Source organism: Undibacterium sp. Xuan67W, assembly GCF_049340165.1.
Lineage (GTDB): Bacteria > Pseudomonadota > Gammaproteobacteria > Burkholderiales > Burkholderiaceae_D > Undibacterium.
The window spans coordinates 115,343-173,013 of record NZ_JBMPPN010000005.1 but is presented as its reverse complement, the minus strand read 5'-3'; the positions used below and the strand labels follow the sequence as shown (position 1 = coordinate 173,013).

Sequence of the window (57,671 nt, the reverse complement as noted above, 5' to 3'; positions counted from 1 at the left end):
CCGCTGCCACGTCAATAAATAGCTAGTGAGCGGCGATGATCTCGTTCTTCTTCCGCTTACTGTTTTGCTCTGCTATGTCCTATCTAGCGTGGAAAATCGGCGCCAGACTTGATGAAAAATATAGCCCGATCGGACTGGTGGTCACATCGCCTTTATGGGGGCATTTATTTGCCCGCGATCTGCTGGCAATTCTTCCTGCAATCAAATATTGGGCCGAGTATGCTGCGCTGAATAAATGGCAGGGCAAATACTATGTATTTGACGGCTACCATCTGCGCTTTTATCTGGTTGACGATGTGGTGTGGTTGCCACTGAAAGACGTGTCTGTACTGATTAAGCCAGCGATCGCCGAGCGCGAGTTACGTCTACTCGGTGCTGATTATGCGACGATCCCCGAACATACGATGCCTGGCATCACCGAGTCAGGTTTGTTGAAGTTGTTAATGGCACGCACCGAACACCGGCGCGCAGATCCTCAAATGATACGGATGAAATTATGGTTGTTGAGCAGCGCGTTACCGAATGTCAAACGCCTGCCCGGATCGCGGGCAAATGCCAGATGATTATTCGAAAACGGTATCGCTGGTACATTTTATCCCGCTTCTTTCCTTAGTAAATTATTGGTCAGATATTGGTAAAGGATCTGCATCGCAGCGATTTCCTCGTGACGCATGGCGCAGCAGGAGGAGTGGCGGCATCGGATAGCATGGTCGGTACCAGTTTTCTTAGCCGTTGATGACTTTGCGCGCAAATGATTCCAGATAATCCATCAATGATTCTGCGGCTTTGACCGCTTGTTCTTCATTGCCCTTGGCGATCGCTTTGGCAAGCATCAGGTGACAGCGCGCACCTTCTTCAATATCACCTTCATGCTGGAACGCATACCAGAAACGACGGCATTTGATCACTAAAGGCACGACAGCAGCGACAGCAGAGGGATTGCGGCAAGCTTCGTGTACTACATGGTCGAGCGCCTGATCCGCTGCCATATACGCATTCAGATCCGCGCATTTGGCCGCAATGATCATGTGATTCGCACATTCGACCATATCGATACGATGCTGAGGTGTCGCGCGACGTGCGGCACTGCTTGCGATCAGTCGTTCGATCACGCGGCGGGTCTCAATCAGTGTCATGTGTTCAGCGGCTTCGATATCGCTGACGATTAGTCCACGGCGCGGTAATTGTTCAATCAGACCGTTCGATGACATGCGCATCAATGCTTCGCGCAGCGGCGTACGTCCCATACCTGTGAGGTCGACCAGATCGGCTTCAACGATGGGTGAACCTGGCTTGAGTTGCAGTGTGACGATCATGCTTTCTATCGCATCGTAGGCGATGTCGGCAGCGCGTAATTTAGGGGCCGGAAGACTCAGGGGCATCATTGGGGCAGGGGGCAACTTGGGGGCAGTGGCAAACATCGGGTATCCGAATTCTGTATTTTGTATGGATTTTATCGTTAATTTTTCGAATTTTACTTTGTAATTTTGATGTTTTATCAAATTCTTGATTGGATTACTTATTTGGGCACGGATTGGTTATACAGGTCCGTGCCGTTTTTTAGTGTTGCAAACGATGCCGAGATCGCGGTGGTGATCTGCGAATCCAACTTGGCTTTACGCTTAGCTTAAAGATAGGCCGAGACGTCGGGGCGTGTATTTAGTGCTTTGCGCACGATTGCGCTTACCCGTTCACGTTCTGCGCCGACTAGCGGCTGGCGTGGCAGGCGGACATTTTCATTGCCGACACCAGCGAGTGTTTCGACCAGTTTCAGATTCTGGACGAGCTTGGTCGACACATCCAGATGCAGCAGAGGCATAAACCACTGATAGAGCCTCAGCGCTTCGTCATAGCGTTTTGCCTGCATCAATTGATAGAGCGCGACCGTTTCTCTGGGGAATGCTACGACCAGACCTGCCAGCAAACCGTCTGCACCAACGGCCAATCCTTCAAATGAAAGGTCATCGACTCCCATGAATAATTGATAGCGATTGCCGACGGCATTGCGCAGATCCGTGATGCGTCGGATATTGTCAGTAGATTCTTTGATCGCCACCAGCCATTCGCAATCGGCGAGATCCTGAAAGTCCTCGGGCGTCAGGTCGACTTTGTAGGTCACGGGATTGTTGTACACCATGATCGGCAGTTGGGCTGCTTTGGCAATGGTGCGCAGATTGTCTTTGGCCTCGCGCGCATCGGCGGCATATAGCACTGATGGCATGACCATAAAGCCCTGCACCCCCATCTCTGCTGCGCGCTGGACAAAGCGTACCGCATTGGCGGTGCGGGTTTCAGAGACGTTGACCAGCACCGGCACTCGTTTGTTGGAAACCTGCAAAGCGATCTGAGCAACCTCTAGTTTTTCATCAAACGACAGGGTGCTGGCTTCTCCCAGAGAGCCGCAAGTCACTAAGCCATGTACGCCGCTTTCAATCTGGAAGTCGTAATGCTTTTCCATCTCTGCATGATCAAGATCCTCATTGGCTTTAAATTTTGTGGTGACTGCTGGGAAGACGCCGTGCCATTTGCCGTTGTTCATGCTGTTTCCTTGATAGTTGATGATGCCAGTGATTGAATGGAAATTTTAGAGCAAGGTAAGAGTTCATTTAATATGTTAATATACTTTAAATATATTAACAGTATACGTAAAGTGTTGCATCGTTTTTAAAATATTGTTGAATATTTATCTTGTTGTTGTTGTTCCATGTAAAATGAATAATATTAATTATTCTTTCAATAATGCTCCCGGCCACCATCCATGCTCATTGATTCCATGCCCATCACCTCCAGCGCCGACGTTAATTCCAAGCGACATCAGATTGCGAATGAAATTGCCGACGTTTTTTTTGCTGAAGCTTTATTTGATGCGATGCCGGATGTCGTTTTTTTCGTAAAAGACATAGCAGGGCGTTATGTGGTGGTGAACCAGACTTTGGTAAACCGGGTCGGCGAAAGAGAAAAATCAGCATTAATTGGCAGAACCGCCGCAGAAATTTTTCCAGCTTCTTTGTCAGTGAATTACGATGAACAAGATCAACTGGTTTTGAGTGGCGACACAGCGCTGAGTGATCAGCTAGAACTGCATCTGTACCCGAATATGGATCCTGGCTGGTGTCTGACCAAGAAGTTACCTTTGCGCGATGTGAATAATGTCATCATTGGCTTGACCGGAATCTCGCGCGACCTGGCGATGCCAGATCAGCGGCATCCGATCTATCATCAGATCGCCGCTGCGGTAAGACACTTGCATAGCCATTATTTTCAGAATATCCAGATGGCAGATCTGGCGCAACTGACAGGCTTGTCCGTGGCTCAGATAGAACGGTATTTTTATAAAATATTTGCTCTGACACCGCGCCAGATGATAGTCAAGATCCGGCTCGATGCAGCGTCATCGATGCTGGCTGATCCGACAAAGACCATTACCGATATTTCCGTCGCATGCGGTTATCAGGATCATAGTGCGTTCTCCAGGATGTTCAAATCTACGGTCGGGATGACGCCGAGCGATTACCGCGATGTTGTATTGAGTCGCGCTTAAACTACCTCCGCCGCACGGCTCAACCCTGTATATTGCTCGGATATTTTTTGACGATGTCAGGGAATTTTTCTTTAGCGAATTCCCCAGATGAACGGATCGTTTTCATCCGGAATTAAGCTCGCTTCGGCATTCACATAAGCGCGACCGCGTATGCTAGGCAGAATACTATTTACCTGAGAGTTGTCCGGTACCCGTTTATATGAGGCCTCAAAGACACTGCCGATGATGCTCTCCTGCCTCCAGATCTCACCTTCCGCCAATTTGCCATCAGCTGCCAGACAGGCCAGTTTTGCGCTGGTGCCTGTGCCACAAGGCGAGCGGTCATAGGCTTTGCCGGGACATAGAACAAAATTCTTGCTATGGTTTTGCGATGAGTCCGGTGCTGCAAACAGTTCGATATGATCGATGACAGCATCGTTTTCGCCAGTAATACCTTGTGCCTCAAGCGCTTGCCGGACTCGCCAGCAATAATCGGTGAGGATATCAATATCCGACCGGTCCAACCTCAGTCCATGTGTGGCGATTAAAAAGAACCAGTTGCCACCCCAGGCAATATCACCGGTGACTGTACCTATTCCGTCGACTTCAAGCGTCACTGCATGGCGGTAGCGTCGGGCAGCTACGTTATGTACGGTCACGCTATGGTCTGCATGTAGCTCAACTTGCACGGTCCCGACTGGAGTATCAATACAATGCTGACCAATATTGATTTTATGTTGATAGGCCAGGCTCGCGACAAAGCCGATCATGCCGTGACCACACATGCCGAGATAGCCTACATTATTGAAAAAAATCACACCCGCCGTAGATGAGCTATCGTGGGGTGCGCAGGCCAAGGCTCCGACAATGACATCGGAGCCACGCGGCTCACACACCGTGGCAGAGCGATAGTGATCGAATTCTGTGCGGAAGCGCACCAGTCGCTCGGCCAACGAGCCGGCACCGAGGTCCGGTCCGCCATCAATAATCAAGCGAGTAGGTTCGCCGCCGGTATGGGAGTCAATAATAGATATTTTTTTCATGCGATCAGCATACGATATTGTTTTGCGGGTGTCTTGATGAAATTCCATGCTAAACATGCTGAATTGAGCATAGTGAGTACGACAACAACCTTAGCCTGCCTGTCGCTAAAAGTTTGATCCTCTCAAATAGGGCAATTCTGCGGGCTTACGGCAGATTGACAGATTGGGTAGCGCACATAAAAATTGCCATGCGATAATGCACGCTGAATTACGAAAAAGAACCATCTCCTTGCATGAATTTCGGACCACGACAACGCGAATCATCAATGCCTGATCCAGTAACCAAGCGCCTGCTGATAGGCGTGCTGGTATCGCTATTGATCCACGCCTTCGTGTTGTCTTTGCAGTTTGGTATTCCTGGTCTGGGGCTACCCGGCATAGAAATGCCCTGGGAAAAGCGGCGTGCTCCAACGCCTCCTTTAAGCATACAAATTGCGAATGCCTTGCCGGAAGCGCAGAGTCCAGCATCACCGCCACAGCAATCTTTGCCTGCGACTGATGTGCCCGTTCCGCCGTTACCATCAAGCTCACAGCAAGCGCTGGTCACGCCGCTGCCAGTGTCGTCAATACAACTTGTCGCACCGGCGATTCCCAAGCCTGTTCCTGTGCCGACGAAGTTGATTACGGTGAAAAATAAAACAGCCATCAAAAAAATAGCCAGACTACCGGTGCCACTGACTCCACCCACGCCGAGCACAAGCGCGACACCGTCTACACCTGAAGATTTGCCCGAGAATCCACCACGCATCATTGCTCAGAATGAGATGAGGGACGATAGCTTCGTAGTTCCATTGCCAAGTCCGGAAGAGCCAGATAGAAAAAGCACACCGAAGTCAGAATTGAAACCAAAACCCGAGAAGCAGCCTGAGCCAGTCAAACTTGCAGATCTGCCCGAGGCTCCTGATCCATCCTTACAGCAAGCGGCGGAGGCGGCTAAGCTGGCTAAATTGGCGGATGAGAAAAAACAGGCGGAGATGATTCAGCAAGAAATTGTCCAGCAAAAAAAACTCAAAGAGGAAATGCGCCAGTTAGCTGAGACGCAAGTACAGCAACAGCAACAAAAATTCGCAACAAAAAAACTTGAAGAAGACAACCGCCAGTTGTCCGAAGAAGTAACACGTAAACAAAATGAAAAATTGGCGGAGCAGGCTGCTGCGCTAGCTTTGCAAAAGCAACAGCAACAGCTAGAAGAGCAGAGTAAGCGTATTGAGCTGGCGCAACAGTTACGTCAGGACGAATTAAAGCGTCAGCAGCAAGAGGCCATGCGTCTGGATCTGGTACGTCGTCAGGACGAAGATAGCAAGCAAAAGCAAGCACTTGACTTACAGCTACGCAAACAGGCTGAGGAACTCGCTCAGCAACAAGCCATTGCAATAGCGCGTCAAAAGCAGCTCGAAAAACAAATGGAAAAGCAGGCAGAAGAATTAGCCCTACGTCAAAAACTTGAGAAGCAGGCAGAGGAACTCGCCGTGCGACAAAAGGCAGAAGAGCAGGCGCGTCAGCTAGCCGAAGCATTAGCGCAAAAAGAACGAGAACGTGTTGCTCAAGCCGCACAGGTAGCACAAGCGACCCTGGCAGCTCAGGCAAGCTCCGGACAAGCGAAATTTGAACCGAGAACCTTAGCGCCGCTTGGAAATAATGCTAGTGACCGGAGTGGTGATCGCAGTGGTGATAGTCTTGCTGGCGCCGGTAATGACAAGGGTGCAGATAAGGGAATCGTCTTACCCAAAAATTTACTCAGCAGCGATCTGGCTAGCCGTGCTCTGGATCAGGCACGCGGTCTCGACTTGTTGCGCGGCAATCCACCTGTGCCGCGATCCACAGAGGATATGAGTAAATCACGTCGTCGCAGTTTCCTGGGTAGCGAGGATAAAGAATTTCCGGTACGGATGTATGTAGAGAGCTGGCGTCAAAAAATTGAGCGCAATGGCAATTTGAATTATTCACAAGTGGCAAAAGACAAAGCGCGTGGCGATCCGGTCGTGACGGTGATAATTCGTAGTGACGGCAGCGTTGAGGATGTCGTGATCAACCGTTCCAGTGGCCGGGCTGATCTGGATGAGGCGGTGCGCCGTATCGTCAGGGTCAATGCACGTTATGCCGCATTCCCGCCGAATATCGCCCTGAAATATGATGTCATAGAGATTCGCCGTGTCTGGAATTTTGATGAGACTTTAAAAATTCTTGAAGAGATGCGTTGAGTTTTTTTCAGACGTTAGCACTACTGAAAAAAACGTCAGTCACGTAAAACCTCTGCCAGTAATTCTCCTGCATTGAATCGCCTGTTCTTTTCTTGAAATTGCCTGTCATCTAGTGTTTGCATTGCCCGTAATGCCAGCCAGGTAAGTACATGGGCTTTTCCGCTAGGAACCCACAGCGGTTCTCGCAGGCATGTAGCTAGGTCTGTGAACGGAATACGCACTGTATGACCTTCCCAGTTGTCCTGGATATCATCGAGTGTTTTAGCGCTGATTTCAATGCCGATGGCCGCGCATTGTATGAAGCCATTACTACTTTCTCTGACCAGTGACAGAGCCGGAATATTGTCGAACTCGATCATCAAGCCGGTTTCTTCCTGCACTTCTCTTTGTATGGTTTTGAAGAGACTCAATTGTCCTTGATCAAGGTCGAGTTGCGGATGCATTGCACCGCCAATGACATGCCAGTGATTCGGATGAGTGACCACACTTTCAGAGCGACGATGCAGAATGAGTTCCTGCGTTTCTTCACATACCAGTAGGGCGCTTGCACTCAAGATGGCCGGTTGTTGCGCTTGATCTCGCAGGCTGCAAATTCCTGAGAAATTGATTTCCTCTACCTCTAAGCAGCTTGTATTGCTCAATGTAGAAGTGACAATCAGATGCGGATCATCCGGTCTATTGATTGTGGCTAGTCGTAGTGCATGTTGCTGGCTTGCTGCCAGCTCAGCGACAGATAAACTGATACGTCCCGTGATTTTTATACGGGGTGCTATCGCAAGAAATGCAATGAATTCTAGTGTGTCGCCAAAATAATGTTGGAATTCTGGACGATGTGTTTGCAGTAGGGCGGGGTCGATAGGCATGTCGGGAAAATCTGGTTGTGGCAAGATGAGGAATATCTATTACGATCAATTGCATCGTACTTTGCTTTACCGATTTGGTATCAGTCAGTACGGTCGTTTCAATCATTTCAATCATTCTAACAGGCAAAGAATATGCGGATTCTCATCACAGGTGGTACGGGTTTGATCGGGCGAGTTTTGTGTCGTGCACTGCTGGCAAAGGGGCATGAGATCACCGTCTTTAGCCGGCGGCCTGCAACGGTCGGCGTTATATGCGGGCCGGGTGTACGAGCGATGACATCGCTCAGCGAGTGGACTCCGGAAGTACAATTTGATGCCGTAGTGAATCTCGCCGGTGAACCGATTGTTGATGCGCGCTGGACTGCAAAACGACAACAAATTTTACTCAATAGTCGGGTCGCATTGACACGACATCTGGTCGCCCGCATGGCGGCTGCGACTAGTAAGCCTGGCGTTTTTTTGAGCGGCTCAGCGATTGGCTGGTACGGTGATACTGGCGATCGATTGAATGACGAAAGCGGGGTCGCCGGACTGGATTTTGGGGCGCGTTTATGTGCGCAGTGGGAGCAGCAGGCAGTCAAGGCAAATGACCTCGGTATTCGCACAGTGATATTGCGCACCGGACTGGTTTTCGATGCAACTGGCGGCATGTTGCATAAAATGCTGCTGCCTTTTAAATTTGGCCTGGGGACTCGTCTTGGCGATGGTCAGCAATGGATGAGCTGGATACACATCGATGATTATGTCGCAGCATTATTGTTCGCGTTAGAGCAAACTACTGTGAACGGTGTAGTCAACATGACCGCACCTGGCGCAGTAAGGAATGAGGAGTTCACGCAAACTTTAGCCAGTGTGTTGCACCGGCCGGCATGGTTAGTTGCACCTGCTGGTTTATTGAAGATGGCGATGGGAGAGATGGCCGTCTTGTTATTAGGAGGGCAGCGGGTGATGCCACAGGCCTTGAACAAGGCGGGTTTCGTGTTCTGCTATCCGCTATTAAAACCTGCCCTGAAAAATTTATTGCAAAAAGAATGAGTTGGAATGCATCGGAATCAGTTGTTATGTTTGCCGATAAATAAGGCGAGATGGAAATCCGGACTAGGGCAATACCGCTGGCGCAGACATGTAACGTTCAGATAAAGTCTTGTATTGACCTCCATCCGTATTGATCGTTGTCTGATGACTTTCTCCGGCGCTGAAAACGACACCCAAACCGCCTGCGGCAACCAATTCATTCGCATGCGTCAGAAAATAACGAACACGATTATCACGCCATGCACCCGATGATCCTGCTTGTGTCGCTGCGACACCTAATGGGGTTTGCCACCACAGAATCGGTAGTTGCAGGCCTTGATAAAAACTTTTTGCGATTACAAAATGTTCGGAAAAATTGGGTGAGGTCTGGTTTGTTTCATCCCAGTACCAGTTGCTCCCGTCTCGTACACAATAGCTGGGTTGTGGCTTGCTTTCAAAGCATCCAGTATCCCTGTCTAGCGTCTGCATAACGATAAAATCAGCTTTGCCTGCGCCGAACTGTTGCATGAAGCTCAGATGCGAGGATTGAATATCGCCAAACAAGGCAGGTGGAAAACCGACGTACGCATTTGGTGCGTATTTACGCGCAATTTGTAGCAGGCAGCTTGCTACTCCGCTGACATTGTTGGCGAGAGTGCTGCAATCAGTATCGGTATTCACATAGGCGAAGACAGTTGACGGATCATTGTTAGTCGAAGCGCGCTGCGCGTAACCCCAGAAATCAGGCTCCAGATTCACCAGAGTGGGTTTGCCGTAGGTTTTGATTTGTTGAAACAGCAGGCGTACGTTTGCCCAGTATTGGTTCATAAAGCTGGCATTGCTGAGTCCGCTCAAATTGCCATCACCGTTAGCCGCCATCTGATACAGGGTGAACATGGGTACGGCGCCGATGGTGTCGGCGTTTTTGGCAACGACTTGAATGTAGGCGCCAGACGGGCTATTCCAGGTTGGCCAGGCACCGGCGCCGACACCGGTCAGGTACATGTCGTAGATGTCAGGTTTAAGCGTTTGTTTTTGCATTGACGCCAAATCAACAGAACCCAGGCCTAGCAGCAACCGTGACGATCTGCCCCAGCGAGCGGCCAGCCAGGCGGCACGTTTTTCAAAAGCAGCTGGTGGCGTGTCTGGCACAACTACGGTACCGGTGTTCGTTCCTGTCGCTGTACTTGTGCTGGTGTTGGTGGCTGCACTACTGGTGGCAGCACCACCGGAACCGCCACCACAACTTACAAAGAGCGGTATCAGAATCAGATAAATGAAGGAGCGAATTCGAGTGAGCATCATAAACGGCAAAATAAATAATCAATCAGCGGATAATATCGCGCCCGGCTGGCGTCGGGATCGCAGAAAATGTAAAACATTATGACGGATGAATTTGAATCATGAAGAACCAGACAGCAGCTCCACCCGTGATGACCAGACGACCTGGTTGCGAACGATGCTTGCGCCCGCAATCTGCATGCATTTGCCCATGGGTTACCTGCATCAGCAGCGAGGTAGAGGTCGTTGTATTGCAGCACCCATTGGAGGTGCAGCATGCTAAAGGAAGCGCCCGTTTGCTGCATCTGTGTCTGGAGGAGAGTCAGTTGTATATAGGTGAGGTGTTTGATGAGAACTGGCTTCTTACAATTTTGCAAGCGGGTGACCGGCATAATGTGTTGCTGTACCCAGAGACGCCGCAAGAAGCGTCATCAGGAATGGAGACAGCGCCTTTGTTGGATCCGGCAATACTGGCGCAGCCTCGATTATTGCGCTTAATCGTACTCGATGGGACCTGGCGAAAAAGTCGCAAGATGCTCTATCAAAATCGTTTGCTACAGACTCTGCCGCGTGTGACTTTACGTGATACTGGAGAATCGCAGTATCGGATTCGCAAAGCGCACAAACCTGATCAGTTGTCCACCTTAGAGGCGACGTGTTACGCCTTGATGCAGCTAGAGAAATCGCATGAAAGTGAGCAAAGATATGTGATTCTGTTGACAGCCTTTGAGCAGTTTATTGCGCAGCAAGAGGCGATTCAGACGATGTATCAAAAGGAACGTGTAAAAGAGTTTTAAAAAACATCAGCACCTTGATTGATGTGCCTTTCGGAGCCTTTTCGGGCTGAAGGCCGCATGGAATAAGCGGATTCGTTTTTGAGAGTGCCATTCGTTCTGATGGTATAGACAATGTTACGCAGGTCTGCGTGTCATGTCCGTTGTTATCAGGTCAAACCTTCGGACGCTTCCCCGCGGCGCAGGCAATGCTTGCCGCTTTGTTTACCTGAGTACATGGCAGCATCTGCGCGCTTTAGCAGGCTGATTGCATCATGTCCGTCTTGCGGCGCTAATGCGTAACCGATGGTGAGGCCGACACTGCAAATTTGCTCCCGTAATTTGAATGGCGCACTGAAGGCATCAAGCAGTTTCTTGCCGAGATCATGTGCTTGCTGCACGTTATTGACTCCCATCGACATCACAACAAATTCATCGCCACCCAAGCGCGAGACGAGGTCAACACTACGTAGATTGGCCTGCAAACGCTGTGCCACGGCGACCAGTAATTCATCGCCGATATCATGTCCGTATTGATCGTTGACCTGTTTGAATCCGTCAAGATCGAGCATATATACGGCAAGTATATTTTCGGGTGAGGCATGCGGTAGCAGATTGGTCAGTGTGGTGTTGAGACCTCGGCGGTTAGGCAATCCGGTTAGGGGATCCGTGTGCGCCATCGAATGTAAGGTATCCCGTTCGCGCGTTGCAATTTGTGCTTCGGTGTGCATCGCCTTGGTACGCAGACCAAGGACGCGCATAAATACCAGCATGTCAAATGTGGCACCGAACTGGAATGAATGTAAGGTCCAGAAATTCGCCGGGATACTGCCCTTGATAACTCCAATCAAAATAGCGGTAGTCACAAAATACACGACCCACGCGCTGAGGAAGTAGCCGCCTACCGTATCGCCGCGCCGAGCTCTGGCAATAGCGCCCGGCATGCCCATCAGAGCTGGGGTCATACCAAGCGTACTTATGATGGCGGTTACGATATGGATATCTATCATATCGAACGAATACAGCCCTGCGAAGATCATCGTCAAACAAGCGCCGCCTTTCATCATGACTCCGAAGTAACGATTGCGATCACGTCCTGCCAGTGCTTGTTCTATAAATAGGAAGGAGCCGCATGCCGCAATTAGTGCTGACAGACCGCCAGCGTGTAACTCCATCCAGACGTTGTCAGTCCATACGTACTGAGCGCCGACACCAAACTGCAGCAGAGAAAACATCAGGCTTCCCGTCAGCAGGATGGCATATTTCAGGAATAGATGTTCTCCCAAACTGAACCATTGTGCAATGCTGTAAATGAGTAGACATAAAGCAAGACCTGTCATCAATCCTTGCAGCATTTGCTCATTCAGCGCACGTGAATGAAAACTCGAAGGCTTGCTTAGACTGATCGGTACAATCATTGCACCGACAGTTTTTACCCGAAGGTAGAGTGTGTAATCAGTATTGGGCTTGAGTTTTAACCCCAGTGCGTGAGAGCGGCTAGTGATCGGTCGTTTGGAATATGCCTGCATGTTCCCGAGCAAGCTATGTTGTACTTGCTGATTGTTCTGAGTCAGGTATACATCGATATTATTTAAAACAGCGTAGTCAATATCCAGCACCCAAAGACCGTCGCTGGCTGATGAGACGGCAAGCGGTATACGGATCCACACAACATCTTTGCGCAGTCCTAGCGTATTTGCGGATGTTTTAGGCTGGGCAAATTGTGACTGACTGGCAATGACCTGCTCCAGACTAAGCGTGCCTTTGGGATCGGACATCATATTGACTGCGGACCAGGCGTCAATCGTGGGATTGATATCACGTAGTACAAGTGTTTTTTGTGTCGCCCCCGCCGGAACCAGCGTCGTTGGTTCTGCGGCAAAGATATTTGTGGTTGGTGAGCATGCCATTAAAAAGGCAATGAAATACGCAGGCATGAAAAAACTGCCAATAAAGGATGTGGCGATTTTTATCAAAAAATGAGTGTCATTATTTTGTCGGCTTCTCATGAGTTGCAAGTTGGGATGCTATACCTGTAAGAATGGAAGCGAGCGTGCTATGTATGTGCGTTTTAGCACAAAACGAAGGATGTAGTATCGTAGCGCCGAGGTTTTTCTGTCAAGCGTCATTTTGGACGAAGTTATGAGTATTTCGTGAAAATTGTCCAGAAGATAATGCAAATTTATTATTTCAATCGTTTGTTGCCGCATTAGTTTTTTATCCTCGATAAATTTTCATCGGGAATAGATTTTTTTTCGATCACTTCGGCTATTTTGGTTTCCAGAGAATTCATCCAGCCGGGAGCTTTTGGATCGGAGGACCAGCCAGACATCATCGTATTCACATTGGATAAAAGATGTTCCGGCAATTTGAGCGGACGCGTCTGGTCCATCAGGATGTCGCTCATAAATTGCGTACCGAGTACCCGGGTAATGAAGCGGGAGATAGAAAATTCCGGCAGCACCAGACGTACCACGCCGTCAATGGCTGCCGTGACGAGCATAAACAGGCTGAAGGCAGTTTTTGGCAATAAGCCCACGCGCTGATCAATTCCCAGATCTTGCGCAGTGGCGGAGCCGCACAGGTAGCGGGTCATCAAAACCGGAAAAGCTTTGATCAGACGGAAGGGAATGACAGATTCCATCGTTGCCATCAGTGCGACACCCAGACCTGGACGTGGGTCCGGCGAAATTGGATCTGCGCGTCCGCGGGTTTGCATTTGCGCGAACATGGCTTCTGCTTGCTCCATATCGTCAGCCATTAATTCACGTTGTATTCCGAGGATATGGCCGACCACGTTCCAGCTATGCAAGTAAGCAATTTCGTCGTCTTGCGATAAACCTAGACCAAGACGACGCAGGCTGCGTAAGAACACATAACCGAAGGTCAGCAAGGTATAGGCGAGCTCTTCTTGATTGCATGGCAAGCCGTCCTCGCCTAATTTCCAGCCGTGTGCAAACAGCGCCTGGTACATATTGTTCGAGGTTTCTGGTAATGCATTCGCAGCCAGCGGTGGGATGATGCCAGCATCTTTATCGTTTTGTCTGTTACCCAAAGCTGATACGACATCTTCGGGTTTGCCATGCAAAATCAGATTACGGATCGTCGCGTGAATCAGACGGACTTTGAGAATTTGCGCGATGCCACTACCATCGGGGCTGGTGAGTCCGCCTTTCATCATGACGGGAAAAATCATCGCGGCCGTTGAACGTATTCTGTATTCGGTATGTTTTTCCAGTTGTCCGGCGACGTGTAAGACGGCGGACAAATCGGGGATCACATAGCATTCCGGCAGGCTTGAACAAAACAGCAGAGTGCATGACAGCATGCCGTAATCGATAAACAACGTTTCGGCACGACGGATTTTGGCAAGATCTACCCAGGCTGGCAAAGCTTGACCGTTAGCCAGGTAGGTTTGCAATGCCTGAGTAATTTCTGCCGGGGTGCTGCTATCTGCCGGTGCCCAGTGCTGAATACTGGCATTGGTTTGCCACTGATCAAACTGCTGATTCACGATACCAATTTTTCGCCATTGCATTGCGTGGCTAGCGAGGTGTGCCATGCTGCTGGCAGACGGTGATGCCCATGGTCCGACGATGTCGGCAATGGTGGTATCTGCCAAAGGATCGGCCTGGTACTGCGATTGATCAAGTTGCGCTTCACTGATTTTGCTGACTGGAACCACATATGTTTCATTATTATTCCACTGCCGCCAGCCTGCCCAGGCGCAGAGCAGAGGAATGCCCATCACAAACACTGTCATGCTACGGATTTCGACTGGATAGCCGACCAGTAATTGGAATACCATCGCGCTGGCATACAAGCCCATAGGCAGCAATGCATCGCGCTTCCCATAGGTACTCCCGGCCCGTAATCGAAGATCCTGCGTGGATAAACGGAAGGTCAATAAAATCATGAGTGAAACAAAGACCCAGCCAAAAAACCCCTGAATCGTTTCGCCAAACCACCAGCCATCGGTTTTTGTCATGATCCAGGCTTTAAGCTTGTACACCATGTAAGGGTCTGCGCCGAGATCAAATGCGGTAACCAGCATTGCCGCAAGAAACGACATAAACAGGATATTGCTGTAGCTTGATTTTGTGTCGACTGCTGTCCGCCATACAATCAGATTGCTGATCACATAACAGGAATAGGTCAGTGCAAACCACATCAGCGGGATCACTGCCGGCACATCGCCCAGTCGCCATCCGAGCACATCGGTGTAAACATAACTGCCAAAAAACCAGCCGCGTGACGATCCCATTTGTTCGGCAAACCAGCCAAAACTGACTGCGATCAGCATGAATTTCAGCGCAGTTTTCGCCCCCAATAAATGCGTTGCGTTAGCCCAGCACATCGCAAACATCAACACCGAACTTGCGACGATAGCAATCGTCGTTTCACTTTGCGTACGCCAGGCCATTACGATTAAAAAAGCAGAGAAGAGGAGGTAGCCGATAACGGACCAGCGCATCAGAGTAGATTTCATAGTTGCTTTTGGATGTGAGCGTTGAAATAGAGCTTAATGTGTAGATTTAGCTGACTCCGCCAATACGCGAGCGCAGATCAATAGATTCTCAGGAAACAGAAATATTTGCGTTGAGAATCTTACTCTATGAATACGACGATGTGTGAACAATCCAATAGACTTGTCGCGAACGGCTGGGCTGTCAAATATTGAAGGATTGATGTCACTGCTTTTGCAGCATCAGATAATTAAATTGAGGTGTAGTTGATTCTAAAATCGGAACTTAAATCAAAACTTAAATCAAAACTTAAAAACGAAAAAGCCTCACAACAGAATTGTGAGGCTTTTCTTGGCAACTGATTTAGCTATAAGTCAGCACTAAATCAGTGTCAATCTTCGTGCGTGTTCAGCGTGTAAGTCCTTGCGGAATTACATCATGCCGCCCATTCCACCCATACCGCCCATGTCATGACCGCCCATGCCACCGGCTGGTTTGTCTTCTGGCAGTTCTGCAACCAAAGCATCAGTTGTCAAGATCAGGCCAGCAACAGACGCTGCGTTCTGCAAAGCAGAGCGTGTTACTTTGGCTGGATCCAGAATACCCATTTCGATCATGTCGCCATATGTATCGTTGGCAGCATTGAAACCGAAATTACCTTTGCCGTTGATGATCGCATTGACCACTACGCTTGGTTCGCCACCGGCATTAGCAACGATCTCACGCAATGGTGCTTCGATAGCTTTCAATACTAACTTGATACCAGCTTCTTGATCCGCATTGTCGCCTTTGATCACGCCAGCTGCTTCACGTGCGCGCAACAGAGCAACGCCACCGCCAGGAACAACGCCTTCTTCAACCGCAGCACGAGTAGCATGCAGAGCATCTTCAACGCGTGCTTTTTTCTCTTTCATTTCAACTTCAGTTGCAGCACCAACCTTGATCACAGCAACACCACCTGCCAGTTTGGCAACGCGTTCTTGCAGTTTTTCACGGTCGTAGTCAGAAGTTGCTTCTTCGATTTGCGCGCGGATTTGTTTAACGCGTGCTTCGATACCTACAGCCTGGCCAGCGCCATCGATAACGGTCGTGTTTTCTTTACCGATTTCGATACGTTTAGCTTGGCCCAGATCAGCCAGAGTAGCTTTTTCCAGTGTCAGACCAACTTCTTCAGCAATCACTTGACCACCGGTCAGGATAGCGATGTCTTCCAGCATGGCTTTGCGACGGTCACCGAAGCCTGGAGCCTTAACAGCTGCAGTTTTCAGGATGCCACGGATGTTGTTCACAACCAGAGTTGCCAGTGCTTCGCCGTCTACATCTTCAGCGATGATCAGCAGTGGGCGACCGGATTTTGCAACTTGTTCCAATACTGGCAGCAGGTCACGGATGTTCGAGATTTTTTTGTCGAACAACAGGATGAACGGGTTTTCCAGGATAACGGATTGTTTTTCTGGATTGTTGATGAAGTAAGGTGACAGGTAGCCACGGTCAAACTGCATACCTTCAACGATGTCGAGTTCGTTGTCCAGGGATTTGCCGTCTTCAACAGTGATCACGCCTTCTTTGCCGACTTTATCCATTGCTTTTGCAATGATGTCGCCAATGTTTGCATCGGAGTTAGCAGAGATGGAACCAACTTGAGCGATTTCTTTGTTGGTTGTTGTTGGCTTGGACAGAGTTTTGATTTCAGCAACAATGGCTGTAACTGCTTTGTCGATACCGCGTTTCAGGTCAGTTGGGTTGAAACCAGCTGCTACATATTTGAAACCTTCGCGAACAATGGCTTGCGCCAGAACGGTTGCTGTCGTTGTGCCGTCACCAGCATTGTCAGAAGTGCGGGAAGCGACTTCTTTTACGAGCTGCGCGCCCATGTTTTCCAGCTTGTCTTTCAGTTCGATTTCTTTAGCAACTGAGACACCGTCTTTAGTGACTGTAGGTGCGCCGAAAGAGCGTTCCAACACTACGTTACGACCTTTAGGGCCTAACGTTACTTTAACTGCGTTAGCGAGAATATTCACGCCATTTACGATCTTGGCGCGTGCGTCATCGCCGAAAATTACTTGTTTAGCTGCCATGTTAAATCTCCAGAATCTTGAGTGGGATTGTGATGCGGGTAGGGATTACTTCTGTACGATCGCGAAGATGTCTTCTTCACGCATCACCAGAACTTCGTTACCGTCAACTTTGACTGCTTGACCAGAGTATTTGCCAAACAGGACGCGGTCGCCTACTTTGACTTCTAATGCGCGTACAGAGCCGTTTTCCAGCACTTTGCCGTTACCAACAGCGAGTACTTCACCTTGATCTGGTTTTTCAGCAGCTGCGTCAGGCAATACGATACCGGATGCAGTTTTTGTTTCTTGATCCAGACGCTTGACGATAATGCGATCGTGCAGGGGACGAAGGTTCATACAAACTCCTTTTGATTAGCTACGAATAGCAATGGTTTTACAAAATAATGTGTAGCTCTATTTGCAATTTGGCTGCGACATAAGTCGCAAACCAAGTATGGCTACACGCAAATTATTAAGTGAGGGAAGTGTTGTTAGCACTCTCTCTCAACGAGTGCTAATTATATGGGCGAGGGACGCCTATTTCAAGACCGATTCGTCGATTTTATTGAAAATACTTTAATAATCAGTTGCTTAGCCTATTATTTGGCGTCCGGAGTTCATTTGAGTTTTAATTACGGCGAGGTCATGCAAAGCTTGGTATCTGCTTGGCGGTAAGGGTTTTGTTTCAATTTGATGGACGACTGGCAGAACTCCGGTTCTTGAATGTAGATCTTGGCATCCGAATTCCAGGACGGTCGTCTTTGTTATCCAAATCTGCGCCAGCTCTCACCTGTCGACACTTTTATTGGTGAAGTATTATGCAATCAAACGTGAGGCAGCGACAATGAGGGGATGAATATAAGCTTCTTGTTACTGCTCGGATCTGGTTTGATTCAGTGTTATTTTGTTCAAATCCATCTCCATAAAATGCCAGTTGTTCTGCAAGGACCTCGCTACTTCGGTTCCTACGTAGGGGGCACAGTCATTAAATCCTATGGCTTTGTAGAGATGCTGAGCGGATAGCATGAAAGGGGCGGTATCAAGAACGACACGTTGATATCCGAATGCTTTAGCATCGTTGAGTATTCTGCATAAAAAAGCTTTTCCGAGGTGTTTGCCGCGAAAATCTGGGCGGATGTATAAACGTTTAATTTCAGCGATACCAGCGCTAAGGTAGCGCAAGCCGACCATGCCAGCCAATTCATCATCCAGTTCCACCAGATAGAAAGCACCGCGCGGTGGCGTATCGCCGCATACTTTATCGATCACACTTTCGCCATATTCAGGAACGGACATGCCGAGCAGGTCTGCGACCGGTATGCCGAATGAGGCTTCAATTCCAGCTACGACCCAAGTCATGTATTCATTATTAATGCTCAGAGTTTCTTTTCTGTGCGCATGAGAATCTGCGAGTTTGAAATTCAGCGATGCCATTGTTTTGTCCATGGATTGAGTGGCTGATAGTAATTCAGACAGAGTAAAAAAGCCTGATTGTCAAATCTTGACAATCGTACACAATATTAAAATAGTTCATTGTCTTTTTGTAAAAACTTAGTTTATAAAAATAAGCATAATGGCATTTTTTTATATTTCCAGACTGATAACTAATTGTGGTAATTGTGGCAAATAGTAATGGGATCAGAATTTTCTATTGTGGTGACGTAAATGTAATATTTTTCACATCGCAAAATTACAACGACTGCATTTCCAAGCCTTTTAATGTCTGATTAACTGCGTGTCAGCTATTGGGCAATAGCGAGTTGAATCGGCTGGAGAATTGGACTTGGTTCAGCGTGAATTTTCAGTGTATTTGCTGGGATACAGATCAAATGCCCTTACTCTGATCCACTTGGTTTTTTTAGATTGACTTATATCAACGCTAACCGCGTTCACTAATACTCACAGGGACACAATCCCTGTGGCAATTTGAAAATGGAGAGTATATGGAACAAGCTTTGAAGTTGACACAAATATTACGCCCAACATTGTTGGCGGTATTGGTTGCAGGTGCCTGCAATACGATGGCTGCTGAACGTATTGAGTTGGATAAATACGTAGCGTCTGCCGCAACGCTCTCAGCTGCCAAGTCTTTAAGCGGCACAGTAGCGACAAGAGATTTACTTGGGCTATCTGCCAGTGAATTGCAAGCAGTTCGCAGCCAGACTTATGCTAACGGTAAAGTGGTAACACGCTACCAGCAGTTTCACCAGGGCGTACCTGTCTGGGGTGAGGCAATCGTTGAGCATGTGATGCCTGGTGCTACGCAGCCAACGCTATCTGGTGCGATGCTAAGGAATGTGACGAACGATCTGCCTAGCGCCAATCCTTTGTATTCAGCGTCGCAAGCACTGGCTCTGGCAAAGACGCAGTCTCGTGTTAATTCCACGGACAATGAGCAGGCAAAATTGCATGTGCAACTCGGTGCAAATAACGTTGCTAAATTGATTTACGTAGTGTCTTTCCTGGATACCTCCAATCCTGCCAAGCCTAGCCGGCCGCACTACGTGATTGACGCTAATACCGGTGCAGTTTTACAAAAATGGGAAGGCCTGACTCACACTCTGAGCGGCACAGGTCCTGGTGGTAACGCAAAAACAGGACAATACGAATACGGCACCACAGCTGGTTATGGTTATTTAGACGTGTTGGTCAGCGGCTCTACCTGCAAGTTGAGCAGCACGAATGTTGATACCTACAACATGAACAACGCGACGTCCGGGTCTGGCACGTTGCACAGCTTTACCTGCCCGCGCAATACTGTCAAAACTGTAAACGGCGGCTATTCTCCTATGAATGACGCGCATTACTTCGGTAATCAAGTCTTCAACATGTACCAGACTTATCTGGGCGTACGCCCGATCAGTCAAAAACTGGTCATGAAAGTGCATTACGGTTCCGCTTATGAAAATGCCTTTTGGGATGGTAGCTCGATGAACTTCGGTGACGGTGCCTCAACCTTCTACCCGTTGACATCGCTTGACGTGACAGGTCACGAAGTCAGCCACGGCTTCACAGAACAGAACTCGAATCTGACTTACTCTGGCATGTCCGGTGGTATGAACGAAGCGTTCTCGGATATGGCCGGTGAAGCAGTCAAGTACTATGTCAAAGGCACTAACGATTTTAAAGTTGGTGTTGATATTTTCAAAGCCAGTGGCGCCTTGCGTTATATGTACAATCCACCGCTGGATGGCGGTTCTATCGATAATGCAGCGAACTACACCAGCAGCCTCGATGTGCATTACACCAGCGGTGTGTTCAACAAAGCCTTCTACTTGCTGGCAACAACTTCGGGCTGGAATACCCGTAAAGCATTTGAAGTTATGGCGGATGCAAACCGCCTGTACTGGACTGCAAATAGCACCTTCGATCAAGGCGCTTGCGGTGTAGAGAAGGCAGCGGCAAATCGCGGCTATACCGTGGCTGATGTCACTACGGCATTTAACACAGTCGGTGTTCACGGAGGTTGTGGTGTCGTGGTGCCGCCAACGACCACAGTCTTGTCTAACGGCGTACCAGTAACGGGACTTTCCTTCACATCAGGTCAGCAGAAGTCTTACTCATTCGTCGTACCTTCTGGGTCTACCAACGCTACCTTTAAGACGTCTGGCGGCACAGGTGACGTTGATTTGTATGTGCAGTTAAATTCGGCACCGACAACAACGACTTATTTGCAAAAATCAGATGGTTCTTCTACGACTGAAAGCGTTTCCTTAACCAGTCCAACAGCAGGTACTTACTATGTATTGCTGAATGGTTATGCGGCATCAAGTGGTGTTCAGATTGTCGCAAACTACACGACAGGAACGCCATCGAATGTATTGACGAATGGAGTGCCGGTAACAGGTATTTCACTCGCCGCCGGTGCTAGCAAAGTCTATACAATCGTTGTTCCGGCAGGTAAAACCAGCGTCACATTCAAAACTACCGGCGGTACCGGTGATGCTGATATTTACGAAAAGCTGGGTTCCGCACCGACGACATCGTCTTACACCCAAAAATCGGATGGTGCGACGACCGTAGAGACCATCACAGTCAGCACGCCGGCAGCAGGTACGTACTACTTGCTGCTAAATGCTTATACGACGATTAGTGGTGTATCCCTGGTTGTGACATACTAAAGACGTGCTTTGTTAATGTAAGCGCATTTTTGCAGAATTCCGCTCTGTACTTTGTATCGGGCGGGATTTTTTTGTGGATATGCAATAAATTTAAAGCAGTGCTGTAAACGTGAAATGGGGCGGCAACTGCCGCCCCATTTTTATTCGAGCCAGTTTCAAGTTGGCTTGTTATAGCTAACTGCAGTTAACTATCTCCACTAAAAGTAAGCCCAGATTAAACCAGTTTAAACGGCAATTCCCGTAAGCGTTTGCCAGTGATCTTAGCGATGGCATTCGCAAAAGCCGGTGCCAGTGCCGGTACGCCTGGTTCGCCCATACCAGTTGGCGCATCCGCGCTTGGTACGATATGAACGCTGACTTTGGGCATCTCGGTAATGCGTGGCACGACAAAGTCACCGAAATTACTCTGCTCCACTACGCCGTCTTTCAATGTGATCGCCGCACCTGGCATGCACATCGATAAACCCATGAGTGCGCCGCCCTGAACTTGTGCTTCGATGCTCTTAGGATTGACTGCCAGATTGCAATGGATGCCGGCTGTTACAGTATGCAGCGTCGGCGTACCATCTTTGACCGATGCCTCGACAACATACGCGACTACCGATTCAAAAGACTCATGAACCGCGACACCCCATGCATGACCTTTCGCCAGTGTTTTTTTGCCATAGCCAGATTGCGCGACAGCCAGTTCCAAAGCCGCTTTATGACGCGGATGCTTGTTACCTATCAGGTTCAGACGATAGGCGACCGGATCTTGCTTGGTGGCAGTGGCGATCTCATCGAGTAGAGTCTCCATCACGAATGCTGTATGGGTGGAGCCAACGCTGCGCCACCATAATACTGGGACGTTGATTTTGGGATGATGAACTGACAGACGCATAGGAATTTCATACGGCTCTCTCATTCCTTCCAATGCGGTGGCGTCGATTCCATCTTTGACCATCATTGCTTCGAACGGTGTACCAGCCAGAATCGATTGCCCGACGACCACATGATCCCAGCCTGCAATCTGGCCTTTCGCGTCGAAACCAATCTGGGCACGGTGTACGTGCATAGGGCGATAGTAGCCACCTTTTACGTCGTCCTCACGGCTCCACAATGTGCGTACCGCTGCGTTGAGACCTGCTGTTTTTGCCGCTTTGGCGACGGTACATGCCTCAACAACAAAGTCGCTGGTCGGTACGGCCCGGCGACCAAAACCACCACCAGCCATCTGGGTATTAACCTTGACGTTTTGCGGGGGAATACCCAGTGTTTTTGAGGCAGCAAAACCGTCTAGGCCTGGCATTTGCGTACCGACCCATAGTTCTGCCTTGTCGCCCGTGAATGCTACGGTACAGTTCAAGGGTTCCATTGGCGTGTGGGCTAAAAACGGAAAGACAAATTCGGCATCAATTTTGAGTGGTGCTGCCGCCAGTTTTGAGATGTCGTCGTTGTATTTCAATTTGCCAGTTTGTCTGGACAGCTCTTTGTAGCTGGCTAATAACTGGGCACTGTCGGCTTTGTCGATGGCGGCATTATCCCACTGGATTTTCAACGCATCACGGCCTTGTTTTGCCGGCCAGTAACCGTCGGCAATCACGGCAATCCCTTCGCCACCGCGATCAACCGGGATACGGATAACCGCTTTCACTCCGCGAATTGCTTTTGCCGCTGTGTCGTCGACACTGGCGATTTTGCCGCCGAACACGGGAGGGCGTGCAACAACGGCCGTCAGCATACCAGGCAGGTGGGTATCAATGCCGTATTGTTGCATTCCTGTGGATTTTGCTTTGGCATCAAGCCGGCCTACAGGCTTGCCTATCAGGCGGAAATTTTTTGGATCTTTGAGGCTGATTTTTTCTGGCACTGGCAGGCTCATGGCAGCTTCTGCCAGTTCACCATAAGTCAATTTCTTGCCGCCAGGACCAATCACTATGCCGTTTTGTGTTTTTAAGCTGACAGGGTCCACATTCCATTGTTTCGCCGCTGCAGCGACCAGCATTGAGCGCATGCGGGCACCGAGTTCGCGGTACTGGGTGTACGAGTGTTTGATAGAACTGGAGCCACCGGTCAGATGGATGCCAAACACAGGATCAACATAGGCTGGATTGCTGTCGCCGTGCACACTCTTGACTTTACTCCAGTCGGCATCGAGTTCTTCTGCAAGGATCAGAGGCAAACCAGTTTGTACACCTTGTCCAAAATCGAGCCGGTTGATCGTGATTGTTGTTGTACCGTCTTTATCAATCCGGACAAATGCTGCCGGTTGCTCGGTTACTTTGAGTTCGCTTGCTTTAGCGCCAGATCCGTCCGCACTGGTTTGTGCTGCACCGATCAGAGGATAGACGCCAAGTGCAAAGCCGCTGAGTGAGGCTACTTTCAAAAAACGGCGACGTGGCAGATCCGCCTGTGAACTGATCGAATTGCTGGCACCGGATTCTTTGCTCAGCATGGCTTGCAATTGTTTTGGTAATTCATTGCGGGTATCAAAATGCATGATCGTCTCCTGGTTCAGGCAAGGTGGCTGGCTGCATCATGGATCGCAGCGCGGATACGGATATAGGTCCCGCAACGACAGATATTGCCTGCCATTGCTGAATCAATATCAGCATCACTCGGTTTTTTATTCGACTTCAACAAGGCTGTGGCACTCATGATCTGTCCGCTTTGACAGTAGCCGCATTGCGCTACATCGTGCTTGATCCACGCGTCTTGTACGACTTTGCCAACTTTGTCGCCCGACATTGCTTCAATGGTCGTAATTTTTTGTCCGGCTACAGCTGAAATTGGTGTGACGCACGAGCGGGTTGCTTGCCCGTTCACATGAACAGTACAGGCACCACATAAGGCCTGGCCGCAGCCAAACTTGGTGCCGGTCAAACCTAATGAATCACGTAATGCCCATAGAACAGGTGTGTTCGGATCGGTGTCTAGCGTGTGTACTTTGTTGTTGATAGTGAGAGAGGTCATGACTTGCTTCTCCATTTGATGGGCGTTTGGGAATCGTGCTGAGGTGACTGCTATAAGTAATCGCTATAAATGTGCGCAACAAGTTAGCACTACAGTGCCGCTATAGCAGACCTTGGCATCGTTGATGAATCGACAGCTATTCTGAGCTAGTTTGCCATTCTTTGCTGGCGTTGCTTAGTAATTCGATATTACAGACAAATACAACGCTCGCCTCGGACCAAAATTACTCACAATTGGCTCTCACTAATTTGTAACAAATAGAGACTTCGGTAAGCAGGCTTGACGATCGTTCGGGTAAGAATTTGAAAATTTCCGGACAGAACGCAGAACAAATTCTGATGGAACACCTAGTGGCGATCACATTGATCCTAAATCAGGCTGCGTGACATCTACTTACAAACTGCGGATAGGAATCCTGCGTCGACTTATCTATTGTTTCAACATGTGAGAATGAGATGTAAAACACAGAAAAAACGGACATTTTTTAAATGATCGCCCATCGCAACGGAGACAGCCATGTCAGAGACTACGAGCTTAGCAGATAGACCAGATTCGATCAGTTTAGCCAAATCAGACGACTTCATTGATCTCACTAACACCACTAATGTCACCAATACTGAGGGGCAGGTGATATCACGTTTATCGGGCGCAGGTGTTGCCAGCGGTGTGCTGTCTGCACTGGTGTTGAGCGGATGCGGCGGCTCTGGTGGTGTCACTTCTAATGCCGCTAATCCTGTTAGCGCGGACCAGGCAATGTCTTCACCTCCTGTGGCTAGTTCTCAAAGGTTGCCATCACCTGCCAGCATCTCGTCGGCACAGGCGGCCAGATTTTTGGCGCAGGCATCGATGGGTGCTACCAGAGCGCAAATTAGCCGGGTGCAGCAGTTAGGTTTTGAGGGATGGCTAAATGAGCAATTCGCTTTACCCGCGTCCACCAGCCGGTTTGACTGGCTCGTAGCAAATGGCTATAACGCAGACACTTTCCGCAACTCGCAAGCAGGATTTGATTCAGTCGCCTGGTTCAAATTAATTGCCTCACCCGACACCTTGCGGCAGCGCATCACCTTTGCCTTATCTGAAATCACTGTTGCTGCGATTGATGGCTTGATTGGCGGCGGATGGAAAGCATTTTCGGCGGCGACTTATCTTGATTTATTGGAGACTAATGCTTTTGGCAATTACCGGACCTTGCTCCAGCAAATATCTACTAGCGCTCCGATGGGGCAATACCTGACCTTTCGCGGCAACGTTAAATACAATCCGGTTACGGGTGCTTTGCCTGACGAAAATTACGCACGCGAGGTAATGCAGTTATTTAGCATTGGCTTATTGCAATTGAATCTGGATGGCAGTAACAAGCTAAATAACGGCGCTACCATTGAATCGTACACTCTCGCAGACATAACCGGGCTCGCAAGAGTATTTACCGGATGGGATTTCAGCATCGACAGTTTGAAATTGACGACACCGGATTTTTTGCGTCGGCCTATGGTTCAGGTGCCAAGCCGGCACGAACTCGGTGCTAAGACTTTTCTTGGCATGACTATTCCCGCCGGAACGAATGGTATTGATAGTTTGAAGCTCGCCTTGGATGGTATTTTTGCACATTCCAATGTCGCACCGTTTATTAGCCGGCAATTGATACAGCGCTTAGTGTGCAGCAATCCAAGTCCGGCCTATCTACAAAGAGTCGCCAGTGTTTTTAATAATGATGGCAATGGAGTTAAGGGTAATTTGACGGCAGTTATCAAGGCAATCTTGCTTGATAGTGAAGCACGTGATGATGCAAAGATCAGTGATCCTGCTTTTGGTAAATTGCGCGAACCTATTCTGAGACTGACCGCCTGGGCCAGAGCGTTCAATGCGAATTCACCGAGTGGTGTGTGGCGTATCGGCGATACCTCTGATCCCGCTACCCGCCTTGGACAAAGTCCTCTGCGCTCACCTTCGGTATTTAATTTTTTTCGCCCCGGTTATGTTCCACCAAATACGGTGATCGCCAATGCTTCATTGGTTGCGCCAGAGTTTCAGATTACCAATGAATCGACGGTGATCGGTTATGTTAATTTTATGCAGCGTGTTGTGAGCGTTGGTATCGGCGATGTCACTGCCGACTATACCACCTTACTACCGCTGGCAGATAATGCTCAGTCCTTAGTCGATGAATTGAACCTGATTTTGCTTGCTGGTCAGCTTAATAGCACGACATATAACCTGATACGTAATGCGATCAATAGTATGCCGGGCGGTACGCTAGCCGCACGTAATAACCGTATTTACTCTGCCCTGACGATGGTCATGGCAGCTCCAGAATTTATCGTTCAAAAATAAGGAAGCATCATGGATAATATGAATAAGATGGATGCTTCACGTCGGGCATTTCTGAGAAAAGCATCGGCACTTTCTTTGGCTGGCGTCGCTACACCATGGGCGCTGAATCTGGCGGCCATGGCTGAGGCATCGGCCGCTACTGCGAACGACTATAAGGCGATTGTGTGCGTATTTCTGTATGGCGGGAATGACTACGGTAATACTTTGGTGCCGTACGATTCCAGTAACTACGCGGCTTACCAGCAACTGCGTCCGACATTGGCTTATAGCCGGGATAGCCTGTCATCGACCATACTGACACCTTCGCTTGCTCCTGTAGATAATGCCGGATTTAGCAGGCAATATGCGCTAGCGCCAGAGCTGGCTCCGTTGCTACCGATTTTTGATGCTGGCAAAATGGGCGTGTTGCTGAATGTCGGTACGCTGATACAGCCGACCAGCAAATTACAATACACAAATAAAACTGTGCCATTACCGCCAAAACTTTTTTCGCATAACGACCAGCAATCGGTCTGGCAATCGTCCGCTCCTGAAGGTGCGGTGTCAGGCTGGGGCGGCAGGATGGGCGACTTGTTTCAGTCCGGTAATGGCAATTCCACTTTTACCTGCGTGAACGTCTCCGGCAATGCAGTGTATTTGTCGGGGAATACCGCAGTCCAGTATCAGGTATCGACGACAGGATCTGTGCCATTAGCGGCCTCCACTAAGCCGCTGTTTGGTTCTGCCGCATGCTCAAGTGCGTTGCAGACATTGATGAGTCAGACTAGCGCGAATTTATTTGAAAACGAATATAACCGTGTTACTCGGCGATCCATGGATGCAAATAATACCTTGACCTCTGCGTTAGCTGGCGCGCCAGCAATCAATACGGTTTTTCCTGCGAATAACAATTTAGGGGATCAGTTAAAAATGGTCGTCAGAATGATCTCCAGCGCTAGCGCATTAGGCGCCAAGCGGCAGGTATTTTTTGTATCTATGGGAGGCTTTGATAACCATGATGGATTACTGGATACGCATCCAGGATTATTAAAAAGCGTCGCCGATGCTTTGTCCGCGTTTTATAGTGCAACGGTTGAGCTGGGTGTTTCTAATAACGTCACCAGTTTTACCGCATCTGATTTTGGCCGTACCTTGAGTGGAAATAATGACGGCTCAGATCACGGATGGGGCAGCATGCACTTTATGCTCGGTGGCGCGGTCAATGGCAAGCGCTTTTACGGTATACCACCCGCTGTCGCTAGTGATGGGCCAGATGATGTGGGGCAGGGGCGCTTACTTCCTACGACATCGGTTGATCAATATGCTGCGACGCTGGGGAAATGGCTGGGAGCCTCCGATACAGATTTATTGTCCTTGCTGCCCAATCTCAAAAATTTTAATGCAAGTTCACGTAATCTGGGTTTTGTTTGATCGCTTGAACCGATGCTTACCAACCGACTCCCATGGTAAAGTACAAGCTGAGTATCTGACTATTGGTTTAATGGTCAGACGTATTGATCGTCAGGGAGAAATGGCATGGCAAAGAAAAATGAAGAACTTGATCCTGACACTATAGCGCTGATTGCATGGTGCACTGAAGTTGAGGGATTCTTAGTCGCCGGTGGTGCGACTTTGCATCAGGCGCAAGAACACATTGAAGAAGAAATCGATTGGTTCACCGATTTATTTTTTGACGGACTGACGCCAGAACAGGCGGCTAAAGAGGCTTTGAGTTAAGGCTGGTTTTGTTTGTCCTGAGTCTGTGTTTGATGATGCATTTTCTCATGCACATGGGCTTTCCACACCAGATTTGCTCCACATAAATCCTCAATCGCAGTGCCTACCGATTTAAAGACAGTGATCTGTTGCTCGTCTGACCGGCCGCGATGCTTGCCGTTTACCAGCTCTGCAAGTTCTCCGACGATGGCACTGCGTTGCAGACAAGCATTTGCCAGCGCTTGTGTTATGTCACCCGCTTCAGTTAGTGCACCAGCATAGGTGTCCACAAAAACCTGCGCTTTCGCCATTAGTGTATCGTCGACTTCACGCATATTGGGTGTAAATCCACCTACCAGATCAAGGTGAGTTCCTGCTTTCACCATGTGTCCCATCACGATGGCTTGTCTGCTGGTTGTTGCACAACTGATGACGTCCGCTTGCGCTGCCGCTTTGCTGAGATCTGTTGCCACGCTTAACTGAATATTTTTCGGTAGCTCGCGTTGTTCTAGTATTGCTTGCATACTTTGCTCCGCTTTTTCCTGCGATCGTCCCCATACCGTAATTTCTTTGATGGTGCGTACCTGGCAATGTGCTGTTGCGAGGTAGGGAATCAGTTTGCCAGTTCCAATCATTAGCAGGTGTTCGCTATCAGTGCGAGATATGTAAGCCGAAGCCAAGGCTGATGCGGCAGCGGTTCGTCTGAGCGTTAGTTCCTCCCCATCCATCATGGCGAGGGGTGCACCGGTCGTCTTATCGAACAGGATGAAGATGGCATGCACCGATGGGGCTTCATTATTTTCAGGCGCCACTGTTACCAGCTTTACACCGGTTGTGCCGTGCGTTTGCCAGACTGGCATGAGTAATAAAGTAGAGGCGGGGTTTTCCGACAATGTGTGCACATGCCTGCGTGGTGCAACCATGTCGCTGGCAAATGCCTTACGCAAAGCCGGTATCAGTTTTGCATATGTCAATTCCTTAGCCAGGAACTCTTTACTGAGGTGGGGAATACTGCTTGCTTGATGTGATGAGGTAGTCATCCAGTCATTTTAGCGAAAAAGCGCCCGGAAAAAATAATTTCTCGGGCGCTTTAATCTTATTGAATTGGTGCTGATTTGCTGATGCTGGTTACACTACGGTGACTTTCACATCAATATTGCCGCGTGTCGCGTTAGAGTAGGGGCAAACTTCGTGCGCTTTCGCAACCAGTGCTTCTGCTGCAGTACGTTCCATACCTGGGATGGAGACATTCAGTTCGACCTCCAGTCCAAATCCGCCTTTGCCATTTGGACCAATGCCAACTAAACCGTTCACAGATGTCTCGGCAGGCAATGCAATTTTCGTTGCGGCTGCAACAAATTTCATCGCACCGATAAAGCATGCTGAGTAGCCTGCGGCAAACATTTGCTCAGGATTCGTCCCTTCACCGCCTGCGCCACCGAGCTCTTTTGGCGTAGTCAGTTTAACTGCTAATTGATTATCATCTGAAGCGGCACGACCATCGCGGCCACCGGTTGCTGTCGCGTTTGCTGTGTAAAGAACTTGCATGTGATTCTCCTGAGTTGTCTTGTGTGAGAGTTACGTCAAAATTATAGTAAAGCCAGTCTAAAATTGATTCTAATGTGGCTTTATCTGCCAGTGAAAATATAATAGTACACAATTAAATTGTGTGCAATCTAATTTGTGAAAAATTTTGAAAAAAACTATGCCTTAGGATAAATTGCTTTCCGTTAAATCATTTCTAACCTGAGAGAGTTGGGTCTTTAAATCGATCAGAGTCTCTTTAGTTTGTCCGCTTGCACACATGATTTGTAGGGGAATTTCTTTTGCTGCTTTTTTCAGTAATTTACCCTGTTTTGTAAGATGTATCCTGACTTGTCGCTCGTCAATCTCGTCTCGATTACGGGTAAGCAACTCTGCTGCCTCCATTCGCTTCAGGAGTGGAGTTAAGGTACCAGAATCAAGGAATAAGGCTTCGCCTATGTCCTTGACCAAAATGCCATCGTGCTCCCATAGCACCATCATGACCAGATATTGCGGATAGGTTAGTCCGATTTTATCTAGCAAAGGCTTGTAGGTTTTTGTCATCGCCAGAGATGCGGAGTACAAGGCGAAGCAAAACTGATTATCCAGCGCGAGTAAATCGATTTGACCAGGAACGGTATTTTTCATTGTGACAGAGGTAAATGGGAATAATGAACGAGAGATAATGGTTTCATCCAATTATCGACCTTATGAGATGGATAATCAAATAAGAAACATAGATGCCTGTGATACCTCGTCGGTATTTGGGCGTTTCAGGGATTAACGACTATTCCATCAAGTTATAATGCATGGCTATGGCAAGCTATCTGAGCTATGAATCTGGTGCGGATGATAATGCTGCAAAAATATGCGTAAAGAATATATAGAGGAATAATCGTGACTTTTATCGAAAAATTGACAGAGGCTTGGGCGAAAAACAATTCTCTCCTGTGTGTTGGGCTAGATCCTGATATATCGCGTTTCCCGCCGGAACTGACGAACCAGCCGGACGCAATTTTTGCTTTTTGCAAGACGATGATTGATGCAACTGCCGATCTCGTCTGTTCGTTTAAACCGCAAATTGCCTATTTTGCGGCTTTACGTGCAGAAGATCAGCTGGAGTCCATTTGCCGTTATATTAAGACGACTTATCCAGCTATTCCTGTCATTCTGGATGCTAAACGAGGCGATATTGGGGCAACGGCTGAGCAATATGCACGTGAAGCATTCGAACGCTACGATGCCGATGCCGTGACAGTCAATCCGTATATGGGTTTTGATTCTGTTGCGCCGTACCTAGAGTGGAAAGATCGCGGTGCGATTGTGCTGTGCCGCACTTCAAATGCTGGCGGATCTGATTTGCAATTTTTAGATGCAGGTGGCAAACCTCTGTACCAGCATGTGGCACAGCTGGTTGCCAATAAATGGAATACGAATGGACAATGTGCGCTGGTTGTCGGTGCGACATTTCCGAATGAATTAGCGCAAGTCCGTCAGATCATAGGTGAGATGCCACTGTTGGTGCCAGGTATTGGCGCGCAGGGTGGAGATATTGCAGCAACCGTTTCGTCTGGCAAGACGCTGTCAGGTACAGGCATGATGATTAATTCGTCACGGGCAATTTTATACGCCAAACCTGTTGTCTCTGAAGACTACGCGCAAGCGGCAAGGCGGGTAGCTCTGGAAACCCGAGATGCGATTAACCAATATCGCTGATTTTTATCAATAGGAATAAGAGAGGGAGCATATAGTGTTATAGCTCCTTTTTTTTATTGGGTGAAACTTCAAGCACTCACAGAAACGCCGCTGCCGGAGCTGCTACCGTTTACCTGAAACGGATCGGCGTAAGCGCGTAATAGTTGCAGGGCTTTTTTGAAAATTGCTGCATCGTTATTGGTGCCGCTATTGCTATTGCTGCCAGTATTACTTTCAGAATTACTACTGGCGGTAGAATTTGAAGAGCTTGATGTATTGCTGCCATCGGTAGTGCTTGTGCTCGAATTACCTGATGTACTGCCCGAGGCGTTTGTTGAGGTATTGGAGGCTGTTTTTTCTAGGTAAGCGAGAGTTTCTTGCAGTGATACTTTACCATCCTGATTCGTATCCGCCGCATCGAAATTCTGCGCAACGCTAGTCAATTTTGCCCCGGCGGTGCTGTCTGTCTTGCTGACGTCGCTGGCCAAACTGCTTAATTGATCCTTACTTAAACCACCGTCCTGATCACCACCAGGAGGTGGCGGTGGGCGGTTGGCATCTTGTGTTCCAGAGGTACGCCTTGCGTTGAATTGACTTTCTAATTCATCGCTGAGCTTTTTCAGCCCCGAGCTGAATTCTTGTTTGGTTACTTTGCCATCACCGTCACTGTCTAGCTTTTTGAAAAGATCTGAGATTTCGGTCGATGTTGTTGATGTGCTGCCTGTCGTAGCACTTGTAGCGCTTGTCGTACTAACGCTGCTGGTGGTTGACGACGAGTTAATACTGCTAAATGCGGATTCCAGATCTGAAACCTCCAGGTATCCCTGGCCTTTTGTGTCCAGTTTACTGAAGACATTGTCTGCGATCTGAGACGGGTCTGATCTTTGTTTTTGGACGCTACCGGAATAATTATAGCCAGAACTGCTGCCTACACTTCCTATTGAACTCATGATGTCACTCCGATCTGGTTGGCATGATGCTGCGGAAAAACGGATGCTTCCAGTGTTGCGGATGATTGTTGCCTGACTATGTCGGTTTTGTATCAGTGCTGACACATTGCCAGTTTTTTGTAACAGGTGGCTTTTTAGTATAGAAGAATCAGGCAAATTATCCAGCAGGACGTGTGATAGGCAGGCGTAATTGGGCGATTAGTCCTGTATTGCCGGGTTTATTCTTCAATACGATATCGCCTGAATGCTGGCGGGCAATTTCATTTGCGATGCTGAGGCCGAGACCTACACCGCCATCATGCTTAGTACGGGATGTCGACAGGCGAAAGAACGGTTCAAATACCTTGCTGAGCTGAGCTTCTGGTATGCCAGACCCATCATCACTAATTTGTATCGATACATAATCGTATGTTTCCTGTAAATGAATATCCACGACGTCACCGGCATGAAGGGCATTCTCAAGTAAATTGGAAATACATCGCCGTAAATCCGAGGGTATCCCCATAATCGGGTTCGCACTACCAGAAAGGCCTACGCTTCTGCCTTGCTCATGGGCATTGTCAATCAGGGCTTCTACCAATGCCTGCACATCCAGGCGTTGTGCTGTGTGTGTGTTTTGACCGTTGCTACGTAGATAGTCCAGTGTCGCGTCGAGCATCAACCGCATTTCTTCAATATCGGCTTCTAATTTTTCTTTTGCAATCTCATTTTCCAGATTCTCAACCCGCAGTTTCATTCTGGTGAGCGGCGTGCGTAAGTCATGAGATACCGCGGCCAGAAAGCGTGCGCGTTCTTCCATTTGTTTACGAATGCGTTCTTGCATGCGATTAAACACACGGGCTGCCTGCCGAGCCTCTGCCGGACCTGATTCTACTAAGAGGGAGGCGTTCAGATTGTCGCCGACCTGACTTGCCGCTTGTGCCAAACCTTGAATCGGTTTCGCTAGATTACGAGAACCAAACCAGGCTGCCATTGCCAGAATGATGAATTGCAGCATCATGCTTAATAAGAAGCCCAGCATAGGCCCAGGAAACCTCTCCTCATGCCCATGTGGCTGTGGCGGACGACGTGATTCTGGTGTCTGAAGTAGAGGATATTCTTGGTGTTGCATAGTACCTGGCAATGATATATCAGGTGGGCGCGGTTGACGATGCGGAGGCAAGTGTTCGCCTAAAAATTGAAATAATAAGACGAAGGTCATGATATGGCTGATGACGACCGCAGCCATTGCCAGACCAAACAGGCGGGTAAAGATAGTGTCAGAAAAAAAACGTCGCATGGGACTCGTCAGAGCTTATCTTGAATTAGCGTAGATGAGATGTTGCTTGGCATATTTTGCGTTGAGTGTTACATCCGCCAAACCGCAAGCAATGGTATTCGTCACGCCGATGGGGGTTGAAACATATATCCCTCACCACGTATCGTTTTGAGTATGGCTGGCTGGCGTGGATTGTCGTCCAGTTTTTGGCGCAAGCGCGATACTAATAAATCGATACTGCGATCATAGGCTTCAGCAGATTTGCCACGGGCGATATCCATTAACTGATCGCGACTGAGTATGCGCCCCGGGCGCTCGATAAATGCCAGTAACAAGCGGTATTCGGCGTTTGATAGTGGAATGACTATGTTTTGGGGTGTGTATAGTTGTCGCAGATGGCAATTGAGTCGCCAGTGGTGGAAGAGAATGTCGTCCCCGTTCTTATTCGCGATCTGGCGTTGACTGGCTGGTGAACGTCGCATGATCGTCTGGATACGTGCGACAAGTTCACGCGTATCAAATGGCTTGACCACATAGTCATCGGCACCAAGCTCCAGACCGATGATGCGATCCGTGAATTCTCCGCGGGCGGTCAACATTAGTACGGGAATCTGACTTTCCTCTCCGCTACGTAAGGTGCGCAATAAGCTCAGGCCGTCCTCGCCTGGTAACATCAGATCGAGCAAAATAATATCCACACGCGCCATTGCTAACTGTTCACGCATCGCCTGCCCATCGGCGACAGTGTTGCAGTGTATTCCGAACTTCTCCAGGTAGCGGGCTAGCAGCTCGCGTATTTCCCGATCATCATCGACCAGTAGGGCGTAAATATGCGGCTCCGGTAGCGGCGTTGGCGTCTCGCAAATTTCTTTTGCTACAGCAGACAACTCAGATTTCCTTTACGTAGCGAAGCAAGCGGTCAAGCGCATGCACGATGGTCTGCTCCCGAACCGCATGGCGATCACCGCTGAACACTTTTCTCTCGGTATGCGTGACACCGCCTACTTGCCACGCAAAGCACACTGTACCGACAGGCTTGCCAGGTACGGCGCCACCAGGTCCTGCAATACCGGTAGTGGATAGCGATATATGTGTCTCTGAATTGGCAATGGCACCTTCTGCCATCGCGGCGGCGATTTCCTCGCTGACTGCACCATGTTGCGCAATTAATGCGGCGGATATGTCGAGTAATTCGCTTTTTGATGAATTGGAATAAGTGATGAAGCCGCAATCAAACCATTCTGATGATCCGGCAATCTCAGTGATTGCCTGGCATATGCCACCACCGGTGCAGGATTCCGCAATCGATAGCAAGAGTTTTTTTGATTTGAGTGTCGCACCGACTTCTGTTGCGAGTTCGATAGCATTGAGCATGATATGGTCTCCTGTGGTTTTTTCGGAATACCAATGCGTAGAAAGTCAGATCCATGGATGTGACTCAGCAATTGGCCGGAATCAGCTACAGAATTACTTTACCACTTTGTGATCGTGATTTGATCGGCTTAACAAGAATTTACTGACTCTTCAGTATCTGACCGGATTACTTGCTACCAGCAAAGAAAGTGCTCATCCGTGATCAGATCGCTCGCCACAATGCGAATAACAAGAGTGTATAAAACGCCGCCAGTATATCGTCCCACATGACACCAAAACCCCCTTTTAGCTGACGGTCAAAGTAGCCGATTGGCGGCGGCTTGATCATGTCAAACACGCGGAACCAGAAGAATGCCCAGCATTGGGTAGAAAAACTGGCGGGAAGGATGAGGAGTAATACCAGCCAGAACGCTATGATTTCATCCCAGACCATGCTCCCGTGATCGGCGACGCCCATGTTTTTGCCGGTCACTGAGCATGCCCAGATGCCGATAGCAAATCCGAGCAGTATGATCCAGGTCCAGACTGCAGGCGCAAACAACTCTGGCCACCGCATAGTGAGGACGTTAAAACTGAGCCAGGCAAATAAAGTACCGGATGTGCCTGGCATGACAGGTGACAGGCCGCTGCCAAATCCCTGTGCAATGACATGAGCAGGATGTGCCAGCATAAAGCGGGCAGTTGGTCGTTTGATTTTGGCTATCTGGCCAGATTCTAATGTGCTCATGGCGTGCTGAAGTGATCAAAAGATGTCAGAGCTAGTGCTAATGGCTGTCCCGCTGCGTCGAACAAGCGCATGCCCGATTCGCTATCTATCGTACCAACGCGTGTAACGGGTGTGTTGCTGGATATCGATGCTGCCAGTACTTGCGTTCGTAATTCTGACGGCGCTGTGAAGCAGAGTTCATAATCGTCTCCGCCTGCTAATGTAAATTCGCGCTGTTTGTTATTGGAGTGATCTTGCGACTGAGTGGGTAGCTGATGATGTGCAAAATTACGCAGCGCCGCGCCGGCGGGCAGTAAATCTGCATGCAGACTTGCTCCGACTCCGCTGCGTTTCAGAATATGTCCGAGATCTCCAATCAGGCCATCTGAAATATCCAGTGCTGCATGGGCAATTCCCCGCAAAGCTAGGCCCAGTGCAATTCTTGGCGTAGGTTGATGCATGCGTTTCGCTGCAATTGCAAAGTCCTCGTCACTTAACTTTAACTCATTCCAGTAATGCGCCAATGCCAGCCGCGCATCACCGAGATCGCCTGAGATCCAGATATCGTCGCCTGCTTTAGCTGAATCCCGTCGCAAGGCTTGTCCTGGTGGTACTTCACCGAAAATGGTGATACTGACTGTCAACGGGCCTTTTGTCGTATCGCCACCGATCAGGGTACATTTGTGCTCTTTTGCCAAAGCCAGCATACCGGCAGAAAAAGGTGCCAGCCAGCCTCGATTTGCCTCAGGTAAGGCGAGTGCCAGAGTAAAAGCCAGAGGCTTGGCTCCCATGGCGGCAAGATCAGACAAATTCACCGCCAGACATTTGTGTCCCAGTAAGTAGGGATCGGCATCAGGAAAAAAGTGCCGGCCAGAGACCAGCATATCGCTGGAAATCGCCAGTTGCATACTGGCATCAGGTTTTAGCAGCGCACAATCGTCGCCAATACCAAGTTGAATGCGAGGATCGCTGCTTGGGGGGGTGACGAAATAATCTTGGATAAGGTCGAATTCTGAGAGCATGCGGCATTGTACTCAGCTCAGTGTTATTAGAACAGATAGGAATGCGTGATTACCGGTAGTGCATCCGGCAGCTTGGCAAGCAGCAGTTCGCGTATCTTTGTAGTCCCTCTCTATCGCGAAACCAGCAGTTACCCTTTAGTCTTGGGGTTTTGTGCTAATGACAACTCCGTAGCAGATACATATCTTTAATAATTCCATAGGGAAATGTTGACGGGCAATACGTAAAGATTTACGTGAACAAAGGTAAAAACCGAAGCCTTACTCAAAACCAGGATTGAAACATTAGGTTACAATTGTGCACATTATGTGACAATTGGTGCCCGAAGTGACAATATTGAATTCGAAAGATTTGTACTTTGCAGAGGAGAACCACTCGCTGCTGGTAGAAGAAAACGTACCGCGTCGCCGTTCTTTTTTCGACGTCATGTCATGGGCTATCCAATTACGGCTGACTGATACAGCAACCGGGTTGAAAGGGAAAGTCGTTTTTTTACTCAGAACCTTGCTTGATCCGGTCAATAGTCATGAATGGTATCGCTATGTCAGCAGCAACCATCTCTTAAAAACTGCAAGCTCAGATCCGGGTTTGCTGGATTCTATTCATCGTCCATTTTTTGACCGGCGTATGCGATCCCGTGACCGGCTTTCTCTGCTGACGAATCACTTTAATCTGGCTGAAACGATATTGGGCAGAGGCAATTGCCGAAGCGTACTGTCCGGGCAGAAGCTTGAACTGGCGCGAATTACGGGAAAGAATAATGACGTATTCCAGCTGCGCTTATTCAGAGGCACGTCGTATAAGCGCGAGGGTGGTTTGAGTCTTGGTTTGTTTATCGACGATACCTTGTTGCAATGCGTGACTTTTTCTTTCGATCAGCAGCATCAATATTTGGCAATCAAAGTGGGCGGCGTGCAGGCAAGCAACTGTGGTGCCCGTGAACTGATCCGTGAATCGACCAAAGAACTGCATGGAATACAACCGAGATTATTATTGGTTGAAGCATTGCGTTACCTTGCGCAAGAGCTGCAAAGCACGACGATAGAATGTATCGCCCAAAAGAATCACATCTATCAAGCCTGGCGCTATAGATTTACCAAAAATATCAAAGCTGAATATGATCAGTTGTGGACTGCGGCGGGCGGCATGAAGCGCGCATGCGGTAACTATTCACTGCCGATTACGACACTCGAAAAACCAATCTCATCCCGTCCCTCAAACAAGCGTAGCGAGTACCGCGCCCGCTCGGTGATATTTGAAACAATGCGGGAACAAATTGCCCAAAGGCTTGCCATTCACTAGAACTCATTTCACTCTTATTGATGAAATGAGCTCTACTTGCCGTCGCTCGCTCTGCCGATATTACACTTTTGTGAATTCAGCTAGCTCTGCTAAGAGCCGGGCACGCAATCTGGCATCTTGAGGCGCAACGGCAAAACCCGATAATCGGTTGTTGGCATCAAAAAAACGGCTGATCGTCGCTCCTTCATTCAATTCAGTTTCCCATCGCCCGGCTGCCAGATCTTTGATGCCAGGCGGTACCACGGCAACAGGGAAGCTCGGCGTCTTTACGATCACCGGAGATGGTCTTAAATCGATTGCCGTGCGCTCAACTGTCAGACTGCGTGCGATTGCGCGTGCCGCCACCATCAGCGGTGCGATGTAAGGCAATACTTGTTGTACGCCAACGGTAATATGATATTGCGCACAATCCCCCAATGCATAGATATTTGCCGCGCTAGTTTCGCCATGGGCATTAATCAGAATGCCCCGATCGGTGTGTAGCCCTGAGGCTGTAGCCATGCGTAGTTTAGGACGTAATCCTACTGCAGACAGTATCAGATCTGCATGCACCAGTGATCCGTTTGCCAGAGTAACTTGAAGCGCATCGCTATCCGGTGCTTGGTGAATACTGCTGGCGGTGGTACTTAGTTGCAAGGCGATACCACGCTTCAGCAGCGCGTCTTGCAAACCAAGTGAAATTGCCTGTGGTGCCAGCGCTGCTAGTGGAAGAGGGTTGGGATCAACCAGCGTTACCTCGTGTCCTGCACCAGCCAGATCGTCTGCAAATTCACAACCGATCAGACCTGCGCCAAGAATCGTGATACGCGCTGAAGCCCCTACCGCAGCAATTTTTTTGCGAAAGATGGCATAGTCATCAAGATGGTTGACTGATATAACCTGCGTCGCCGCATTGCCTTCAATCGGCAGACGAATAGCTTGTGCACCAAGTGCAATGACGACTTTACTGTATTCAAAGTTGCCGGCATTCGTAACGACTTTATTGGTCACCGTATCAATATGATCGACCTTGGTTCTTGTCAACAAGCTTGCATTAACTTGCGCCGCCATTTGTTCAGCAGTCTGGCTAGTTAAATCTTTTGCCTGCTTGTTTTGCGCATAGGCGTTCGATAGCATCGGTTTAGAATAAAAACCGCCATCGTCTGCGGTAATGATGAGTAACGGAGAGGTTTTATCCAGTTTGCGAAATTCACGCGCAACGGTATAGCCAGCGAGACCACTGCCGATGATGACGATTGGAGACATAGTAAAACCCTGATTCTGTAAAAAATGAGTTTGGTAATGCACGGATGAGTTATATGACAGAATGCTTGGATGTTCAGTGTTTGTTTCGCCGCGTTGGGTCTATATAAACGGCCCTGACTCAGGATTGATTCCATGACTTAGCTAACTATGCTAACTGAACTAAGTCAGCTAAATCAGTTAAGTCAGTTAAGTCAATTAACGCGCGTTCATGACCATCGACGATTGCAGCATCGATGGTCGTGCACATTAAATTTCAACCATGTCGAAATCTGCTTTGGCAACGCCGCAATCCGGACATTCCCAATCCGCTGGAATGTCGTCCCAGCGTGTGCCTGCAGCGATGCCCTCTTCCGGCAAGCCTAAAGATTCGTCATAGATAAAACCGCAAACGACGCATTGATATGTTTTCATAAAATTCTCGATTCTGTGTAATGAAGATAAGTAGCGATCAGGGCGGGACTCAGGCTTTAGAGGCTTCGAGCACGGCGCGATAATGGTTAGCATGACGCTCTTCCACTTTTGCTAAAGCGGCGAAGCGTTTTGCGGCAGTTTCCAGCGTGCGTTTGAACTGTTCCGCGTGTTCTTTAGACTCGGCAATTTGCTCGTCATATTCAGCAACGGCGGCGTGATTTCCTTCTTCGACTGCCAGATGGCGGAACTTTGGATACATTTCGGTGTACTCATAAGTCTCCCCTTCAATTGCAATTTCCAGTGCTTTTTGCGGCGTCATTTGTGTTTTTGGGTACAGTAAATCGAGATGGCCGAATGCGTGCATGACCTCTTGTTCCGCTGTGGCTTCAAACGCCAGTGCGACGTCTTCCGCGCCTGCTGCACGCGCCAGCTTGGCGAAGTAACGATATTTAATATGGGCCATTGATTCACCGGCAAAAGCGGCTTCAAGGTTTTGAATCGTAACGGACTGGTTGGCTGTATTACTCATGGTGGCTCTCCTGATGGTGATCTAAGATACTGCAATCGGCGTTTAGTTCTATTTACTATCAAACTGAGTGCAATGATAGATATTATTAATAAATTGGGGAAATTGATTGTTTGTACCAACGCAATAGGAAATAGCTATATCAATCGCTGTTGCGATCAAGAATTGAATTTAGTTATGTTTAAAAGTCATAGAAGTCGTACAAATACGTATAAAGTTAGAGGGAACCCTCTGCTAAAATCACAGACCATTCGTAAGTAATAAGTAAGCAAGCAAATAAAAAGAGAGGCCGCAGAGTATGGATTCGTCAGCAGATCAAAAAGAACTTTTACGTCAACAATTGCGTCATGCAGCCCTGGAGTATCACGAGTTTCCTACTCCCGGCAAAATCAGCGTCACACCGACCAAACAATTGACGAATCAACGTGATCTGGCTTTGGCGTACTCTCCCGGGGTGGCTTCTCCTTGCGAGGAAATCGTTGCAGATCCGGCAAATGCATTCAAATATACGGCGCGTGGCAATCTGGTCGGCGTGATCACCAACGGTACTGCAGTGCTTGGACTGGGCAATATTGGTCCGCTGGCGTCCAAGCCGGTGATGGAAGGTAAGGGCGTTCTGTTCAAAAAATTTGCAGGTATCGATGTATTCGATATTGAAATCAATGAACTCGATCCAGACAAGCTGGTGGATATTATCGCTTCGCTGGAGCCAACCTTTGGCGGCATTAATCTGGAAGATATCAAGGCACCCGAGTGTTTTTATATCGAGCGCCAGTTGCGTGAGCGCATGAAAATTCCGGTCTTCCATGATGATCAGCACGGTACAGCTATCATTGTCGGTGCCGCGATTATAAATGGCCTCAAAGTCATCGGTAAAGACATCAAAAATTGCAAACTTGTGGTCTCTGGCGCTGGCGCTGCGGCGCTGGCCTGTCTCGATTTGCTGGTTGATCTCGGTTTTCCAATTCCCAATATCTATGTTACGGATCTGGCTGGTGTGGTCTACAAAGGTCGTGCTGAATTGATGGATCCGGACAAAGAACGTTTTGCTCAGGACACTTCAGCCCGTAGTTTGAAAGAAGTGATTGAAGGCGCGGATATTTTTCTCGGCTTGTCCGCTGGTGGCGTACTGAAAAAAGAGATGGTCAAGGTCATGGCGGATAAGCCATTGATTCTGGCGCTCGCGAATCCGACACCGGAAATTTTGCCCGAAGAAGTTAAGTCGGTTCGCGACGATGCCATCATGGCGACGGGGCGTTCTGATTTTCCGAATCAGGTGAACAACGTCCTGTGCTTCCCTTATATTTTCCGCGGTGCGCTGGACTGCGGTGCGACGACGATTACCCGTGAGATGGAGATCGCCGTGGTCTATGCGATTGCCGAACTCGCTCAAGCCGAGCAATCCGATGTGGTCGCATCGGCTTATGGTATCGCCAATCTGAGCTTTGGTCCTGAATATCTGATTCCCAAACCATTCGATCCGCGTCTGATGATCAAGATCGCGCCAGCCGTGGCGAAAGCGGCGGAAGAGTCCGGTGTAGCGGCGCGTCCGATTAAGGACATGCAGGCGTATGTCGATCGTTTGCAGCAGTTCGTCTATCACAGTGGTACCTTCATGAAGCCGCTATTCCAGGTCGCGAAAAAAGCGCCTGATGAACGCAAGCGTATCGTCTATGCCGAAGGTGAAGAAGAGCGTGTTCTGCGAGCGGTTCAAGTGGTCGTCGATGAAAAACTGGCGAAACCGATTTTGGTCGGTCGTCCGAATGTGCTCGACCAGCGTATTGAGAAGTTTGGTTTACGCTTGAAAGCAGGGGTTGATTTTGAAGTCATCAATCCCGAGTTCGATCCTCGTTTCCGCGACTACTGGCAGACCTATTATGAAATGACCTGCCGCAAAGGTAATAGCCAGCAGTATGCCAAGCTGGAGATGCGTCGTCGCCACTCCCTGATTGGTGCGATGATGATCCATAAAGGTGATGCCGATGGCATGATCTGCGGGACCTTTGGTACCACGGGTTTACATTTGAATTATGTCAATCAGGTATTGGGCAAGCGAGAAGGCGTGAATGTCTATGCTGCGATGAACGCCTTGGTGTTACCCGATCGTCAGTTAGTTCTGGTCGATACGCATGTGAACGAAAACCCTAGCGCAGAGCAAATCGCTGAGATCACCATACTTGCTGCCGAAGAGATGCGTCGTTTTGGTGTCAAGCCGCGTGCAGCCTTGTTGTCGCATTCAAATTTCGGTTCCAGTAACAGCGAATCCGCGCAAAAAATGCGTGCCGCTTTAGCGATCATTCAACGTGACGCACCAGATCTGGAAGTTGACGGCGAGATGCATGGTGATACCGCACTGGACAGTGCTTACCGTACTAAAATGATGCCAGGCACAACCCTGAAGGGTGATGCGAATCTGCTGGTGATGCCGAATATTGATGCGGCCAATATTGCCTATAATTTGCTGAAAACTACTGCCGGTAATAACGTCGCAATCGGTCCTATTCTGCTTGGTTGTGCAAAGCCTGTACATATCTTGACGCCGTCTGCGACAGTGCGTCGTATCGTCAATATGACAGCGCTCTGTGTGGTAGATGCGGTTGCGCAGCGCTAAGACTGATTAGAATGTTGCTTGCCTACGTCTGAGTGAGCCTGTCGAAGTAAATCGCAGCTCTCTGCATTGAGGCATGAAAAAGCCGGAAATCTTTTAATGGATTTCCGGCTTTTTTATTGCGTCCGGGCGGTAATGCTTCTCCGGACTTTTGTTGATTCTTTGCGATCTTTTATGATTCTGGATGATTGGGTATCAGATCAACGCGCTGCCTGTGGCGCGCGCCTCACTTGTAGCGAGCTACTCAGCTTGAACTGCCTTACCACCTCGGCCAGGCTTGCTGCCTGATCTTGCATCGACTGCGCTGCCGCCGCGGCTTGCTCGACCAAAGCAGCGTTCTGCTGCGTCGCTTCATCCATCTGCACGATGGCATCATTGACTTGTTGGATGCCTGAACTTTGTTCTTGCCCTGCCAAAGTAATTTCGCCAACAATCGTGACCACACGTTTAACACTGGCGACAATTTCTACCATGGTGACACCGGCTTTCTCAACGAGCTTGCTGCCGTTATCCACCTGGTCGACGGAGTCATCGATCAGGGTTTTAATTTCCTTGGCAGCGCTTGCACTTCTTTGTGCCAGATTACGGACCTCCGATGCGACTACGGCAAAACCACGGCCTTGCTCACCGGCGCGTGCCGCCTCTACTGCCGCATTGAGTGCCAAAATGTTGGTCTGGAAGGCGATGCCGTCGATGACGCTGATGATGTCGGCAATTTTTTTAGATGATTCATTAATGGATCCCATCCGCTCTACGACCTGATTGACAACGATTCCCCCTTGGGTAGCAATGTCAGATGCGGATACGGCTAGTTGATTTGCTTGACGTGCGCTCTCCGCATTGTGTCTGACCGTAGCGGTTAGCTCTTCCATGGTAGATGCTGTTTCTTCGAGTGAACCCGCTTGGCGCTCTGTACGGTTGGATAGATCTAAATTACCGCTAGCAATTTCTTCGGAAGCGTTGGCTATCGTGTCAGTACCAGTCCTCACTTGATTCACGATTTTAAGTAAATTGTCATTCATCGCTTGCAGCGATTTTAATAAAAGTCCGGTCTCATCGTTAGATGTGGATTCTATGTGTGCAGTCAGATCACCTGATGCGATGGTTTCTGCAAAAGCAACTGCCTGATTCAAGGGGCGCGTAATACCGGCTGCAAGACGCCATGCAATGAACCAGCCTAACAGAAATAGTGCGCCACCAAAAACGAACAATATAAGACGACTTTGAGTTTCAATTTCTTGGATTCTTTCAGCCATTTTATTGATGCTAGCTCGCTGCAAATCCAGCAATTTTTGCAAAAGATCTAGGTAGCTAGCTGCCGATACCGAGTAGGTTGTTTCAAAAATTTTGTTAGCTTCGTCAGTATTATTATCTGCCTTCGCCTTGGCGATTGCATCTCTCGCGGCAATATAGTTTTTTCTAGTTGAAGTTAGTTGATCAAAGACCTTGCGTTCCTCATCGCTGGTCAGCAAGCCTTCAATTGTTTTTTGTAACTCTGATGACTGCTTACTAGACGCCACTGAATCGTTTGCAAAATAGGCACTCAGACTCGAGTCAGAGCTTTTGGCAATTGCGGTCGTGCGCCTGACGCCGGATTGAATTACTCGATACCAATCGGACACAAGTCGTTCTTTTGTGAGGGGTGTTTTTAAAATGGTTGCGGTAGTGTCTGCAACTTTGGAAAGCTGCAATAAGCTAAGACCCAAGAGTACGATCATCGACATCAAAATGAAGGCAAAACCTAAGCTAAGTCGCTTACCAATTTTCATGTTGGCGAAAAGATTCATTTTTTTCTTTCATTAATGATGGCTAATTAAATGACGAGTATGACGATAACGCACTAGAAGGTAATGACGATAATAAGATGTTTGCGCTGCAGGAAATTGGTAAAAGGAAAGGGCTAAATTCCTATCGCTTCGGTTATTGTTGATGATACTTTGCGTCGCATAAATACGGTAGATTTTATTTAGTTTGTTCGCTGGCCGATGTATCCCTTTGCCACTCATGCTTATTTGGTATTGAAGACGTTGTTGATTTTGGCATTTCAGTTACTCTGGGCAGTATATTTTCAATACCATTGATGGAAAAGCGGTACGGTCCTGTTTTCGACGGGCAAGTGGGGGAGTATAAGTTATTGTCTCAATATAAATTGTCCCCGTTACTGCTTGATCGGCACACGTCCCGTAGCGACGACGCTTGATGCGCGTTCGCAATGTCCATGCTGATCATCAAAGAACATGTGTGGTTTAAATGCGCCTAATACAGCGGATTTGTGGACGCCGCCCATGAAGAAGGTTTCGTCAATCGCGATGTTCCAGGCGCGTAATGTGCGGATCACGCGTTCGTGGGCTGGCGATGATCGTGCCGTGACAAGTGCTGTTCGTAAGGGGAATGCTCTGCCATCGGCACTTTTAAAATTATTTTGCAGGAAAGATAGCGCCACTAGCAGGCGGGCGAAGGGGCCTTCCGGTAAAGGTTTGTTCGCATTGTCGCGCTCGTGTCGCTCGAAGGCTTCGATACCTTGTTCTTGATAAATCCGCTCGGATTCATCGGAAAAAATAACGGCGTCACCATCAAACGCAATCCGGATTTGCTCCAGTTCTTGCTGCGGGTTATCAGGAATTCCGTAGAGCAAAGCGGCTGCTACACCGGAGTTGATGGCAGCCTGCACATCGTCCTCATGCAGCGATAAAAACAGACTTAGATTGAATGCTTGTAAGTAGGGTGATAAAGATGCGCCACCAACCAGTGCGGCGCGTGAGATATCTAGCCCGTAATGCTTAATCGAGTTAAAAATGCGTAAAGAGGTTTCAGACGAATTGCGCGACATGATCACAACTTCAACCAGACGGTGCTCCGGTGTGAGTGTATTCAGATGCAACAAGGCCTTGACCAAGGCAAAACCGGCACCGGGTTTGAGAATAGTGTTTTCATTGACCAGCTGATGCTGCCGGTAGGCGGCCAACCCCTGATGCTGAAAAATAGCTTCTTCGACTTCCAGGTCAAACAGGGCGCGGGAAGAGATGCCAACGACTAATAAATTATCAAGCGAAAAAGCCATAAAGGTCCGTGATATTGGTCAGGTGATCGGTCAGTTTGTTGTGTGCGGTGCAGACCCGCAACCGGTGATGCGCGGGCAGATGCGGATGTAGATGCAGATATCGTGATCAGGTATTGGGCGAAAGTTCGTCTTGCCCCGTTCGGCTATCAAACTGCTCCAGAATTCCCAGATCAACCAATTGCAGCACTTTCATATTGGTGCTCTCCAGCACGACCAGCGGTGCGACACCGTCATCCATTGCCTCTAACCAGCGATTCGCGCACAGGCACCATTGATCGCCGGGTTGCAGGCCGGGAAAGTTCCATTCCAGGCGCGGCGTCATTAAATCATTACCGCGACTTTTGCTATACATTAAAAAACCAGCACTCATAATCGCACAGACGATATGTGTGCCGACATCTTGTTCGTTCGTTTTACAGCAACCATCACGAAAAAATCCCGTCAGCGGATCAAATGAGCAGGGGACGAGTGGCTGTCCAAAGACGTTCAGCGCGGGTATAGTAGCGGGCGAGGTCATATCAGATCGATTCCTGTTGAGGTTGGTGTTTTAGGGTACGCTTTTTCGCCCATGCGAGCGCGCGTGGACCAATTCTCGCAGAAATTGGATGCCTGTATTTGGCGAATAGCTGGTAACTAAAATTCAGTACTGGGCGCAGCCACCGCCGGGAGTAAATCCACGCCAGTCTTTTAAATCCTGCTCTCGCATAGGCTTCTGCAAAGACGTCGATGCCTTTAAAAAGTTCACCGTCATCCAGTCGCCCGTGGATTTCTGCCATGGCTTTTTCGCAAGTCAACCCATGACACTCAGGAGCATAATTCGTGGATGAAATATCGATGAAACGGAGCAACTTTTTCTGGTTGTGATCTTGTAGTAAGAGAATTTCTGCCATACAAAGAGGACAGGCACCATCGTAAAACATTGTTAGTATTTGCACAGGATTCTCTATGTGGTTACATCGTTGAGACAGGATACCGTAAGAAGCCATTTTGGATTTGTACGGAATTTAATTGATATGTAAGTCGACCTAATAACGACTAAATCACCTATTTGACAACAAAATCATCTAAGGGCATCCTAGACAAATATCTATTTAGGAGAGACTTCATGCCGCAATATCGTTCACGTACTACCACTCATGGTCGCAACATGGCTGGTGCCCGCGCATTGTGGCGCGCTACCGGCATGAAGGACGGTGACTTTGACAAGCCCATTATCGCCGTTGTGAATTCTTTTACCCAGTTTGTGCCGGGTCACGTGCATTTAAAAGACCTTGGACAACTGGTCGCGCGTGAGATCGAGGCTGCGGGTGGCGTAGCAAAAGAGTTCAATACGATTGCAGTGGACGACGGTATCGCAATGGGCCACGGCGGGATGCTGTATTCGCTGCCATCGCGTGATCTGATCGCGGATTCTGTCGAGTACATGGTGAACGCACATTGCGCCGACGCGATGGTCTGTATTTCCAATTGCGACAAAATCACACCAGGTATGTTGATGGCTGCGATGCGGGTCAATATTCCAGTCGTGTTTGTCTCTGGTGGTCCGATGGAAGCAGGCAAAGTTTTAAAAGTCGTCAACGGTTCGCAAAAAATAATTAAGCTTGATCTGGTCGACGCCATGATCAAAGCGGGTGACAGTAGCGTGAGTGATGCCGATGTAGCTGAGATTGAGCGTTCTGCTTGTCCGACCTGCGGTTCTTGCTCCGGCATGTTTACTGCCAATTCGATGAACTGCCTGACGGAAGCCTTGGGCTTGGCACTGCCGGGCAACGGCACAATCCTGGCCACCCACTCTGATCGCAAAGAATTATTCTTGCGTGCAGGTCGCCTGATTGTCGATATCGCCAAACGCTATTACGAGCAAGATGATGCTTCGGTCCTGCCGCGCAATATTGCGACCAAAGCCGCGTTTGAAAACGCGATGGCACTCGATGTATCGATGGGTGGTTCGACTAATACAGTATTGCATTTGCTGGCAGCCGCACATGAGGCCGGTGTTGAATTTAGCATGGCAGACATCGACCGTATCTCGCGCAAAGTTCCGTGTCTGTGCAAAGTTGCGCCGATGACGGATAAGTACCATATCGAAGATGTGCATCGTGCCGGTGGCATTATCAGCATCCTCGGTGAACTGGCGCGCGGCGGTTTGCTCGACACCAGCTTACCGACCATCCATAGCAAAACCATGGGCGATGCGATTGCCAATAACGACATCATCTGTACACAAAATCCTGCGGTGCACCAGTTGTTCCGTGCGGCTCCCGGTGGTGTGCCGACACAAACAGCTTTCTCGCAATCTGAACGCTTCGCGTCATTGGATACCGACCGTAGCACAGGCTGTATTCGCGATAAAGCCCACGCGTATTCTAAAGACGGCGGCCTCGCTGTTTTATACGGCAATCTGGCAGAAAAAGGTTGTATCGTAAAGACCGCCGGTGTGGATGAAAGTATCCTCAAATTCAGCGGAAAAGCGCGGGTGTTTGAGAGCCAGGACGCGGCGGTGGACGCCATCATGGGCGATACGGTACATGAAGGCGATGTGGTCATCATCCGTTACGAAGGTCCAAAAGGCGGCCCCGGTATGCAAGAGATGCTGTATCCGACGTCGTACATCAAATCAAAAGGTCTGGGCAAGGTCTGCGCCTTATTCACCGATGGCCGGTTTTCCGGCGGCTCCTCAGGTTTGGTAATCGGCCACGCCTCGCCAGAAGCAGCAGAAGGTGGTGCAATTGGTCTGGTAGAAGAAGGAGATATGATTGATATCGATATCCCTGAGCGTCGCATCAATCTGCGTATCAGCGATACCGCACTGGCCTCGCGTCGCGCTGCGATGGAAGCCAAAGGCGATGCAGCTTGGTTGCCAGTCAATCGTGATCGCTATGTGTCGCAAGCATTGCAGGCTTATGCAGCACTCACGACCTCAGCAGATCGCGGCGCTGTGCGTGATTTATCACAATTGAAGAAATAGACTTTTGAGGAGCGGTTTTGAGGAATGGGACGGTCGTTGTCTGTAAATAATCAGTGTTGGTTTTGGGTTGAACTGAGAGCGACTGTCTTATTGAATCGTTTTTTTTCTCGGCGAACGCAGCGAGAAGTCTAAGGCAGAAGATTGTGTTTGTATTCGCTACTCATTGCCTGCGTGCCACGTCTGACTTCTACGAATGATGAATCAAAGTATGAACGAAAATGTTGTTTTTTGGCCGCCATTACTGCATTAGCCACGTTCGTTATCTCATATGTGATGAAAATCGCAAAATCTTTCAAGCTTGCGCAAGGATGGCATTACTTATTCAGTTTCACTGGACTACAGCGCGGCTTTTCATTTTGGGGAGTGGCTTGCAATTCTTTGCTTGTCACCGTCGGGTGAACTCTTGAAATGCAAGACTTAATCACCTTTGATTTTGACGGAAGTTTTAGCTGATTGGTTTGGGCGCTTGGCAGCCAGTAGCGATCTTCGAACGTACGTTTGGTTCAGACTGAAACCGGACAGTGAAGTGGTATTTTATGTCAAGCCGAAGGGGGGAGATTGGTCTGCTTCGACGTCGACTGTGCCATCAAAGCTATTAATTTTGTATACCGCATCAATAGCATTTGCCGCCAGATGATCGCCGGAATTGTGATAGCTAAAAGAAAACCACGCCATATTTCCAATTGAAGTCCGAATACTGGAATTGCTATAGCTAAAATAGATACTGACAAGCCCGCGCAGGTCGTCATACTGACGAAATGCTTCGCTATTAACTCCGCTCGAACTAACGGTTTATTGTCGCTACCACGTATAAGAGACAATCGCCCTCGAACACTTACTTGGTAGGATACCCAGAGTTGAGCGACGCCGAGGGCGACAATAACTAAATAAATCAAAATTGTGAAAAAAGTCATATGAGCTTTAACGTTGAGGTGCCGATATCGCGGCCACCAATAAATTAATAAAGAGAGTAGTCATTGTTGGAGATTCCCCGCCCATCGTAAAGTTATGTGGCTGCAGATTGAACTAGGCATTTTTTTGCAATAGCCCGAGGATAAGCCTGCCTTCTTCATCGAGTCTCTCTTTTGCAAGATCAAGTGCTGTAAGTCCCATCCAACCGGAGCATTTTGGATCTGCTCCAAGTTGCAACAATAATGTAGTCATGTCGATGGAACATGTCCCGACTGAATATGCCAAAGGCGCATGATCCTGCCATCCATCTCCATCCGCTTGTCCATTGACGTCAGCACCTATACTTACTAAGTATTCAACCATAGCGAGCTGATTATTCGCCGCAGCAAAGTGCAATGGTGTTCTCCCACAAAAATCTAATGCATTGATAGCGCAACCTTGCGATAGGAGTGACTTGGCTTCTGCGAGGTCACCAAATTGTGCCGCTTGATGTAACCGAGTATCCACATCGGCTTCTGAAGAAATATTACCTAGGCGCATAACACAGAGGTGCCGGGATCGCCGTCACGATAAAATTTATAAATAGCGGGATCGCTTTTGGCGATTCCCTGCCAACCGTCCTGTTAAAGCTCACGTACATTTTCTATCCATATTACTTCGTTTGGATGATGATCTTCAATTGTTTCAAGTGCTCCATCCAGTATATTTTGCGTCTCACCGCAAAGGGGATAATTGAAACGCGACACATTGCGGCATTTTAGATTGCCATAGTCAACTTCAGAAATTGCGTCGGAGCCGCACCAAATTGCCGATATGCTCGCATCAGCAACTTGTAATGCATTCATTAGTCCAGTTGGTGTAATCGCGAGGAAAATCATATGAGCTTTAACGTTGAGCTGCCCGGCACTGCGCATACTGCGCTGAAACCGAAGAGTAGTTAATTGAAAAATCGGCTCTTGTCGAGACACCGAGTTGCGCAGTGTCCGTGCCGAGCGTGACGTTAAACATCTTCATATTGGCTCCAAATCATTTGGAAATTTGCTCGCATTCGTCCACTCTTCTTCAACAAAATCCCTATTTAGATCGCGTCGATGCCAAGCTCTATTTAAATGCGAAAAGACATGCCCCAACTGAATTCTCAAAACAGTTTCGTCGAATTCCGGATCTTTTTCCATATCAACGATTAGTGCAGCTAAATGTTCACGAGCGTCTTCAAGTTCGTACATTAACCCTGCCCATTCAACAGGATTCGCTTCCTTGTTTATCATGAACGTTGATTCCTCATTGATGTTTAACGCAACGGTTAGCGGATGGCCGCGCGCAAATTAATAAAACACTGAGCCGCGCCTCGGCGTGTCCGATCGACCATTTTGTTAGCACTCGTAACGTACATCAAGACCTTGCCATTTAAGTTCATCTAAGACCGCTTTTGAACGCAAAACAACTTCTTGCCAAATTGGCGATATGAGCATTTCGTTGAGCGTATCTGGTAAAGCACTCACTCGACAATCGAAGAAGCAATTAAATTCGAAAAGGACTTTTTGTTCGGACTCAGAAAACTCATTTAAAAATTGTGAATCAGTTGGGTGATAGAAATCACAAAACCATTGATTTACTAACTCGTTCGCGACATTTACATTCGCAGTATTTTGATACTCCAGTTGATCTGTAACGGAAGCGATCAACTGCATAGTATTTATAATGTTGACTCGGAGTGGCCCCATGGGTGCTAACGATTGAAATGAGAGGCGCGCAATTTTTGCGTGTCCGGCCCGCGCTTTTTGCGGGCAAACTCGATTGATATGTTAGCGGTCATAAATTTTCCGTATTGTTAATTGGAATTAATGCTGATACAGCACCAAGACTTCCAAATACAAAACCAGATGTGAGTATATTGAAAACGCCCCAATTCATTGCGATTCCCCAGAATACAGAAAAACTTGCAGCCCAAAATGTACTGTAAAGAACAACAAAAAAAGTTTGTCGGGAACGAAATCTATAACCGCCACGAGCGCGTTGAACCCACGATTCAAATGGTCCGCAAAGAACAGATGAACTCAAAATCAAAATCAAAACTGACTCCATACTAAAGACAAATCTCCATTCAATCAAAGATTGTACGACGCTTACCAATGCAATAATTAGAGCGCCGAGCGTTGTGAAGTGGATGAATCTGCGGAATGTACCGGATAAAAGAGTCCAAAATTGTAAGCTCGCCGAGAACATAGTGATTGAACGCTAACTTCAAGTAGAGTGAAAAAAATTCCGCCTATCCTGGCGAGATAGTTCCTTCGAAACTGTTGCTCTGTAATGCTTTCAGCAATATGCTGTAATTTTTATCAGTACTAAATAACCAGGAAAAGCAGACAGCTTTCATGGACGCCGCGCATTTCACTTTTGAAGCAATTTCCCAACAAGCGAAGTTGTTCGATTGCCTTGAAAATTGCCTGCGTGACAAGTGCGATAGATTACGCACGACTTGAGTCTATATCTAGTGGATTCGAAGGGTGGTCCGCTTTCGTCTCTATGCGGACGCTCAAGAAAACCATTTGATCAGCGCCTTTGAGCACGAAGCAGCCGATCACCAGACAAAGCCCGTCAGACCCAATGTGGACCACTACAAATAATTGACGAACAAATACCAAATAAAAAAGAGCCTCAAGCTTAGTCTGAGACTCTCTTTTTGACTACATTTGTGGCAGTACGATTACATGAATTCAATCAATGACAGCCACCGTGATGTGTACCCAGATTAGCCGGTGCACCACCATCGGCGCTTGCCAGACTCTGCAATATCCCGCAATCACTGCTCGCTTGTACGTGCTGACATAGGCTGCGCAGTTCACTTAACTGTGTTTGCAAATTGCTGAGTTCAGCGATTCTGTGTGCTACATGATGGATATGTTCGTCCAGCAGCGTATTCACTTCGGCACAATTTTCTTGTGGTGCGTCGCGAAACTTTAACAAGTGACGGATTTCTTCCAACGTCATATCGAGTGAGCGGCAGTTGCGAATAAATTGCAGTCGCTCTACATGTCCATCGTCATACAGTCTGAAATTGCCGTCTGAGCGCGCTGGCGGCGGGAGCAATTTTTCTTTTTCGTAATAGCGCACGGTCTCTACCAGACAGCCTGTCCTTTTCGCCAGTTCACCGATTTTTAAACCGGCGCTGGTTGCTGTGTTCTGTTCCCGATTTATTAGATTTTTAGTCATCAAAATGCCTTTATTTCTAAATTGCACTTGACTCTGTAGCTGCTACAGGGTCTCTAATGTGCAATATACGCTTATTTAGGAAACAGCATGCCGCACGACGACCATTCGCATCACCATTCATCCGATCAGAAAATTGATGATGAACCTGCTCATCAGCCCCATCCTGACGATCATCATCAACATGGACATAGCTGCAGCCACGATCATTCGCATGCGTCTGACGCTGCATCGGGCAATCACAAGCTTGATGTCGACCTAGTCGCTGACAAGACAGACTTGATCGCGGCAGCTGGCAGTGTGAAATCCTTATTCTCCATTGAAAATATGGATTGCCCGACTGAGGAGGCGTTGATACGCAATAAGTTTGCGAACATGGACGGTATCAGCAAACTGCACTTCAATTTGATGCAACGTAAATTGACAGTGATTCATCTGCCAGATCAGCTGACCCAAGTTCAATCCGCATTGAACGCGATTGGAATGGATGCGGTGTTGTTGGAGGATGCCGCTTCCATCGGTTCGAACCTGCCAGCGCAATCTCAAACCTCATCTGCTGCAACGCGAAAAAAATGGATATTGCTAGCGATTGCGGGTGCGGCTGCCTTGATCGCCGAAGTGATCGCATTGGTCAGTGGCTCTGATCGCTCATGGCCTATTGTTCTGTTGTGCCTGTGTGCTATTGGGTTGAGTGGCTTGGGCACATACAAGAAGGGTTGGATTGCATTAAAAAATGCAAACCTCAACATCAATGCCTTGATGTCTATCGCAGTGACGGGCGCGGTCGTTCTGCAGCAGTGGCCAGAGGCGGCAATGGTCATGGTCTTATTCACATTAGCGGAAATGATCGAGGCCCTGTCACTGGACCGTGCGCGTAATGCGATCCGCGGCTTGATGGCGATGACGCCTGAACAGGCGACGGTATTACAAGCCGATGGCAAATGGGAAGTCATCGCGGCGGCGAGTGCGCAGCTCGGCGCTAGCATCCGGGTTGCGCCTGGCGAGCGGATACCGTTGGATGGTCTGATTAGTAAAGGACAATCAAGCGTGAATCAGGCTCCGATCACAGGCGAGAGCATGCCAGTAGAAAAAGTGCCTGGCGATAAAGTATTTGCCGGTACGATCAATCAGACGGGTTCTTTTGACTACACGGTGACGGCATTACAAAATGATTCCACCATGTCGCGCATCATTCACGCGGTGGAAGAGGCGCAAGCTAGTAAAGCGCCGACCCAAGGTTTTGTGGATCGTTTTGCGAAGATCTATACACCTTGTGTATTTTTGATCGCACTGGCCATCGCCATTGTTCCGCCATTGGCAATGGGTTTGCCATGGATGATCTGGTTTTATAAAGCGCTAGTCTTACTGGTGATTGCCTGTCCTTGCGCGTTGGTAGTTTCTACCCCTGTTACCGTGGTCAGCGGATTGTCGGCTGCTGCCAAGGCCGGTATCTTGATCAAAGGCGGGCGTTATCTGGAGGAGGGGCGTTATCTCAAGTCAATTGCGCTGGATAAAACGGGCACGATCACACAAGGTAAGCCAAAAGTAACTGACGTGGTAGTGATGACGGGCACCGAGGAAGACAGCTTGCGTCTTGCAGCCCAGTTAGCGGCGCGCTCTGATCATCCGATGTCGCTTGCGATTCATGCCTATTGGCGAGAAAAAAGTGGCGATGTGTTGACGGGTGAGGTCACTGAGTTTGAAGCGCTGACCGGTCGCGGTATCAAAGGTCGCATTGCTGCGCAATATCACTATCTTGGGAATCATCGTCTGATCGAAGAATTGGGTATCTGCAATCCAGAAATCGAGACCGCGCTGAATCGCCTGGAAGCAGAAGGTAAGAGCGTCGTCATGTTAAGCAATGACATGCACGTCATCGCACTGGTTGCTGTTGCCGATGCAGTGCGTGATACCAGTCGCGCTGCGATTGCGGAATTACATCAACTCGGCATCCGAACCGTGATGCTGACAGGCGATAACACATTGACCGCGAAATCAATCGCACGCCAGACCGGCATTGACGATGCGCGTGGGAATTTGCTACCAGAAGACAAACTGGCAGCGATCAAACAAGAGACCGCCGAATACCGTACTGTCGGTATGGTAGGTGATGGTATCAACGATGCTCCGGCATTAGCGCAAGCCAATATTGGCTTCGCCATGGGTGCTGCCGGAAGTGACACTGCTCTGGAAACTGCCGATGTCGCTTTGATGGATGATGACCTCAGAAAGATCCCACAATTTATCCGTCTGAGTCGCAGTACCTCCGCTATTCTCAAGCAAAATATCGCGATTGCCCTGGGTATTAAAATCGTATTTTTTGTGATGGCAATGATGGGAGTGGCAACGTTATGGATGGCAGTATTTGCCGACATGGGAGCGAGTTTGATTGTGGTGTTCAACGGCTTGCGTTTATTGCGCTGGAAACAAACTGAATACAAAAAGATAGCGAGATAACCGGAGAATAAAGTCACAGGATCATGGGGGCAATGTGGCTAGTTAGAATGAGGACTTGGCGCCGGTACACCTTGCAGATCGGTCCAGATGTCCTCAGGTTGTGAGCGATCTCGGTGGCATACGCGAGCATGATCCGGATAAGTGATCGTATCAAAAGGTGCTCTGGGTCCCACCACGAGACATTTTGTCGGAGATTGACTTCGGTTTTCAAGAAAATGACCGACCGCTACATTCGCCAGGAATGTAGCAACATCACCTGGATGCAACACCGATTCGTGTGCCCCTTCGATAACTGTTATCTCACCTTCCAGAACGTAGATCATTTCATCTTCTTTGCTATGCCAGTGTTTTTTACTGGAGCGTGACCCCGGCTGCAGAATTTCGATGAATGCGCCAAACTGAGTAAGCTGACCCACTTCACTGATCCATAAGGTCTGATCCGGCTCTGATGTACCAATTGTGGATGTTTCTTCCTTAAGAAACTGGTGTGGACTAAAGACAGGCATGTGACGCACTCCTTTGCCGGTGGCATCGTAGATAGTTTATTAAATAGTGTGATTTCTTAGGAACTGGCTTGGTACTACTTGAGCTCGTTACGTAAAAATAGGCGCAAGCGATCAAGGTTTTGTTCATTCGCAGGCACGACGATAGGACGCACCGCGTCTACCACCTTCACGTCGTCAAACTCCTGAGCCCACAACATTTGAGTACCTTCTTTGTATAGATTTCATCGGGCGTGCACGGAAGAATTTGCTGGGTCCGCATTATCTGATGTTCATTCGTCGGTTTATCCATTGACAATAGCTCCGATGTTAGAAATGTAGATGGAGACGCCTGGTTAAAAAATAGCTGATGGATTTTATTCGTTCTGTTGGAGATGTCGGAGTCTTATGTTTGGGATGGAGCCATAAAGTGCGTTGATATGTGCATGTTGAAGCAAAACTAGCTTAACAAGGCGTTATTTTGGTGCATCTTGTATCAATTTGTAATTTGTTGTCATGATGGATACAAATACTATGAAATTGCTATGAAAGCAATTATTCTCGACAACAATTTAGTTTTCAATATGCAACTAATAAGCAATTTATTGAGAGCCTGAATTGAGGAATTGTCGTGATCATTTTTGTATGTACGGCGAGATCCTGCGTCATCACATCGGCATAAATGAACCTATTTGCCGCCCCATCAATAGATTAAACAATGATCGGAAAAAAAATGAATAACAAGAAGTTGAGATTAATGGCCCTCGCCGCAATCACAGCATGTGGTGCCGCGGGTTCTGCTTATGCGGCGGATTGGCCGTCAGGTTTTTCTAAATGCGCCGATGAGGGAGGCGTTTGTAAAGTAGGAGATCAGGCGCACCAGGTATCGTTCGGCTTAAAGGATAAGTGGGTAATAAAAAACTTGTCTGGCAATGTCAGTTGTTCGGCTGCCAGCTTTGGTGTGACAGCCAGCGCTGACATAAAGGAAAAATGTGCCATCGGTCCCGAGGGCGGACAAGATAGCGGCAGCGGCGGGTCAAATGGCGGTGGATCAGGCACTGGCACCACGCCAGCTGGCTATAGTGGAGGGTTTGCAGGACAAGTTACTGGCGGCGGCACTGTGGCCGCCGTTGTGGTCACTAGCGCCGCACAGATGCAAAAGGTTATCGATGGTTATACGGGTACTGGCGGTCTAGTGATTCGTTATAGCGGTACTTTCGATTTCCGCACGATCCCTGATCCTTGTACTCAATGGAAGAAACCTCAGGGGGCAATTGTTGAAGTCAAAAACAAGGGCAACATTACTATTGAAGGTACCAACGGCTCTGCTGCCAATTTTGGTATCGCGATCAAAGGTGGTTCGACGAACATTATTATCCGCAACATGACGATCGGCCTGTTGCCAGGCTCTATTGACGCGATTGGCATTGAAGGTCAGAGCGGTAAATTCCCCGGCTATGTCTGGGTGGATCACAATACCTTGTTTAGCTCACTGGCGGAGTGCGCCGGCGCTGGCGACCTGGAATTTGATGGGCTGGTAGATAACAAAGCCGGCGCGCATCATCTTACTTATTCCTACAATTACATCCACGATCATCATAAAGTGGGCTTGATTGGTTCTAGTGATAGCGATGCAAGCGACCGC

General features: G+C 48.6%; 52 protein-coding genes (2 of these 52 running past the window's edge). 16 read left to right on the top strand and 36 right to left on the bottom strand.

The features are described from left to right. On the top strand, positions 1 to 18 hold the final stretch of the coding sequence (gene ylqF / locus ACO0LE_RS06670) for a ribosome biogenesis GTPase YlqF (RefSeq protein WP_422959635.1). 927 nt of this gene lie to the left of the window's left edge; the window shows 18 of its 945 coding nt (coding positions 928-945); its start codon lies off the left edge, out of view; it ends in the stop codon at positions 16 to 18. Positions 19 to 74: 56 nt separating this feature from the next. Then, positions 75 to 563: a hypothetical protein gene (locus tag ACO0LE_RS06665; protein ID WP_422959634.1), complete on the top strand. Its 489-nt coding sequence runs from the start codon at positions 75 to 77 to the stop codon at positions 561 to 563. 162 nt (positions 564 to 725) lie between these two features. On the opposite strand, the gene ACO0LE_RS06660 is transcribed toward ACO0LE_RS06665, so the two are convergent. Together ACO0LE_RS06660 and ACO0LE_RS06655 are read right to left on the bottom strand one after the other, a co-directional pair. Continuing rightward, positions 726 to 1,421, bottom strand: coding sequence for a GntR family transcriptional regulator (locus ACO0LE_RS06660; protein WP_422959633.1), 696 nt, complete (start codon positions 1,419 to 1,421; stop codon positions 726 to 728). A gap of 206 nt (positions 1,422 to 1,627) precedes the next feature. Further along, on the bottom strand, positions 1,628 to 2,539 hold the full coding sequence (locus ACO0LE_RS06655) for a dihydrodipicolinate synthase family protein (protein WP_422959632.1): 912 nt from the start codon (positions 2,537 to 2,539) through the stop codon (positions 1,628 to 1,630). Positions 2,540 to 2,758: 219 nt separating this feature from the next. Here ACO0LE_RS06655 and ACO0LE_RS06650 point away from each other — a divergent pair, with 219 nt between their 5' ends. Further along, the gene (locus tag ACO0LE_RS06650) at positions 2,759 to 3,541 is read left to right on the top strand and encodes a helix-turn-helix domain-containing protein (protein ID WP_422959631.1); all 783 of its coding nucleotides are present in this window, start codon (positions 2,759 to 2,761) and stop codon (positions 3,539 to 3,541) included. 71 nt (positions 3,542 to 3,612) lie between these two features. Here ACO0LE_RS06650 and ACO0LE_RS06645 read toward each other — a convergent pair whose 3' ends face one another. Further along, the gene (locus tag ACO0LE_RS06645; protein WP_422959630.1) at positions 3,613 to 4,563 is read right to left on the bottom strand and encodes a proline racemase family protein; all 951 of its coding nucleotides are present in this window, start codon (positions 4,561 to 4,563) and stop codon (positions 3,613 to 3,615) included. A gap of 266 nt (positions 4,564 to 4,829) precedes the next feature. On the opposite strand from ACO0LE_RS06645, the gene ACO0LE_RS06640 reads away from it, so the two are divergent. Then, positions 4,830 to 6,764 (top strand): TonB family protein, encoded by a 1,935-nt coding sequence (locus ACO0LE_RS06640; protein WP_422959629.1) that lies wholly within the window; start codon positions 4,830 to 4,832, stop codon positions 6,762 to 6,764. 35 nt (positions 6,765 to 6,799) lie between these two features. On the opposite strand, the gene ACO0LE_RS06635 is transcribed toward ACO0LE_RS06640, so the two are convergent. Then, positions 6,800 to 7,627 (bottom strand): NUDIX domain-containing protein, encoded by an 828-nt coding sequence (locus ACO0LE_RS06635; RefSeq protein ID WP_422959628.1) that lies wholly within the window; start codon positions 7,625 to 7,627, stop codon positions 6,800 to 6,802. Between the two features lie 132 nt (positions 7,628 to 7,759). Between ACO0LE_RS06635 and ACO0LE_RS06630 the strand changes: the two genes are divergently transcribed. Continuing rightward, positions 7,760 to 8,662: a TIGR01777 family oxidoreductase gene (locus ACO0LE_RS06630; protein WP_422959627.1), complete on the top strand. Its 903-nt coding sequence runs from the start codon at positions 7,760 to 7,762 to the stop codon at positions 8,660 to 8,662. A 63-nt stretch (positions 8,663 to 8,725) separates the two neighbouring features. Here ACO0LE_RS06630 and ACO0LE_RS06625 read toward each other — a convergent pair whose 3' ends face one another. After that, positions 8,726 to 9,946 (bottom strand): hypothetical protein, encoded by a 1,221-nt coding sequence (locus tag ACO0LE_RS06625; protein ID WP_422959626.1) that lies wholly within the window; start codon positions 9,944 to 9,946, stop codon positions 8,726 to 8,728. 98 nt (positions 9,947 to 10,044) lie between these two features. Here ACO0LE_RS06625 and ACO0LE_RS06620 point away from each other — a divergent pair, with 98 nt between their 5' ends. After that, complete coding sequence (locus ACO0LE_RS06620) at positions 10,045 to 10,719, top strand: tRNA-uridine aminocarboxypropyltransferase (RefSeq protein WP_422959625.1); 675 nt, start codon at positions 10,045 to 10,047, stop codon at positions 10,717 to 10,719. A 146-nt stretch (positions 10,720 to 10,865) separates the two neighbouring features. Here ACO0LE_RS06620 and ACO0LE_RS06615 read toward each other — a convergent pair whose 3' ends face one another. The 5 genes from ACO0LE_RS06615 to ACO0LE_RS06595 form a co-directional block, all read right to left on the bottom strand. Continuing rightward, positions 10,866 to 12,632, bottom strand: coding sequence for a diguanylate cyclase domain-containing protein (locus tag ACO0LE_RS06615; protein ID WP_422959624.1), 1,767 nt, complete (start codon positions 12,630 to 12,632; stop codon positions 10,866 to 10,868). Between the two features lie 272 nt (positions 12,633 to 12,904). Continuing rightward, complete coding sequence (locus tag ACO0LE_RS06610; protein WP_422959623.1) at positions 12,905 to 15,184, bottom strand: carotenoid biosynthesis protein; 2,280 nt, start codon at positions 15,182 to 15,184, stop codon at positions 12,905 to 12,907. A gap of 408 nt (positions 15,185 to 15,592) precedes the next feature. Beyond that, positions 15,593 to 17,239, bottom strand: coding sequence for a chaperonin GroEL (groL, locus tag ACO0LE_RS06605; protein WP_422957998.1), 1,647 nt, complete (start codon positions 17,237 to 17,239; stop codon positions 15,593 to 15,595). A gap of 45 nt (positions 17,240 to 17,284) precedes the next feature. After that, complete coding sequence (gene groES, locus ACO0LE_RS06600; protein ID WP_186916759.1) at positions 17,285 to 17,575, bottom strand: co-chaperone GroES; 291 nt, start codon at positions 17,573 to 17,575, stop codon at positions 17,285 to 17,287. 513 nt (positions 17,576 to 18,088) lie between these two features. Beyond that, on the bottom strand, positions 18,089 to 18,664 hold the full coding sequence (locus ACO0LE_RS06595) for a GNAT family N-acetyltransferase (protein ID WP_422959622.1): 576 nt from the start codon (positions 18,662 to 18,664) through the stop codon (positions 18,089 to 18,091). Positions 18,665 to 19,161: 497 nt separating this feature from the next. Between ACO0LE_RS06595 and ACO0LE_RS06590 the strand changes: the two genes are divergently transcribed. After that, entirely contained in the window at positions 19,162 to 21,339 is a 2,178-nt protein-coding gene (locus ACO0LE_RS06590) for a M4 family metallopeptidase (protein ID WP_422959621.1), read from the top strand. A 214-nt stretch (positions 21,340 to 21,553) separates the two neighbouring features. Here ACO0LE_RS06590 and ACO0LE_RS06585 read toward each other — a convergent pair whose 3' ends face one another. Both ACO0LE_RS06585 and ACO0LE_RS06580 read right to left on the bottom strand, forming a co-directional pair. Continuing rightward, positions 21,554 to 23,818 (bottom strand): molybdopterin cofactor-binding domain-containing protein, encoded by a 2,265-nt coding sequence (locus ACO0LE_RS06585; protein WP_422959620.1) that lies wholly within the window; start codon positions 23,816 to 23,818, stop codon positions 21,554 to 21,556. Between the two features lie 14 nt (positions 23,819 to 23,832). Beyond that, a complete protein-coding gene (locus ACO0LE_RS06580; RefSeq protein ID WP_422959619.1) occupies positions 23,833 to 24,291 on the bottom strand; it encodes a (2Fe-2S)-binding protein in 459 nt (152 codons plus the stop codon). A 516-nt stretch (positions 24,292 to 24,807) separates the two neighbouring features. Between ACO0LE_RS06580 and ACO0LE_RS06575 the strand changes: the two genes are divergently transcribed. From ACO0LE_RS06575 to ACO0LE_RS06565, 3 genes are all read left to right on the top strand, one after another. Next, complete coding sequence (locus ACO0LE_RS06575) at positions 24,808 to 26,622, top strand: DUF1800 domain-containing protein (protein ID WP_422959618.1); 1,815 nt, start codon at positions 24,808 to 24,810, stop codon at positions 26,620 to 26,622. Between the two features lie 9 nt (positions 26,623 to 26,631). Then, positions 26,632 to 28,032 carry a DUF1501 domain-containing protein gene (locus tag ACO0LE_RS06570; RefSeq protein ID WP_422959617.1) on the top strand — a complete coding sequence of 467 codons (1,401 nt, stop codon included), beginning with the start codon at positions 26,632 to 26,634 and terminating at the stop codon, positions 28,030 to 28,032. Between the two features lie 105 nt (positions 28,033 to 28,137). Beyond that, on the top strand, positions 28,138 to 28,338 hold the full coding sequence (locus ACO0LE_RS06565; protein ID WP_422959616.1) for a hypothetical protein: 201 nt from the start codon (positions 28,138 to 28,140) through the stop codon (positions 28,336 to 28,338). Here the strand turns inward: ACO0LE_RS06565 and ACO0LE_RS06560 are convergent. From ACO0LE_RS06560 to ACO0LE_RS06550, 3 genes are all read right to left on the bottom strand, one after another. Further along, positions 28,335 to 29,357: an ornithine cyclodeaminase family protein gene (locus ACO0LE_RS06560; RefSeq protein WP_422959615.1), complete on the bottom strand. Its 1,023-nt coding sequence runs from the start codon at positions 29,355 to 29,357 to the stop codon at positions 28,335 to 28,337. The genes ACO0LE_RS06565 and ACO0LE_RS06560 overlap by 4 nt on opposite strands. 88 nt (positions 29,358 to 29,445) lie before the next feature. Continuing rightward, positions 29,446 to 29,865 (bottom strand): organic hydroperoxide resistance protein, encoded by a 420-nt coding sequence (locus tag ACO0LE_RS06555; RefSeq protein WP_422959614.1) that lies wholly within the window; start codon positions 29,863 to 29,865, stop codon positions 29,446 to 29,448. A 162-nt stretch (positions 29,866 to 30,027) separates the two neighbouring features. After that, on the bottom strand, positions 30,028 to 30,489 hold the full coding sequence (locus tag ACO0LE_RS06550; RefSeq protein ID WP_422959613.1) for a MarR family winged helix-turn-helix transcriptional regulator: 462 nt from the start codon (positions 30,487 to 30,489) through the stop codon (positions 30,028 to 30,030). 249 nt (positions 30,490 to 30,738) lie between these two features. On the opposite strand from ACO0LE_RS06550, the gene pyrF reads away from it, so the two are divergent. Further along, entirely contained in the window at positions 30,739 to 31,557 is an 819-nt protein-coding gene (gene pyrF, locus ACO0LE_RS06545) for an orotidine-5'-phosphate decarboxylase (protein ID WP_422959612.1), read from the top strand. A gap of 68 nt (positions 31,558 to 31,625) precedes the next feature. Here pyrF and ACO0LE_RS06540 read toward each other — a convergent pair whose 3' ends face one another. The 6 genes from ACO0LE_RS06540 to thiL form a co-directional block, all read right to left on the bottom strand. After that, entirely contained in the window at positions 31,626 to 32,486 is an 861-nt protein-coding gene (locus ACO0LE_RS06540; RefSeq protein ID WP_422959611.1) for an EF-hand domain-containing protein, read from the bottom strand. A 157-nt stretch (positions 32,487 to 32,643) separates the two neighbouring features. After that, positions 32,644 to 33,765 carry an ATP-binding protein gene (locus tag ACO0LE_RS06535; protein WP_422959610.1) on the bottom strand — a complete coding sequence of 374 codons (1,122 nt, stop codon included), beginning with the start codon at positions 33,763 to 33,765 and terminating at the stop codon, positions 32,644 to 32,646. 101 nt (positions 33,766 to 33,866) lie between these two features. After that, positions 33,867 to 34,631 carry a response regulator gene (locus ACO0LE_RS06530; protein WP_422959609.1) on the bottom strand — a complete coding sequence of 255 codons (765 nt, stop codon included), beginning with the start codon at positions 34,629 to 34,631 and terminating at the stop codon, positions 33,867 to 33,869. A 1-nt stretch (position 34,632) separates the two neighbouring features. Then, complete coding sequence (locus tag ACO0LE_RS06525; protein ID WP_422959608.1) at positions 34,633 to 35,118, bottom strand: CinA family protein; 486 nt, start codon at positions 35,116 to 35,118, stop codon at positions 34,633 to 34,635. A 202-nt stretch (positions 35,119 to 35,320) separates the two neighbouring features. After that, positions 35,321 to 35,845: a phosphatidylglycerophosphatase A gene (locus ACO0LE_RS06520; RefSeq protein ID WP_422959607.1), complete on the bottom strand. Its 525-nt coding sequence runs from the start codon at positions 35,843 to 35,845 to the stop codon at positions 35,321 to 35,323. Further along, positions 35,842 to 36,846: a thiamine-phosphate kinase gene (gene thiL, locus ACO0LE_RS06515; RefSeq protein ID WP_422959606.1), complete on the bottom strand. Its 1,005-nt coding sequence runs from the start codon at positions 36,844 to 36,846 to the stop codon at positions 35,842 to 35,844. The genes ACO0LE_RS06520 and thiL overlap by 4 nt, the downstream gene beginning before the upstream one ends. Before the next feature lie 325 nt (positions 36,847 to 37,171). Here thiL and ACO0LE_RS06510 point away from each other — a divergent pair, with 325 nt between their 5' ends. After that, entirely contained in the window at positions 37,172 to 38,146 is a 975-nt protein-coding gene (locus ACO0LE_RS06510) for a VirK/YbjX family protein (RefSeq protein ID WP_422959605.1), read from the top strand. A 60-nt stretch (positions 38,147 to 38,206) separates the two neighbouring features. Here the strand turns inward: ACO0LE_RS06510 and ACO0LE_RS06505 are convergent, their stop codons facing one another. The 3 genes from ACO0LE_RS06505 to ACO0LE_RS06495 form a co-directional block, all read right to left on the bottom strand. Next, positions 38,207 to 39,391 (bottom strand): FAD-dependent oxidoreductase, encoded by a 1,185-nt coding sequence (locus ACO0LE_RS06505; protein WP_422959604.1) that lies wholly within the window; start codon positions 39,389 to 39,391, stop codon positions 38,207 to 38,209. A gap of 246 nt (positions 39,392 to 39,637) precedes the next feature. Further along, positions 39,638 to 39,802, bottom strand: coding sequence for a rubredoxin (locus ACO0LE_RS06500; protein WP_422959603.1), 165 nt, complete (start codon positions 39,800 to 39,802; stop codon positions 39,638 to 39,640). 49 nt (positions 39,803 to 39,851) lie between these two features. Further along, the gene (locus tag ACO0LE_RS06495) at positions 39,852 to 40,331 is read right to left on the bottom strand and encodes a rubrerythrin family protein (protein ID WP_422959602.1); all 480 of its coding nucleotides are present in this window, start codon (positions 40,329 to 40,331) and stop codon (positions 39,852 to 39,854) included. A 295-nt stretch (positions 40,332 to 40,626) separates the two neighbouring features. Here ACO0LE_RS06495 and ACO0LE_RS06490 point away from each other — a divergent pair, with 295 nt between their 5' ends. Beyond that, positions 40,627 to 42,939: an NADP-dependent malic enzyme gene (locus ACO0LE_RS06490; protein WP_422959601.1), complete on the top strand. Its 2,313-nt coding sequence runs from the start codon at positions 40,627 to 40,629 to the stop codon at positions 42,937 to 42,939. A 197-nt stretch (positions 42,940 to 43,136) separates the two neighbouring features. Here the strand turns inward: ACO0LE_RS06490 and ACO0LE_RS06485 are convergent, their stop codons facing one another. The 4 genes from ACO0LE_RS06485 to ACO0LE_RS06470 form a co-directional block, all read right to left on the bottom strand. After that, entirely contained in the window at positions 43,137 to 44,723 is a 1,587-nt protein-coding gene (locus ACO0LE_RS06485) for a methyl-accepting chemotaxis protein (protein WP_422959600.1), read from the bottom strand. Positions 44,724 to 45,094: 371 nt separating this feature from the next. Next, on the bottom strand, positions 45,095 to 45,997 hold the full coding sequence (locus ACO0LE_RS06480) for a 5'-nucleotidase (RefSeq protein ID WP_422959599.1): 903 nt from the start codon (positions 45,995 to 45,997) through the stop codon (positions 45,095 to 45,097). A gap of 106 nt (positions 45,998 to 46,103) precedes the next feature. After that, positions 46,104 to 46,514 (bottom strand): DUF2237 family protein, encoded by a 411-nt coding sequence (locus tag ACO0LE_RS06475; RefSeq protein WP_422959598.1) that lies wholly within the window; start codon positions 46,512 to 46,514, stop codon positions 46,104 to 46,106. A 1-nt stretch (position 46,515) separates the two neighbouring features. Further along, positions 46,516 to 46,917, bottom strand: coding sequence for a thiol-disulfide oxidoreductase DCC family protein (locus ACO0LE_RS06470; RefSeq protein WP_422959753.1), 402 nt, complete (start codon positions 46,915 to 46,917; stop codon positions 46,516 to 46,518). Positions 46,918 to 47,102: 185 nt separating this feature from the next. On the opposite strand from ACO0LE_RS06470, the gene ilvD reads away from it, so the two are divergent. After that, positions 47,103 to 48,965 (top strand): dihydroxy-acid dehydratase, encoded by a 1,863-nt coding sequence (ilvD, locus tag ACO0LE_RS06465; protein ID WP_422959597.1) that lies wholly within the window; start codon positions 47,103 to 47,105, stop codon positions 48,963 to 48,965. Between the two features lie 1,026 nt (positions 48,966 to 49,991). Here ilvD and ACO0LE_RS06460 read toward each other — a convergent pair. The 6 genes from ACO0LE_RS06460 to cadR form a co-directional block, all read right to left on the bottom strand. After that, positions 49,992 to 50,417, bottom strand: coding sequence for an ankyrin repeat domain-containing protein (locus ACO0LE_RS06460; protein WP_422959596.1), 426 nt, complete (start codon positions 50,415 to 50,417; stop codon positions 49,992 to 49,994). An 83-nt stretch (positions 50,418 to 50,500) separates the two neighbouring features. After that, complete coding sequence (locus ACO0LE_RS06455) at positions 50,501 to 50,791, bottom strand: hypothetical protein (RefSeq protein WP_422959595.1); 291 nt, start codon at positions 50,789 to 50,791, stop codon at positions 50,501 to 50,503. A 96-nt stretch (positions 50,792 to 50,887) separates the two neighbouring features. Beyond that, positions 50,888 to 51,145, bottom strand: coding sequence for a hypothetical protein (locus ACO0LE_RS06450; protein WP_422959594.1), 258 nt, complete (start codon positions 51,143 to 51,145; stop codon positions 50,888 to 50,890). 105 nt (positions 51,146 to 51,250) lie between these two features. Next, positions 51,251 to 51,568 (bottom strand): hypothetical protein, encoded by a 318-nt coding sequence (locus tag ACO0LE_RS06445; RefSeq protein ID WP_422959593.1) that lies wholly within the window; start codon positions 51,566 to 51,568, stop codon positions 51,251 to 51,253. A gap of 121 nt (positions 51,569 to 51,689) precedes the next feature. After that, positions 51,690 to 51,962: a hypothetical protein gene (locus tag ACO0LE_RS06440; RefSeq protein WP_422959592.1), complete on the bottom strand. Its 273-nt coding sequence runs from the start codon at positions 51,960 to 51,962 to the stop codon at positions 51,690 to 51,692. A gap of 636 nt (positions 51,963 to 52,598) precedes the next feature. Further along, the gene (gene cadR, locus ACO0LE_RS06435; protein ID WP_422959591.1) at positions 52,599 to 53,090 is read right to left on the bottom strand and encodes a Cd(II)/Pb(II)-responsive transcriptional regulator; all 492 of its coding nucleotides are present in this window, start codon (positions 53,088 to 53,090) and stop codon (positions 52,599 to 52,601) included. An 87-nt stretch (positions 53,091 to 53,177) separates the two neighbouring features. Between cadR and ACO0LE_RS06430 the strand changes: the two genes are divergently transcribed. Beyond that, positions 53,178 to 55,544, top strand: coding sequence for a heavy metal translocating P-type ATPase (locus ACO0LE_RS06430; protein WP_422959590.1), 2,367 nt, complete (start codon positions 53,178 to 53,180; stop codon positions 55,542 to 55,544). 38 nt (positions 55,545 to 55,582) lie between these two features. Here ACO0LE_RS06430 and ACO0LE_RS06425 read toward each other — a convergent pair whose 3' ends face one another. After that, positions 55,583 to 56,050, bottom strand: coding sequence for a cupin domain-containing protein (locus ACO0LE_RS06425; RefSeq protein WP_422959589.1), 468 nt, complete (start codon positions 56,048 to 56,050; stop codon positions 55,583 to 55,585). 74 nt (positions 56,051 to 56,124) lie between these two features. Then, the gene (locus ACO0LE_RS06420; protein ID WP_422959588.1) at positions 56,125 to 56,247 is read right to left on the bottom strand and encodes a hypothetical protein; all 123 of its coding nucleotides are present in this window, start codon (positions 56,245 to 56,247) and stop codon (positions 56,125 to 56,127) included. 512 nt (positions 56,248 to 56,759) lie between these two features. Between ACO0LE_RS06420 and ACO0LE_RS06415 the strand changes: the two genes are divergently transcribed. Further along, positions 56,760 to 57,671: the 5' portion of a pectate lyase family protein gene (locus ACO0LE_RS06415; protein WP_422959587.1), read on the top strand. It continues 447 nt past the right edge of the window; only the first 912 of its 1,359 coding nucleotides appear in the window; it begins with the start codon at positions 56,760 to 56,762; the stop codon falls past the right edge of the window.

Bases quoted from the DNA above. Each gene is read 5' to 3' on its own strand.
- ACO0LE_RS06525 (WP_422959608.1), bottom strand. From the start codon at position 35,118: ATGCTCAATGCTATCGAACTCGCAACAGAAGTCGGTGCGACACTCAAA.
- ilvD (WP_422959597.1), top strand. From the start codon at position 47,103: ATGCCGCAATATCGTTCACGTACTACCACTCATGGTCGCAACATGGCT.
- ACO0LE_RS06460 (WP_422959596.1), bottom strand. From the start codon at position 50,417: ATGCGCCTAGGTAATATTTCTTCAGAAGCCGATGTGGATACTCGGTTA.
- ACO0LE_RS06560 (WP_422959615.1), bottom strand. From the start codon at position 29,357: ATGACTACCTCATCACATCAAGCAAGCAGTATTCCCCACCTCAGTAAA.
- ACO0LE_RS06630 (WP_422959627.1), top strand. From the start codon at position 7,760: ATGCGGATTCTCATCACAGGTGGTACGGGTTTGATCGGGCGAGTTTTG.
- ACO0LE_RS06450 (WP_422959594.1), bottom strand. From the start codon at position 51,145: ATGATAAACAAGGAAGCGAATCCTGTTGAATGGGCAGGGTTAATGTAC.
- ACO0LE_RS06640 (WP_422959629.1), top strand. From the start codon at position 4,830: ATGCCTGATCCAGTAACCAAGCGCCTGCTGATAGGCGTGCTGGTATCG.
- ACO0LE_RS06420 (WP_422959588.1), bottom strand. From the start codon at position 56,247: ATGTTGTGGGCTCAGGAGTTTGACGACGTGAAGGTGGTAGACGCGGTG.
- ACO0LE_RS06610 (WP_422959623.1), bottom strand. From the start codon at position 15,184: ATGAAATCTACTCTGATGCGCTGGTCCGTTATCGGCTACCTCCTCTTC.
- ACO0LE_RS06620 (WP_422959625.1), top strand. From the start codon at position 10,045: ATGAAGAACCAGACAGCAGCTCCACCCGTGATGACCAGACGACCTGGT.
- cadR (WP_422959591.1), bottom strand. From the start codon at position 53,090: ATGACTAAAAATCTAATAAATCGGGAACAGAACACAGCAACCAGCGCC.
- ACO0LE_RS06575 (WP_422959618.1), top strand. From the start codon at position 24,808: ATGTCAGAGACTACGAGCTTAGCAGATAGACCAGATTCGATCAGTTTA.
- ACO0LE_RS06655 (WP_422959632.1), bottom strand. From the start codon at position 2,539: ATGAACAACGGCAAATGGCACGGCGTCTTCCCAGCAGTCACCACAAAA.
- ACO0LE_RS06595 (WP_422959622.1), bottom strand. From the start codon at position 18,664: ATGGACAAAACAATGGCATCGCTGAATTTCAAACTCGCAGATTCTCAT.
- ACO0LE_RS06485 (WP_422959600.1), bottom strand. From the start codon at position 44,723: ATGAATCTTTTCGCCAACATGAAAATTGGTAAGCGACTTAGCTTAGGT.
- groES (WP_186916759.1), bottom strand. From the start codon at position 17,575: ATGAACCTTCGTCCCCTGCACGATCGCATTATCGTCAAGCGTCTGGAT.
- groL (WP_422957998.1), bottom strand. From the start codon at position 17,239: ATGGCAGCTAAACAAGTAATTTTCGGCGATGACGCACGCGCCAAGATC.
- thiL (WP_422959606.1), bottom strand. From the start codon at position 36,846: ATGCTCTCAGAATTCGACCTTATCCAAGATTATTTCGTCACCCCCCCA.
- ACO0LE_RS06650 (WP_422959631.1), top strand. From the start codon at position 2,759: ATGCTCATTGATTCCATGCCCATCACCTCCAGCGCCGACGTTAATTCC.
- ACO0LE_RS06590 (WP_422959621.1), top strand. From the start codon at position 19,162: ATGGAACAAGCTTTGAAGTTGACACAAATATTACGCCCAACATTGTTG.
- ACO0LE_RS06660 (WP_422959633.1), bottom strand. From the start codon at position 1,421: ATGTTTGCCACTGCCCCCAAGTTGCCCCCTGCCCCAATGATGCCCCTG.
- ACO0LE_RS06425 (WP_422959589.1), bottom strand. From the start codon at position 56,050: ATGCCTGTCTTTAGTCCACACCAGTTTCTTAAGGAAGAAACATCCACA.
- ACO0LE_RS06555 (WP_422959614.1), bottom strand. From the start codon at position 29,865: ATGCAAGTTCTTTACACAGCAAACGCGACAGCAACCGGTGGCCGCGAT.
- ACO0LE_RS06500 (WP_422959603.1), bottom strand. From the start codon at position 39,802: ATGAAAACATATCAATGCGTCGTTTGCGGTTTTATCTATGACGAATCT.
- ACO0LE_RS06490 (WP_422959601.1), top strand. From the start codon at position 40,627: ATGGATTCGTCAGCAGATCAAAAAGAACTTTTACGTCAACAATTGCGT.
- ACO0LE_RS06615 (WP_422959624.1), bottom strand. From the start codon at position 12,632: ATGCCTGCGTATTTCATTGCCTTTTTAATGGCATGCTCACCAACCACA.
- ACO0LE_RS06520 (WP_422959607.1), bottom strand. From the start codon at position 35,845: ATGAGCACATTAGAATCTGGCCAGATAGCCAAAATCAAACGACCAACT.
- ACO0LE_RS06440 (WP_422959592.1), bottom strand. From the start codon at position 51,962: ATGGAGTCAGTTTTGATTTTGATTTTGAGTTCATCTGTTCTTTGCGGA.
- ACO0LE_RS06565 (WP_422959616.1), top strand. From the start codon at position 28,138: ATGGCAAAGAAAAATGAAGAACTTGATCCTGACACTATAGCGCTGATT.
- ACO0LE_RS06570 (WP_422959617.1), top strand. From the start codon at position 26,632: ATGGATAATATGAATAAGATGGATGCTTCACGTCGGGCATTTCTGAGA.
- ACO0LE_RS06625 (WP_422959626.1), bottom strand. From the start codon at position 9,946: ATGATGCTCACTCGAATTCGCTCCTTCATTTATCTGATTCTGATACCG.
- ACO0LE_RS06580 (WP_422959619.1), bottom strand. From the start codon at position 24,291: ATGACCTCTCTCACTATCAACAACAAAGTACACACGCTAGACACCGAT.
- ACO0LE_RS06535 (WP_422959610.1), bottom strand. From the start codon at position 33,765: ATGCGACGTTTTTTTTCTGACACTATCTTTACCCGCCTGTTTGGTCTG.
- ACO0LE_RS06475 (WP_422959598.1), bottom strand. From the start codon at position 46,514: ATGACCTCGCCCGCTACTATACCCGCGCTGAACGTCTTTGGACAGCCA.
- ACO0LE_RS06430 (WP_422959590.1), top strand. From the start codon at position 53,178: ATGCCGCACGACGACCATTCGCATCACCATTCATCCGATCAGAAAATT.
- ACO0LE_RS06445 (WP_422959593.1), bottom strand. From the start codon at position 51,568: ATGCAGTTGATCGCTTCCGTTACAGATCAACTGGAGTATCAAAATACT.
- ACO0LE_RS06505 (WP_422959604.1), bottom strand. From the start codon at position 39,391: ATGTCTCCAATCGTCATCATCGGCAGTGGTCTCGCTGGCTATACCGTT.
- ACO0LE_RS06455 (WP_422959595.1), bottom strand. From the start codon at position 50,791: ATGCGCAGTGCCGGGCAGCTCAACGTTAAAGCTCATATGATTTTCCTC.
- ACO0LE_RS06665 (WP_422959634.1), top strand. From the start codon at position 75: ATGTCCTATCTAGCGTGGAAAATCGGCGCCAGACTTGATGAAAAATAT.
- ACO0LE_RS06540 (WP_422959611.1), bottom strand. From the start codon at position 32,486: ATGAGTTCAATAGGAAGTGTAGGCAGCAGTTCTGGCTATAATTATTCC.
- ACO0LE_RS06585 (WP_422959620.1), bottom strand. From the start codon at position 23,818: ATGCATTTTGATACCCGCAATGAATTACCAAAACAATTGCAAGCCATG.
- ACO0LE_RS06550 (WP_422959613.1), bottom strand. From the start codon at position 30,489: ATGAAAAATACCGTTCCTGGTCAAATCGATTTACTCGCGCTGGATAAT.
- ACO0LE_RS06495 (WP_422959602.1), bottom strand. From the start codon at position 40,331: ATGAGTAATACAGCCAACCAGTCCGTTACGATTCAAAACCTTGAAGCC.
- ACO0LE_RS06635 (WP_422959628.1), bottom strand. From the start codon at position 7,627: ATGCCTATCGACCCCGCCCTACTGCAAACACATCGTCCAGAATTCCAA.
- ACO0LE_RS06480 (WP_422959599.1), bottom strand. From the start codon at position 45,997: ATGGCTTTTTCGCTTGATAATTTATTAGTCGTTGGCATCTCTTCCCGC.
- ACO0LE_RS06645 (WP_422959630.1), bottom strand. From the start codon at position 4,563: ATGAAAAAAATATCTATTATTGACTCCCATACCGGCGGCGAACCTACT.
- ACO0LE_RS06470 (WP_422959753.1), bottom strand. From the start codon at position 46,917: ATGTTTTACGATGGTGCCTGTCCTCTTTGTATGGCAGAAATTCTCTTA.